Below are 57,671 nucleotides of genomic sequence, written 5' to 3' on the forward strand. Positions count from 1 at the left end.
AAAACTCAGATACTACCTTATTGTTCTTGTACCAAGTATCTATAAGCTCCCAAATTTTTTCAATGTCCTCTTCAGAAATTCCTTTTACGAAAAAAGGACCATTATACCCCCAAGGACTACTGACATCATAAAAACCGGTTTGCTCATCACCAATAACAATTTTTCTAAGCACAAATGGCATTACTGCCATAACCTGGCCGTCTACTGAATTTAGTATAAAAAATTGTAATTGTTCATTATCGTCTTGTGTACTATTTAAAAGCTCATAAGCATAATAACCACTCTCACAGCCTATTTTTTGTAATGCTTCTTTATATAGATCAATATGTTGATCCTGTTCAAATGAATAATTTTGTAATGTAAAAGTCTCTATAGACTGCATGTTATAATGTTTTGTAAAATAGAACGTCAATATTAATAAAGAATTGTTTGCTATCTCCCGTAAAAAAAAGTTTTTAATACGACCCAAATAGCTATCAGTAATACAACGAATTATTAAAGATAATAGTGCAAAACTAGGATATACATTACTAAAAATAAAATAACCGACACAAAACCTTAGATCTAAAAATGAAAAAATAGACTAAAAGAAAAAAATGATTTAAACCTCTAAAACCCACGGTGAAAAACAGCCTGTAATCCTTTTTTTTGTTTGACAATGGTAGCACCTATAAAAACCCAAAAGTACATGGCATTTTAAAATATGATGATTTGTAATGTTCTGCATCACCACAATGCTTTTTTTACACACTTTATAAATGACTTTATAAGAGCAACATAGCTTTTATTTTGTACTGCTTTTTTGCTTAATTTTCAAAAAAAATTAAAAAGACGTTGAAGAACCTAGTTCTTTATCCTAAAAACATAGCGATTAAAAGAAAAAATTAAAAAAACTTAAACAATAACAAATTTCATTAGTTAATTTGATTTCCAGATTTTTACGTGAAATACACCGTCAATAGAATTTAATAGTAGTACCGGTTTTAGCGTAAATGATCCTACCAGAATTGATTTAGTTACTATAATTAATACATATGAAAAACAATTTTAAAGCAACACTGTATTCATTTCTTGTAGGAACCTTTGGTAATTTTCTGGTATTTCTTCTGCCCAAAAAAGCAAAACGGCTTTCTAAGGATAGAATTACACTCATACATAGAAACAAAAACAGTATGACCATTGCAGAAAGGCTCATGCGTGGAGCCTTGGTAAAAAAACTGGACCCTATTGATGATCATGATACCATAGCTGAATTAAATAGAAATTTTTGGGTGAATAAATCGGCAACGGAATTGTTTACCGAAACTGCAGATGGATTTGAGAAGGATTTTTTACCAAACTGTACTTTCATTTTCGAAAAACTAAAGAAAGAACTTTCAAATACCTCTGAAAGCTACACCACTTTGGTAGAAATAGGTACTGGCAATGGAGATGTGCTCAACTATCTCAGTGCTGAATTTCCTGAAATTAAACGATGTATTGGCATAGATCTGAGTACCGATCAGATAGCAATGAATATTAAAAAATTTGAAAACAATAAAAAATTAGAGTTTATAAGAGCAGATGCCTTTGACTGGGTTAGGGATCATGGCGAGAGCCATACCATTTTTGTCTCCTCTAGAGGTGTTTTGGAATATTTCATGGAAAACAGATTACAAGCGTTTTTAAAAGAGATCAATCTATTGGGCAAAACAATGTTCGTTGCCATAGAGCCAAATGGTGGTGACCATGATTTTGAAACTACGCTCCACTCCCAACTTTACGGAGATGAACCTTCTTTTTCACATAACTACCCGCATCTTTTTAGAAACGCCGGCTTTAGTTTATGGCATTCTTCACAGAAACCATGGGGAGGAGAAAGAACGTATCAGACATTTATTGGAGCAAAAAATTAAAAAGTAGGGTCGTAGCATGATCACATTCATTATGAATACCTGCAATTAAGAGCCCTAAGTATGCATGATAACAAACACAGGTATGTTTTCATCCATATAAAAATGATAAACGTAACTTGTTCAATAAATATAATTAACTAATAACCAAAACCTTAAAAATTACACATTTCAATAGTACCTAATTTTAAAAGTTTTTTATTTTTTAAACCAACAGTATAATAGGATTAATTTAATTTTATAAATTTAGTGCAATAACAACGTATAAGGTTAGCATTTTACATGTTTCACTTTATTCTAAACGATTAAAAACAACTTGCCTTGTTTTTTAAATCAGTAGGTTCCCTTTTTTAACTTTCCTCTAAAATTCCCCCAGAAAATTTAGAAAAAATCAGTCATGATTTGACCATAACACTCAGATCCTCTGTCTAATACCATCTTTAACTACACTAAAGACTGCTTGAACACGTTTTTAAATCAGTGATGACTCACATATTTAAAAATGTAACGAATTGTAAAATTGCAAGAATATGAGTAGCACAAATCAACTTTATCTTCTATTTGAAGAAGCGGCCAGATTATATCCTAATTCCGTATGCTTAATAAATGATGAAAATATATTCACATATAAAGAGGCCGAACAAAAAATTGCAGCTGTATGCCATGCTATTCTAGATTTGGCTAAAGATGAAAAGTTTATAGGCGTACCTACCACTAGGGGTATTGAACAGATCATTTTTGTACTTGCCGTTTTAAAAGCAGGTAAAGCATACCTACCTATTGATTTTAAGTATCCAAAAAAACGGATTGAAAGTATTATAGCTAATTCAAAACTTGCTTACTGCCTAACTACTGACACGGATGATACCAGTGCCAAAGCAAACGGTCTTACACCTATTAAAATTGTTTCTGATAAAGAAACTACGCATCAACATACGACCAGTACTACGACCAACAATTTAGCCACTTACATTCTATACACCTCTGGCTCAACGGGCGAGCCCAAAGGGGTTTGTATGGGTGAAAATGCCCTATTAAATCTAATTAACTGGCAGAACAAACACTCCATTAATAAAAATGGCTCCCGAACCTTACAATTTGCTCCACTGAGTTTTGATGTTTCTTTTCAAGAGATTATGGCAACCCTTAGCAATGGTGGTACACTTGTACTCATTAATGAAGAACAACGGTTAGACATGGTGGCACTAATAAAGCTAATTGAAGAGCAATCTATAAACAGACTTTTTCTTCCGTTTGTAGCATTGCAGGCGCTTGCTGAAGCAGCTCTTAGTATAGAGGTTTTTCCATCTAGCTTAAATGAAATTATGACCGCTGGTGAGCAATTGAAAATTACGTCACAGTTAAAAACATTTTTTACAGCATTAGATGGTTGTATTTTATATAACCAATATGGCCCCACAGAATGTCATGTAGTCACCCAATTAAAACTAGAAGGCGACCCTGAACATTGGCCAGCCCTTCCTAATATTGGCAAACCCATTGATCATACGGCTATCTACATTTTAAATGAACATCAGCACATAGAGGAGAATGGTGTTACAGGAGAACTCTGCATTACCGGTAGTTGCCTAGCAGAAGGCTATTTAGGTAATGAAGAACTTACGAAAGAAAAATTTTCAACCCTAAAAATTTCAGATGCTACTGAAATTAAAATGTATAGAACAGGTGATGTAGCACGCTTTCTACCTGATGGTAATATTGAGTTTCTTGGTCGTGAAGATGAACAAGTAAAAATTAGCGGCCACAGAATAGAACTTAGCGAAGTGGAAATAGCACTTAATACATTACCAAATATCACCCAGGCAGTGGTGGTTGCCAGTACCCATTTCTCTGAACAAGCACAACTTATTGCGTACCTGAAAGCTAATGGTGCCTCTGAGGACAGTCCTAAATTTAGACAGCAAGTTAACGATGCTTTACCAGAGTACATGTTACCTTCTTATTTTATCTGGGTAGATGAATTTCCAAAGACCACTAGCGGAAAAGTAGCTAAAAAAGAATTGCCTCTTCCGGAATATAAGAGGCCAACTACGGCACCATTATATAAAAAGCCGACCACTGACACACAAAAGAACATAGCCCAAGTTTGGTCTAAAATTTTACGTATTTCAAAAATAGGAATATGGGATAACTTTTTTGAAATGGGAGGCACTTCTCTCCTAGCCCAAAAAACCGTACTGACATTAAGACAACAATTTAAGTACGAAATACCAATCATAAAATTGTACCAACACCCAACGATTTTAGAACTATCAAATTTTTTAGCACCGAAAAAAAGCATACAGAAGAAACAAAACCAAAGGAAACAAAACTATCGATCATCATCTATAGCGGTTATTGGTATGGCCGGTCGATTTCCAGGAGCAAATTCTATTCAAGAACTTTGGGAAGTATTAAGGGATGAAAGGGAAACCATAACATTCTTTACGCCAGAAGAACTTGACCCCAGTATTCCAAAAGCTCTTGTTAACGATCCTCTATATGTACCTGCCAGAGGCATAATACCTACCGCAAAGGAATTTGACGCTTCTTTTTTCGGTTTAAACATAAAGAATGCCGAGGTAATGGATCCCCAACAACGTTTGTTCCTAGAAATTGCTTGGGAGGTGTTGGAACAAACAGGGCATTTAACATCTCATTTTGATGGAAAAATTGGTGTGTATGCCGGTACAGGGATGAATACCTATTATAAAAATAATATTCTACCTCATAAAAAAGTAATGGATAGGGTAGGTAGTTTTCTTGCAGATACGTTTAATGAAAAAGACTATATAGCATCAAGAACTGCATACCAATTAAACCTTAAAGGTCCTGCGGTAAGTGTACATGCAGCTTGCTCTACATCTTCACTTGCCATTGCACAAGCTGTAGCGGCTATTAGAAATGGCCAATGTGATGTTGCTTTAGCTGGCGGATCAAGTGTAACAGCTCCAATTCATATGGGTCATCTATATCAAGAAGGATCAATAATGAGTCCTGATGGCCATTGCAGGCCTTTTGACGAAAATGCCAAAGGGACCATCTTTAGTGATGGTGCCGGAGTTTTACTATTGAAACGTTTAGAAGACGCAGAGCAAGATGGCGATACCATCCATGCCTTAATTAGAGGTGTTGGTATAAATAACGATGGTGGTAACAAAGGTAGTTTTACCGCACCAAGCACTGAAGGTCAAGCAGATGCTATTTCATTGGCGCTTTTTGATGCTAAAGTGAACCCATCTGAAATAAGTTATGTAGAAACACATGGTACTGCAACACCTGTTGGGGATCCTATAGAAATTGAAGGTCTAAAAATGGCCTTTGGCGAACAAGAAGAGCATGGGTTTTGTGCCATTGGCTCCATAAAAAGCAATATGGGGCATCTAACAGGAGCCGCGGGAGTATCGGGTGTTATAAAGACCATTTTAGCATTGAAAAACCAACAAATTCCGGCTTCATTAGGATTTAAAAAACCAAACCCCTCCATTGATTTTGAAAACAGTCCCTTTTATGTCAACAACAAATTAAGTCCATGGAATTCTAAAGGCTTAAGGAAAGCCGGAGTCAGCTCTTTTGGAGTTGGAGGTACCAACGTACATATTATCGTTGAAGAATATGAAAATAAAAAAATAAAATCTAATGCAATAAGGCCCTTACAATTGCTTATGTGGTCCGCAAAATCAGCGCATAGTGCAATTGGCTATCAAAAAGCGCTTGGTGAATATATAGATCCACTTTCAAACATGAAGCTTTCAGATATTGCACATTCATTAAATAGAACAAGAGCGGAATTTGCATACAGAAGTTTTGCTATTGCCAATACCCTAGTTGAGGCAAAAGAAATCTTATCATCTGACAACCACAAACAGGTAAAGACAAATGAACTAAAGATAGATCCCAGTGAACTGGCTTTTCTATTTCCAGGACAAGGTTCACAATATCTTCAAATGGGGAAATCGCTCTATAAAGAAGAAATAGTTTTTAAAAAAGCGGTAGACCGGTGCGCCAAAATTTTAAAAAACAATCTGAAATTAGATATTAAAGATATCATATACCCAAAGGACAATTCTGCCCAAGCAGCAGAAAAATTAAAGGATACCAAGTTTACCCAACCAGCATTATTTGTTGTGGAGTATGCCCTTGCACAATTATGGATGAGTTGGGGCATAAAACCCACTTTACTTTGTGGGCATAGCATAGGAGAATTCGTAGCTGCCCATTTAGCTGGTATCTTCAGTTTAGAAGATGCTCTACAGCTTATTACCATGCGCGGTAAGTTAGTAAGTGAACTACCAGGAGGCAGTATGCTTTCTGTCCGTTCAACTATTGATGATATCAAAAATTTAATACCCAATGAACTATCTATTGCAGCTATAAATTCTGATCGTTTAATTGTAATATCAGGTCCAGACAATGCCATTGAGAATTTCTCAACGGTATTACATAAAAAAGGTATTGCCAATAAACTTTTATTAACTAGTCACGCCTTTCATTCAACAATGATGGATCCCGTACTAGATGTATTTGAAACTGAAGTAAAAAAAGTAAGCCTTAGTCTTCCGCGTATACCAATTGTTTCAACGGTAACCGGTACATGGCTAACTGATGAAGAAGCTACGAGTTTTACCTATTGGACAAATCATTTGCGAGCAGCCGTGAATTTTTCAGGTGCTATGGAAACTGTTCTAAGGCTAGAAGATACGGTGTTATTAGAAGTAGGTCCTGGACGTGCCCTTTCTACTTTATCTATGCAAAAGAAAGGTTTAAAACCATTGGCAGCCATAGCAAGTTTACCCCTGCCCAAAGAAAATAAAAACGCCCACCACGCTGTATTAGCAGCTTTAGGTGACTTATGGCTCACTGGCATTACTCCTGATTGGGCATCGTTTTATGGCAATCAAATTAGTAAAAAAGTAGCGTTGCCAGCTTATGTATTTGATCGTAAACCCTGTTGGATAGCACCTGTTACCGTAGAACGAGAAATTAAAACTATACAAACAAAACAACAAATAAACACAGCCCGTCAACCTCAAGAAACCAATCACAATACCAAACATACGTTTATGAGAAAGCCCGTAATTCTAAAGAAAATATCAGAAATCGTAGAAAATAATTCTGGAATTGAAATTGAAGCTAGTGAATTTAAATTAAGCTTTTTAGAACTTGGGCTAGACTCTCTTGTCTTGACCCAAATGGCTATAAATTTAAAAAACGAATTTAATACCCCTATTACTTTCAGGCAATTAAATGATGATCTTGAATCACCAGATTTGTTAGCTGAACATTTAGATAAAACTTTACCTAAGGAGTTTTTGGCACCAGCATCACTAGCAGAGCCAACAACTGAGCATGTACAAGCTACCGCCAACCATGCAACATCGTTTAATGCCGCTCCCCAGAATTTGAATACGATAGCAGCACCAAATCAAAATACCGCATTAGGTCTTATTGCGCAGCAAATACAACTATTAGGTCAACAAATACAGTTAATACAGACTAGTGGCAATGCTGGTAACCAAGTTATAGCAAAACAACCAAATACCGCTACAGAAATAAATACTCCCGCCACATCTCCCACCCCACGCTCTACCGCTAATGATATGCTATCCGATGACGAAAAAAAAGAACACCAAAAACCATTTGGAGCTACACCCAGAATAGAAAAACAAACAGACAACCTTAGTAGTTCCCAAAAAGATTTTTTGGAAAACTTGATTATCAGCTATAACAAAAAAACGGAGAGCAGCAAAGCCTATTCCCAAAAGCATCGCCACCACATGTCTGATCCTAGAGTGGTTTCGGGTTTTAAACCACTCACCAAAGAATTGGTCTACCCTATTGTTGTAGATAAGTCTCTTGGCAGCCGTCTTTGGGATATTGATGGCAACGAATATCTTGATGTATTAAATAGTTTTGGTGCATGCCTTTTTGGCCATCAACCCAATTTTATAAAAGAAGCTATCCATAAACAAGTTGAACTAGGGTTTGAAGTTGGACCTCAACATCCTTTAGCCGGAGAAGTTTGTGAATTGCTTTGTGAATTTACCGGGCAAGATCGTGCCGCTCTTTGTAACACGGGTTCTGAAGCCGTATTAGGGGCTATGCGAATTGCGAGAACCGTAACAGGGCGTTCATTAATAGTCGCATTTACTACCTCTTACCATGGTATTAATGATGAAGTTATTGTTAGAGGTTCTAAAAAATTAAAATCTTTTCCTGCCGCATCTGGTATTTTACCAGAAGCAGTTCAAAATATGTTGATATTGGATTATGGAACAGATGAAAGTTTGGCCATTATTAAAGAACGTGCACATGAGATTGCTGCAGTTCTGGTAGAGCCGGTACAAAGCCGTAGACCAGACTTTAGACCTATAGAGTTCTTGAAAGAAGTAAGAAAAATTACTACGGCATCTGAGTCCGTTTTAATTTTCGATGAAATTATTACAGGTTTTAGAACGCATCCTGGCGGTGCTCAGTCACTTTTTGGAATTAAGGCAGATATAGGCACATACGGAAAAGTAATTGGGGGAGGTATTTCTATTGGGGCAATAATAGGAAACAAAAAATGTATGGATGCGCTTGATGGAGGCCATTGGCAGTATGGTGATGACTCATTCCCAGAAGCAGGAGTCACCTATTTTGCAGGCACGTTTGTACGCCATCCACTTGCTTTGGCTACATGCAAAGCGTCATTACTACATATGAAAGAAAAAGGGGAAGCCCTACAAGATGAATTGGCAAGAAAGACCGAACATTTTGCCACTGAAATCAATTCATATTTTGAATTGAAAAATCTTCCCATGAAAATAATGTTCTATCGTTCTTTATGGAAATTAAAATTAGAAGAAGAAATACCATATGCGGAATTGTTCTTTGTATTGATGCGTGAAAAAGGCATCCACATTTGGGATGGTTTTCCATGTTATATGACTGAAGCATACACAGAAGAAGATTTGCTGCATTTAATAAATACCAGTAAAGAATGTATCAATGAACTTATATCCGCAGGATTTTTAAAATCTGAACCAAGTCATCGTTCAAATGAAAAAAATCAAAAATCGCTTACAAAAGAATTGAATCAACCACCAGTGCCAGGTGCTCGGTTAGGTATTGATGAATCAGGCAATCCTGCTTGGTTTATTGAAGATAAAGATAAGACCGGGCAATATGTTCAAATTGATTTGTAAAATATATTACAACATCCATTTTTAAGGAAAATCTTATAAGATTAATGAAATGATCAAGAGCATAACTAAACAAAACCGAGCAGTGACTTATAATCCATTTTCAGGACCAACTATTGAAAAAGTAATACATACTACCGCTTCGCAGGCAGAAATATGGATTGGTTGTACTTTAGGCGGAGCAGATGCAAATAGAGGGTATAACGAATCTGTTTCACTTATTTTAAAAGGTATATTAAATAAAAATGCTTTAGAACAAGCTATTCAACACTTAATTAAACGGCACGAAGCACTTCGATCAACTTTTAGTACGGATGGTCTGTTTATGATTATCTTCAATGAGATACAAATAGAACCTGTTTATGAAGATTTTTCTAGCTTTTCAACTATAACAAAGAAAAATAAGGTTTCTGATTATTTATCGGCAGATGCAAATCACATATTTAACCTAGCAGAGGGTCCCTTAATTAAAATTGGTATACTAAAGTTATCTGAATTAGAACATCAGCTTATCATTACCGCACATCATATTATTTGTGACGGCTGGTCTATGGGTATTATTCTTCAAGATATTGGAGGTTTTTATTCTGCGACCATTACCAACACCCCCCATACGCTCCCAACAGTAAATGATTTTAGTTCGTATGCCGATCAGCAACAAGAATTTATTGATAGTGAAGATTTTATAACGACCCAAAAATATTGGCTAGACCACTATAAAAGTTCAGTTCCAAAAGTTACTTTACCTACTGATTTTCCGCGACCAAAGATCAGAACTTTTAAAAGTAATCGTTTAGATTTCCCAATAAATTATGACTTAGTCAATGATTTAAAAAAAGTTGGAATACAATCTAGAGCAAGTTTTGTAGCTACACTTATGACCGCCTTTGAGGTTTTTCTGTATTATCAGACAGGTCAGAACGATTTGGTTATAGGTTTATCTGCCGCCGGGCAATCTTTAAGTGGCAAAAATCAATTGGTAGGCCATTGTGTTAGCTTACTTCCATTACGTAGTAAAATAACACCAGAAACTCCGTTCAACACTTATTTAAAGCAAAGAAAAGATGAAATATTTGATGCGTATGAGCATCAACAATTTAGCTTTGGTCAATTACTTGAAAAACTAAATGTTCAACGAGATCTCTCACGAGTACCACTGGTTCCCGTTACTTTCAATATTGATATGGGTATGGCCAATGATGTAATCTTTGAGGGATTAACGTATAGGCTAAAAAGTAACCCAAGAGCCTTTGAAACATTTGAACTTTTTTTAAATGCTACTGGAACAGAAGAAGAACTCATCTTAGAATGGTCTTATAATGCTTCTCTTTTTAAACCTAAAACTATAGAGCAAATGATGCTCTTGTTTAAAGAGATACTTCACAGTATAATAGAAAACCCAGCTAAGGAGATTGGCGCTATTTTAAACCTTGACAAAACAAATTTTATACAGCAGAACAGTGTAGAACTATCTTCTACCAAGGTAACGGTTGAAGAAGCGAACGCTTCTATAAGTACCAGTTTTACTGATCAAACAGAAAATGAAACTGTTATAGAAGCATTCTTAGCACAGGTAAAAAAATCTCCTAACAATACGGCAATAGTATTTGGATCTAAAAAGATTACATACCAAGAATTAGATACGTTATCTAACCAGTTCTCAAATTACATTGTCAACACCCATAATGTCATGGTGAATGATATCGTTGGCATTATGCTTGAGCAAAGCGAATGGGTAATTGTATGTGTTTTAGGAATATTAAAATCTGGAGCGGCATACGTACCTATAGCCCCTAGTTATCCTGAAAAAAGAAAAAATTATATCATCAGTGATAGTCAATGTAAAATTACAGTTGACGTTGATTTTTTAACCAATTTTATAAAAGTAATAGATCATATTACGCCTAATTTAAACCCTTCTATTAAGATTCTTCCACAGAGTCTATGTTATGTGATATATACCTCTGGCACCACAGGTAATCCCAAAGGTGTAATGAATGAACATAGAAGTTTGTTCAACTATTTAGTAAGCAGCTTAAATTATATTGATAAAAACTCAAATACATCTGGGTGTTTTGCACATCTATCCTTATCGTTTGATGCTAGCATAACAGAAATTTTTCTACCGTTAATAAGCGGTAAACGTTTGGTTATCACTACTGGTAATGGATTAGATGTTTTTGAAGATAGTAATCTTTTTAAATATGCTCCCTATGATTTTATTAAGCTGACACCTTCACATATCTCCATATTTACTTCTGTATTAAAGAATATTTCCGATAAGAATATTGCTACTAAATATATTATAGGAGGTGAAGCTCTTTACGATCATCATATCAATAATTTTAAAAGCTTGGGTATAGATGCTTTAATTGTCAATGAATATGGCCCTACTGAAGCAACAGTAGGTTGTTGTATTAAAGAAATTCATACTTCATACTCCTCAGACTCAAATGAAAGTATCTCTATAGGTTTACCGATATCCAATACTCAAATGTATATACTGGATGAAAACCTAGAGGAATTGCCCATAGGCGATATTGGTGAACTCTATATTGCCGGTAAAGGTCTTGCTAGGGGATATTTAAATCGTCCAGAATTAACAAAAGAACGATTTGTTACCGATGTGTTCAATAAAGATGAGCGTATGTATCGTTCAGGAGATCGTGCAAAATGGCTCCCCAATGGAGAAATTGCCTTTATGGGGCGCGTTGACGACCAAGTAAAGATCAGAGGATATCGAATTGAACTAAGTGAAATTGAAAGTGTATTAAATTCTTTGCCAGGCATAAAACAATCGGTGGTAGTAACCAGTAAACACCTTGCCGGTGATATTAGTTTAGTTGCTTATTTACAACCAACCAAAGATAAATTTGACTCAAATACGGTAAGAAATCAACTTAAGAAAATAATGCCAGAGTTTCAAATTCCCTCAACCATGATGTGGGTAGAGCAATTTTCTTTAACCACTAATGGAAAAATAGACAAAACAAACCTACCGAGTCCAGAATATGTGCGGTCAGATTCTAGTACGTCCTTAAAAACTCCACAAACAACACTTGAAAAAAATATAGCCAGTGTTTGGAGTGAAATGCTTCAAGTACCTGATATTACCATTAACGATAATTTTTTTGAAATGGGGGGATCCTCATTATTGGCTCAAAGAGTAATAAGTTTATTGAGAAAAAAATTAAACCAAGAAATACCATTAATTAAAATATTTCAACATCCTACAATTGCTCAGCTTGCTGAATTTCTAGGTGATGATACAAAGGTAGATCATGAAAACGAAACCATTTCTAAACTAGAAAAATCAAGTGTTACAGCGGCCATAAGAAATTTTAACGATCAAGAGCCACGCGCTACTGGTAATCTGAATAAGACCACAAAATTAGAAATCCAAACCACAAAAGCACAATCTGAAATATTGACCGACAGTTTTTTTGGAGGTGATGATGCAAAAAAAGCCTACAATATTTCGCTCTCTTTTAAATTTATAGGCACATTGAAGTATGATGCTGTAGAGCAGGCCATAGTATCTTTGATCGAACGCCATGAATCATTAAGATCATCATTTAGTGAAGACCTTAATTTTATGCATATCCACACAGATATACATGTAGATATTTTATTTTATGACATTACAGATCAATCAGAAACCGCGCAGCAAAAGACTAGATTGTCTTTAATTGATAAGGATGTTAATTATCTTTTCGATTTGGTCAATGGTCCTTTATTAAAATTTGGTTTAATTAAAATAAATGAACATGAACATGAATTGATACTTTTAGTAAATCATGCTGTTTGCGATGGTTTAAGTATTAACATTATACTAGAAGAACTAAGTGAACTCTATACTGCTTTTGCTCAAGGTAAGGAACCAAATTTAAACGAACCCGACGCTTTCAGTGTATTCGCTACTAAAGAAAATGAATATGCAGAAAGCGACGCGTATAATCGTTCGGTAAATTTTTGGTTAAATATGTATAAGGATTCTATTCCAAAACTTGAATTACCCATAGATTTTCCAAGACCAGAATTACGAACCTATAACAATCACCATTTAGATTTTCAATTAGATAATAGCATCTTAAATGCATTAAAACTTATTGGCAATAGTAGTGACTCTAGTATGTTCACTAGTGTAGTTACGACATTAATAGCCGCATTTGAAGTCTTTTTATACCAACAAACAGGTCAAAATGATTTGGTTTTAGGGCTTACAAGTTCTAGGCGGGCCAATTACGATATGATGCAAATGATTGGTCATTCTGTCAATTTATTACCGCTTCGTAGTAAACTTGACCCAAAAATAAATTTCAAAACGTATTTAAAACAGCGAAATACGCAGTTATTTGATGCATACGAAAACCAATCAATTAGTTTTGGTCATCTTCTAAGAAAACTCTCTGTACCAAGAGATGCTACAAGGGTTCCTTTGGTTCCTGTAATTATAAATATTCAGTTAGATGATGATTTGGAAAGTAAACATTCATTTTACGATTTAAAAACGGATATAATTTATAATGAAAATACGTATAGGACCTTTGAAATTGAACTTCAGGTATTTATGTCTAATGAAGGTCCTTGTTTTCGTTGGAGGTACAATACAACACTCTTTAAACCAGAAACTATAGAACGGATGATGACTTCTTTTAAAGAAGTTTTAAATGATATAATTGCTAATCCAAATTTAGAAATAGGGAGTATTATACAGATAGATACTGCTGCTTATTTAGAACTAAACGATACCGCTGCAATTTATCCGCAATTACTGTTACATGAGTTAATTGCACAACAATGCAAAATAGCCCCTTCAAAAAAAGCGATTAAATTTGGAGAATCTGACATTTCTTACGGGGATCTTGAAAAACAAATTCACCAAATAGCTCATTTTTTAAAACAACAAGGTGTACAACCTGGAGATTTTGTAGCGGTATCTTTACCACGCTCTATTGAATTAATTACAATTCTACTTGCCATCATGGAAAGTGGAGCAGCGTATCTTCCTTTAGACCCTAACTATCCTAGCAAAAGACTGGAGTTTATGTTAGAAGATTCTGGATCTAAATACTTAATTACTACAGAAACTTCTGCTCTACATCTAAATGTTAACATAACACGTTTATTGGTCTCCTCTATTTTTTCAGATTTGTCAACATATTCGTGTACACCAGTAAATACTAAAAGTAGTAATAACCAAATAGCGTATATTTTATACACCTCTGGTTCAACAGGTAAACCAAAAGGGGTTACAGTTACACATAAAAATTTGGTAAATCTATTATACAGTATTTTAGAAAAACCTGGTGTTCAAAATACGGATAAAGTAATTTCAATAACCTCTATATCTTTTGATATTGCCGGTTTTGAACTTTATGCTTCGTTACTCAAAGGAGCTCAATTGATTTTAACTGACGAAGAAACATCTAAGGATCCCAGATTATTATTAGAAGTACTAGAAACTGAAGAAATCACCATGATGGAGGCAACACCTGCAACTTGGCAAATGTTAATAGACGTAGGTTGGAAAAATCATTTACCGCTAAAAGCTTTTTGTACAGGTGAAGCTTTACCTATGGCTTTAGCAAAAAACATTTTGAGTAAGGTCAATGAGCTATGGAATCTTTATGGACCTACAGAAACAACCATTTGGTCTTCCATAAAAAAGATCAATAAGACAGATGATGTGGTAACTATTGGAAAACCCATAGCCAACACACAATTGTACATAATGAACCAGCAGGAGCTTTTGGTAGCACCTGGGAGAATAGGAGAATTATGTATTGCAGGAGATGGCGTTGCCCAAGGATATTGGAAACGACAAGAACTCACGAATGAAAAATTCATAAAAAATCCTATTGAAACGGAAATAGGTCCTGTGCTATACCGTACAGGAGATTTGGCTAAATTACTACCATCTGGTGAAGTACAATGTCTTGGTCGTATAGATCACCAGATAAAAATAAGAGGACAACGGGTAGAACTAGGTGAAATAGAAGAATCATTAGATGCTTTAGACGGTGTTCAATCTTCCGTGGCTTTACTACATGAAGATCGACTGATCGCCTACCTAATGGTACCAGCTCCGCTAATTGATCATACCAACAAAATTAGTGAATGGAAAGAAACGCTACGAGAGCAACTTCCACCACATATGGTACCCCATTTATTTCATATCGTTAAAGATTTCCCCATTACCCTTAATGGTAAAATAGATCGAAAAAGCTTACTAGAACTTTTACCCAGAGAAACCGCATCTAAACCATTTACTACACCTACTACACCATCTGAGAAAGTTATAGTTACCATTTGGCAAAAATGTCTGGAAATGGATAAAATAGATATTAATAGCGATTTTTTTGAACTTGGCGGACATTCCATTATTGCTGTTAAGGTAATGAAACTCTTAGAAGATGAGACAGGTTATAGGTTACCCCTTGTTGCTTTACTAAAACATCCAACAATTAGAAAGCTAGCTACTTATATGGATAATGAGTTTGTGACCTGGAACTCATTAGTACCACTACAACCAAGTGGAAGTAAACCTCCATTGTACATTGTTCATGGAGCACACCATAATGTACTTATTTTTAATGAACTAGCTAAAAGTATGGATAAAGAACAGCCTGTTTATGGATTACAGGCCAAAGGTTTGGATGGTATTTCTGAACCGCATGAATCTATGCACGATATGGCAAGAGATTATATAAAAGAAATTCTAATTACTAATCCAGATGGTCCGTTCTGTTTAGCAGGGTTTTCCCTAGGTGGTACTATTGCTTTTGAAATGGCCAGACAACTCAGAGCACAAAATAAAAAAGTGAAGGTTGTTGCGGAGTTTGATACCTATGTTTTTCCTGATTATTATTTTAAAAATCCTCTAAAAAAGAAAATTGTAGGTATAGGTTACGACCTTACGAAAGTAGGCTATGTATTACTGAATATGTTTACCAGTAAAAAGAATTTTAAGCGTAGAACTGGCTTATTCAAGCTTCGTATCAAGGGTATCTTTTTACGTTTAAAATATGGCAAAGAAAAGCAACATGAAATGCAGTTTCATAGAAATATAAAAATGGAACAAAACCATTTAAAGGCTACAGGAAATTATCATATTCAACCTCAAGATATTGTTATTGATTTATTTAAGGCAAAAGAAGAAATTAACTTAGTACATGATAGAAAATATTTAGGATGGAAGAAAATCGCCACTAAAGGGGTAAGAAGACATATGGTTCCCGGCAATCATATTGATATGTTTGACAAAGGTAATGTTGAAGTATTTGCCACAAAACTACAATACGTATTAGATAATCATAACTTAGAAGGTGAATAACAAACTATTTTGTGGATCTGTAAAAATTACGTGTGTACATACCAAATCTTATATTCACGAGCATTCTGCCGTGAAAATTTATAAAATACACCTACCATCTAACTATACTAATATTTCAATCTTAAAAAAACACCTTAGTGTTGCTGAGCTTAAAAGAAGCCAACGTTATCATTTTCAACAAGATAGAGACAGGTTTATAATCTGTAGAGCATTCCTCAGGTTGTTATTATCAGACCATTTAGATTTAGATTCAAATAAAATAGTAATAGCCACGGATGAAAACAAAAAGCCGTTTTTACCATCACATCCAAAAGTATTTTTTAATGTTTCCCATACCTTAGAATATGGTTTAATAGCTATATCCCAATATCCTGTAGGTATTGACGTTGAATATATAGATAGCAAAATGAACCATTTAGAGACTGCATCCCTTCTTTTTAAAACTAATGATCTAAATATATTAGCTAATTCAAACGATAAAATACGGTTATTTTTTACTTATTGGACTCGTAAAGAGTCTATTGTAAAAGCCACTGGGGGAGGTATTGATGATAATTTTATACATATTCCTGTTAGGGACGGCAAGCATTTAATAAATGCTAACTTAATAAAAAATGGTACCGCTCTATCAGTGTATAGTTTTGAGGTAGATGATCATCATATTGGCTCTATTGCAATGAGATTTACAGAAGAGGCTGTTCAAGAATTATTTTTCTTACCACTTCCTTCAGTCTCAAATTAATATTTCAAATAAAGTTCCAATAACGATTAAACTTCATTAGTTTATATCACAAAATTTAAAATAGAAATAGAACATATAAATTATATTCTAAATTGCCTATTACTTATTATCCAGTTTAGCTTCTATTTTTTTTAAATATCCCAAAAAACTACTTATAACTTTAATTTTAAGCAAGTTATTGATGGTGTTTACGCCAAGCATTAATTTAATTTTTCTGCGAACTATGGAAAAAGCGGGTAACCAGGAGCCACTAAAATGATGAATGGTGTATGTATTCTCGGTCTTATGAATTTGACCGGATTCAACATCTTTTGGACTAAAATATTCAAATGGAAATAAATAAAATTTACTTGTATCCTTTATAATATCGTTAACTTCATTTACTTCCAAAAAACTCATGGGTTCTATTTCCCTTATCTTTTCTAGCTGTATCCTTAAAATTACAGGTAAAATCCGAAGGTCATAACTGCCATCCTCTTTAATGAAAGATTTATTATCATAATATTCCAAACATTTAGCCATCCAATCAGCATTTTTTTCTGTTCCTATAATGGCCGATTCCATAATTCCGGTGTGCTCCAAGCCAGCAAAATAGGGCAAATGCAATAAATCATCGAACTTCTTTAAAATTTGAACATCTGTATCTAAATAAATACCACCATAGGTATACATCGCATATAATCTTGCAACGTCTGATGCAAAGGCATATTTTTTCTTTTGGAAAGCTTCTTTAGCAAACGGCCATTCTTCTAAATTAAAACTGTCACTGTCCCACAACATAAACTCATACTCTGGAAGCATTTTTTTCCAAGATGCTATATTCCTTTTTAAGTCTTTCGGAAACGCTTTGCCATTACTAAACCAACAATAGTGAATTATCTTAGGTATCATCGAAAATTATTTAAATTAACAAGCAAATAACTTATAACTAACTTATAACTAAACAATTAAACCACTCAACTTAATCGTCAAAACCATTTTTATTAAGGTTGATATATCATAAAAACTCTTATCTAAAGAAAATTAAAACAATTAAAAACTACGTTGCGAAGAATATAGTCGAGAAATAGCATAATAGTCCAAGGTCTATGTAACGGTTTGTACAGCTTTAAATCAATAGCTCGCGATCTTTATGATCAGGATAGAGGTACCCTAAAATTTAGCGCACTACATCCCCTTGCGCAATAGTTTACATTCATAAATAGGCTAAAAAAAGTCTACAATTGAAAAATAATACCAAAACGGGAACACCTCCTTCTTAATGGGTACAAAGCGGTATGTAAGCTTATTAAAAAACGCTAACGCACTTTAGTAAGTTACCATACAAATACTAACTTAATTGTAGAAGTAGCATTCTACAAGGAGCCAATATATTGATGTGCTTAAGAAATTTAAGGTTTAAATATATGTAAACGCCAATATAGGAGTCCGTTGTTTTATTATACCAGAACGCAGAATACCAACAAGATTAAAAAAATACATCTAGTCCTGTCTAAAACAGTTCTTGATCCGTTTAAAACCATTGATAATGAGCTCTGTTCTCACAAACACTAAAGAAAACGGAATACTACTAAAAATTTGTAATTAGATCAAAGAGCAAAACCACACTTGTAATATTATATTACATATACCGCGTATGATTACACTAGAATACTAAAACCCTCTTCTATCTCATTTAAATTAGTGAAAGAACTATTTCAATAAATATGAAGAATTACGTACGCCACACTTTTTCCCTTCTATATAAAAGGCGTATAAATACTGTTTTTTGATTGCTATACTATTGTAAATGAAGATTTAAACATCATACAAATACCATTTAAAACATAATCTGATAAAAATTAAAAGGGCTGAACAATGAAACCATCGTTCAGCCCTTTTTAATAAGATAAAGTATGTAATAGTACGTCTATATATTCATCTAATTCTCCCTACTCATAGACCTACTGAATTATTAGTCGTTTAGAAACGGGTTCATTATTGTTGAACATTAAGGTAACAACATAAACTCCATTTCTATAAGAGAAAGTAGGTATACTTAGTTTACCATCTTGTAAGACCTCTGTAACCATGAATTGTCTAATTAACCTACCTGCACTATCATGCATCATAACCCCTATGATTTCATCCACATTAAAATTCTCCTTCATATTAACCTCAACATAATCAGTTGAAGGGTTAGGAGCTAAATTAAAATCAAAAGAAGGCTGTTCCAAAACTATATTTTCTTCTGTAACAGTAATGGTTATGGTCGTCGAATTTGTTAAACCATCGGCATCCGTTACCGTTAAGACTACATCATACGTGTCTATGTCCGTAAAGGTATGCACCGGATTTGCATCTGAAGATACCGTTCCATCATTAAAATCCCATGCGTATGCCACAATACCTACATCATCGGTAGACTGGTCTCCCGTAAAACTGACTTCTAAAGGCGCCTCGCCTTCTTCAATATCCGAAGTTGCTACCGCTATTGGGGCTGCATTTACAGGGTTAACAGTAATGGTTATGGTCGTCGAATTTGTTAAACCATCGGCATCCGTTACCGTTAAAACTACATCATAAGTGTCTATGTCCGTAAAGGTATGCACCGGATTTGCATCTGAAGATACCGTTCCATCATTAAAATCCCATGCGTATGACACAATACCTACATCATCAGTAGACTGGTCTCCCGTAAAACTGACTTCTAAAGGCGCCTCGCCTACCTCAATATCTGAGGTTGCTACCGCTATTGGTGCTGTATTTACAGGGTTAACAGTAATGCTTATGGTCGTCGAATTTGTTAAACCTCCAGCATCAGTTACCGTTAATACTACGTCATATGTGTCTATGTCCGTAAAGGTATGAACCGGATTTGCATCTGAAGATAACGTTCCATCATTAAAATCCCATGCGTATGAAACAACACCTACATCATCGGTAGACTGGTCTCCCGTAAAGTTGACTACTAGAGGTGACTCGCCTACCTCTATATCTGCAGTTGCTACCGCTACTGGTACTGCATTTACAGGATTAACAGTAATGGTTATGGTCGTAGAATCTGTTAAACCATTGGCATCCGTTACCGTCAAGTCTACATCATAGGTACCTATGCCAGTAAAGGTATGAACCGGATTTGCATCTGAAGAGACCGTTCCGTCCTTAAAATCCCATGCGTATGACACAATACCTATATCATCGGTAGACTGGTCTCCCGTAAAGTTGACTACTAGAGGACCCACGCCTACCTCAATATCTGCTGTTGCTACCGCTACCGGTGCTCCATTTACAGGGTTAACAGTAATGGTTATGGTCGTAAAATCTGTTAAACCATTGGCATCCGTTACCGTCAGCACTACATCATACGTGTCTATGTCCGTAAAGGTATGGACGGGATTTGCATCTGAAGATACCGTTCCATCATTAAAATCCCATGAATATGAAACAACACCTACATCATCGGTAGACTGATCTCCCGTAAAGTTAACTTCTAGAGGACCCACGCCTACCTCAATATCTGCAGTTGCTACCGCTACCGGTGCTCCATTTACAGCGTTAACAGTAATGCTTATGGTCGTCGAATTTGTTAATCCTCCAGCATCTGTTACCGTCAGCACTACATCATAGGTACCTATGCCAGTAAAGGTATGAACCGGATTTGGCTCTGAAGAGACTGTACCATCCTTAAAATCCCAAGAGTATGCCACAACACCTGAATCATCGTCAGATTGGTCTCCCGTAAAAGTGACTTCTAGAGGCCCCTCGCCTACCTCAATATCTGCAGTTGCTACCGCTACCGGTGCTCCATTTACAATAATTTCTATTTCGTCGCTCTGGTCTTGAAAACCATCTCCATCAGTTACGGTCAGACTAACATAATAAGTACCTCCCTCTGGAAAAATATAGTTTGGATCCTCATCAGTAGCAGTATCACCGTTGCCAAAGTCCCAAAGGTATGCTACAATATCATTTTTGTCATCTGTAGATGTATTCCCTGTAAACTGAATTTCTAAAGGTGCATCTCCTGAATTAATATCTGCAGAAGCAATAGCTACTGGAGGGAAACCGGTAGGCAAAAATTGCCATTTAAAGAAATCCGTATCTCCATTTACATCAGCAATCAGGTTTCCATCAGGTTCTACGGTCAAATAATTCCCGGTAGAAAGCGCACTTATTATTGAATAAGACCCATCACCTAACCCAACAATTTCAAAATGCTGAGCTATATTGGTAGCACCATCAATGGCAATATAGGACCAAATATTAGTTCCGGGATCAGGACTACCACCTTGATTGTCCAAATATAAATCTCTACCTGTTGCATCTTGTTGGGTTAGTTTTATACTATATAAGCCGTTTCCTTCAACAACCAACTCAAAATGCTGATACTCTGAAGCATTATAAGTATCGGTTAGCATATTTACCTGCCAAGATACATCTCCTGCATCTGGCATAATATTTTTTTGATTACCCACATTACGTATCTGATAAATTCCTGGTAAAGGAGCACTATTGGCGCCTTCATCATTATCATAATTTAGACCAGACACGCTATTCCCTAAGCCAGAACTATATAAAGGGTCATTAAAAGGTGCAGCCACTACAGCCTCTATGGTAAAATCTTGAATACCATCAATAGCGTCATCATTATCTCCTGTTACGGTAACAATTTGTGGAACATTCCACGTTGCATCCGTAAAAACAAGTTGGTTTTTATCTAAACTTACTTCACCAACCCCCTCTATAATTTGTAAATCAATAGTAACAGTAGCCGTAGGTTGTGTTTTTAGCTCAACCGTAAAGGTATCAGATAAACCATCTTCACTTGTAATTAGAAGATCTTGACTAACTGCAATACCCGTATTACCTAATGCAGTAATATCTTCAAAACGCCATTTATATTTATCGCTGCCATTATCCACATCTACCAACATGTTTCCGGTATCATCAATACCCAAATAATAGCCGGCCAGTTCGCTTATGATATGGTAATTACCATCACCTGCGTCTTGAATGGACCATAGTTGTGGATCAGAGCCATTAAATGTATATTGCCATACATTGGTACCTGCATTTTCATTGGCCAATTCAACATCCATAACCTTACCGCTATGTACCGCCTCTATGGAGTACACGCCATTATCACGATAGACCAGTTCAAACTGTTGATGATCATTACCCTGATATAATCCTTGGGCAATATTTACACCATTGGCCGTACCGCCATTGACCACTTCTGATGATAAGCCGCTCTCCACATTTACTATTCTATAGTTACCTGGCGCCGGTGGAGCTCCTACCCCACCATCATTATCTTCATTATAGCCTGCTAAATTTTCAATAAAGCCAGCATAAGCAATATCACTACGTGTATTATCTACCGCTATTTCTATATCATAAAATTGAACTCCGTCAACATCAGTATCATCTAAACCTGTTACCGTTACTATTTGTGGTGTTTGCCAATTGGTGGAAGTAAAAGTAAGTTCTGTTTCTGAAAGAGAAACTTCATCTATAACATCTACTTCTAAAAGTATAACCACATCTGTAGCAGGTGCAGATTTTAAGGCAATACTAAAGTCATCTGTGGTACCATCTTCAGTAGTTATCATTTGCTCACCTTGTACCGTTATGCCTATATCAAAGGGTGCACTGGTGGGTAAAAATTTCCATCTATATATATCGCTACCATCATCTTCGCCTACGATCACATTACCGTTTGGCTCAACACTTAAAAAGTTACCGGTAGACCTTGATATAATAAAAAAGGTGTCATCACCTGCATCAACAATTTCCCATTGCTGTGGTGCAGAGCCATTATCCTCCCATTGCCATACGTTTACATTATAACCATCACCAAAACCGGCAACATCCATGTATCTATTGCTACTAACTGCTTTAAACCTGTAGAAACCTGCTTCACCTGCACCTTCAAATGCCCAATGCTGCGTGTCTAACCCTTCATAGCCGCCTTCTTGTACATTAACACCTGTTTCATTACTATTTTCAGCCAGTTGTAATGTGGCATTTGTTTCAAAATTTACTAATCTATACGTATCTAAATCAGGCGTAGGGGCTATTGGTGCCATAGCGTTGATCCATTCTTCAATTAGGTCTACCCCTTTTTGATCTACTATAGTTTTGGCCAAAGGAGGCATCATAACTTCATCAGTACTTTCGGCTCTATGAAAAAGCTGTGAATTGTCTGCTTGACTAGGTATTAACACACGTTGTTGGCCATCAAAACCCGGTATGGTATTACCAACTGCAGTTAGCAGTCCTGTTTGAGCCAATGTATTCATTAAACGAAGATCAAATTGTGCTCCATTACCTGTAGCCGGTTGGTGGCAATAGGCGCAATTATTATCTAGATAAGAACGTGCCTGTTGATCAATCGTACCATTTGGGTCACCAATAGCAATATGAGTCAAATATCCTTGAGTATCCGTATCAGCAATAGTCTCATCTAAAATTCCCAAAGCACTTAAAGTAACCAGTTGGTTAGCGACAGTCCCCCCTTTTTCTGCATAGTCAATTTCCTTATTCAAATTTCGAGTACGAGGTCCTAAAGTACCTCCTAAAGCTGGGCTATGACACTGAATACACTGTGCGTTAGACGGGTATAACCAATTTACGGTCTCTGGAACTCCATTACGGACAACATCAATAGTTGCATTATCACCAGTTGCCATATCCACTAATACGGCATCGGTTTCATTCTCGTTCCATTTATAGGTCAGGAAATAAAATTCTCCATTCTCCGCTTTTATCGAAAAACGAGTCTCTATTTTACGTGTGGCAGGATTAGGTGTATCGTCAAGTGGGAAATCAAAATGTTTAACGATTACAGAACCTACCGGAAAGTTCCACACGCCATTCTCTGACCATTCTATTTTTTCGGCAGCTGTATCATGCGTGCCATCATTGGGAACAGCTAACCATCTTCTTTTAAGAGCGCCATCAGACCAAAAAGATTCAACCATGTCATAAGGAATAAAACCTTGGTTAACGCTCAGTTCCGTTATATCCGAAAAATCACCATCACCATCCACTACAAACACGCCTGTATCTGAAAGTAAATCTGGAATATCTTCGGTATCCGTACTCGCTTTTAATTTAAAAATACCGCTATCACCTCCTGCTCCTAAGGTCAACATGTACAGTTCTCCACTACTATCCTGCCCAAAAGAAATTACTTGACCTGGACCTACCCCCAAGCTTTCTTTGGAACCATCTTGCGTATTTATAGCAAATAATTGATTAGTTCCATGATCTGCCGCAATATATCTATCCTTATATTGATTAATAGAACCATGATATACATACCCGCCAATAATAGAAAGAGCTTCTGTCCTTACAAAATCTGTCAAAGGACCTTCATGAAGACCTCCATTATATAAAGTAACGGCGCACCCCGGATTATATGGAGCATTACCCTCCCAAAGTGGCCAACCATAATTTTGACCTGCGGTGGTAGCAACATTACGTAGAACATTAATTTCTTCATGTCTATTCTCACCTACCTCGCCAATATAGAGGTCACCATTGGCCGAATCCATGGTTAAACGGTGCGGGCTTCTATGCCCTATGGTATAGTATTCCTCAAAAACCGTTCCTGCCGGATCGTTAAAAGGATTGTTATTAGGAATGAAGTAATAATTTCCGGATTTTTCGAATCCTTCAGTAGCTAAAAAACCTGGATTCCCCGGATTCGTATTCCCTACACCAGGGTCCTGTAATAACCTTCTTGGGGCATGACTGGTGGACCCACCAATCATATCTACATCTAAACGCAGCACACCGCCATCTAAATTATTAGCAATATCCTGAGCTGAAGAATAACTAGCTTGATCGCCGGTAGTAAGGTACAAGTAACCGTCTTGTCCAAACGTCATACCACCACCACGGTGGGTAGTATTGTACAATTCGCGCTGTATCATAGTTTCACGACTACCTGCAACAAAGGCCATGGTAGTGGGATCTACCCTAAAACGTTCTAACATAAGATAATTACCACTAAAATTTTCTCTACCACATGTAAAACCTTGATCCGCACCAAGCAAGTTATTGGCCGCATTGGTAGTGTAATACACGAAGATTAAATTTTTATCTGGATCAACACCAAAAGCAGGATGTATGGCCAAGCCCAAAAACCCCCCATCCCAAACGGCAGCTTCATTACGGTCACCTACTTCAGCAGACCAATCTACTATCAGATTTTCTTGAGCAGCCGTATTACTATCATCTATCCAAAAAATTTCACCATTTAATTGGCCAACAATAATTTTATTGTCGTTAGGTACAGGATTAAAGGTAATTGGAGAGTCAAACTGCAAGTTAGGAAACGCCTCTTCATAAGCCGGTGTGCCAACCCCTGCTATAATGAAATCAGTGTTCACCTCAACATCAAAAGGTTCAGGTGTGGTAAGACCCGGTCCTAAAAACATGGGACCAAAGCTCATTGCTATTAAAACAAAACCCGTTATGCCCATTACTAAGGCAGATTTCTTTATAGTATTTAAGTTCAGTGGGTAATTTTTTTTCATCTTTAACATTTTATAACAGAACATGTCTAATTCCACTCACAAAAAAAGACCAATAAACCTAAGTGACAGATTAATATCGTTCAAATTCATATATATACGTTTAATTTACTTGTACGAAAATACCCTCATCATTAAGTGTAAAAAGTATGCTTTATACCATAAAAAAGTAGTCCTATACAATATAATGTAATGATGTACGTTAACAAAAAAGCATAAAGGAGGAATGGCAGAGTGGTCTAATGCAAATAACAATGCATTTTGTTATTAAGGTTAACGCCTTCGAGGGTTCGAATCCCTTCTTCCTCCGCTAAAAAAAGCCCGTTAAACGGGCTTTTTTTTATCTTTACATCTTCATGAGGCTACACAAAATAAAAGGCACATGAACGAACAAATAAATGAGTTCAACTAATTTAAAACGTCCACTGCCCTTTTTAATATTAATTTTGTCAACCTTACTTTAAAAGTATTACTAAAATGTCAATCAAAATAGCGTTTATTGGTGCTGGTATAGCAACAAGTTATACATTAATCCCGTTTTTGGATAATTTTGAAAAAGAGAAAAATGGTACTACCATTGAGCTTACCATAATAGATAAAAGCACTGATTTTTTTAAAGGCATGCCTTATGGAGATCGTTCCGGTAAATCTGTATTGCTTATACAAGATTTAAAGAATTTCATTACAGAACCCCATAGAACTCATTTTAAAAATTGGTTAGACCATAATATCAATGAATTGACAAAGCAATTCATTGAAAGTGGAGGAGATTATGCCGCTAAATGGGTAGAAATCAACAAACCACGCTATAGTGAAGGACATTGGGATGATTTATATATACCAAGATTCTTTTTTGGAAAATATATAAAGCAAGAAGTAGCGTCCCGTATTAAAAGGCTGAGTAACATAAATAGATTACACGTAACTTATATACAAAAAGAAGTACTTAGCGTAAGTAAAAAAAGAACTGATTTTAAAATTACCCTGGAAGACGATTCCGAAATCATTTCTGAAAAAGTTATTCTTGCAATTGGTTCCCTACCCTATAAAAAACTACACAAGCCAAACTTAGAAGACAACCACGCTTCTCTGTACATTAAAGAGCCTTATGGCTTAGGTATGGAGCAAAACATGGAAAAGATCGCTAGTTTCTTACATGCTAGAAAAGAACTAGGTTTACCTACAAAAATTGCCGTATTAGGGGCAAATGCCAGCGGCCTAGAGATGATTTATAAAATCTGCGATAAATTTCCGCTTACCGAATACGATACCACATTTAAGACATTGTCTTCTCACGGCATTATGCCCGACGGCTTTTTTGATGAGGAAAAAGCAAAAAAATTCAAAGCTGTCCACCTACAGGCTTTAGAAAATGAACCATTATTAATGGCTAATCAGATTGCCGAGGCAGCACATAAAGATATTGATGAAGCGGAAAAATTAAATATAGGTGCCGCTACCACGGTACGTATTATTTCTAAGGGTTTTGGCAGTTTACTACCTAAGTTAAGCCATGATGAGCTTTTAAACTTTGCTTGTTTTCACGGCAATCAAATAGGCAGAAGGCAACGATGTGCCGGTCAACATTACCTGTCAGTTGTAGATGAACTTTCAAGTCTAAAGAGATTCAACCATATTAAGGGTAGATTTAAGGACCTTACTAATGATGAAAACGGTTTATCTCTCCTATACACCGGTAAAAATTTAACTGAAACTGAAGATTTTTCCGAAAGTTTTAATATTGTAATTAATTGCCTTGGCAGTGTTGACTTATCTTCTGAAGATTTATCTCCATTTTTGAAAAATCTTATCAGTGATGGTTTATGTGAACCAAACCCATCAAAAATTGGTTTTAAAATAGATGAGAACATGCAAGCTTCTGAAAACCTATACCTTGCAGGCCCCTTGTTAGCAGGCAATCAGATCAATGATAAAATATTTTGGCATTTAGAACATTGTGCTAGAATTATTTGGTCAAGTTCTGTTTTATCCCAAAAAATATTAAAGAATATAAATTAATGTTGGAAAATATTTTTTTTAGACTCCTTTTTATTTTTTTTCAAATTAAAAAAAATTATAAAGTAAGCTTATATTTGACGCCGTAAATATAGCTTCATGTTTCCCACCAAACCGATTAACTTTTTTTTATTCTTAACGCTACAGTTAACATTTTCATCTATATTATGCCAGACTTCTTATAAAGAAGCTTTCCCAAATCTATCATTTAATTTCCCGGTAGAAATACAAAATAGCGCTGACAACAGTGATAGGATTTTTGTAGTAGAGCAACCTGGCTTAATAAAGGTTTTTCCCAATAAAGAGAATGTTACCGTTCAAGAACAAAAAACATTCTTAGATATTTCCTCTACAGTGGCATATAGTTCTGGGCAGGAAATAGGTCTTTTAGGTTTAGCTTTTCATCCAAATTATGAGTCTAACGGTTATATATTCATCTACTACATAGATAAGCCCAGCACTTATAGAATTAACCTAGCCCGTTATAAAGTGGATAGTTCCAATCCTAATTTGATTGACTCTTCTTCTAAGACCATTATTGCCCAATTCACAAAAAACCAGTCAGACTCTAACCACAACGGTGGTAAAATTGCATTTGGTCCAGATGGTTATCTGTACATCTCAGTAGGTGATGGTGGCGGTGGTGGAGATCCAAAAGGTAATGGTCAAAATTTAAATACCGTTTTTGGAAGTTTACTAAGGATCGATGTTGATTTAGATGGCAACAACCCCCTTGAAACAAACCCTGAATTGCCAAATGGCAAATACGAAATACCTTCTGACAACCCTAGGGTAGGCCAAACAGGATTAGATGAACTTTATGCCTGGGGTATACGTAATACATGGAAATTCTCTTTTGACCCTACAGGTACACTTTGGGGATCAGACGTAGGACAAAATTCGTATGAAGAGATCAATATTATCACCAAAGGCGGTAATTATGGCTGGAACAAATTTGAGGCAAATACAGAACCTAGTTACGGTAACGGCACATCACTTTCTACTACACCTGATATTAAACCAATATTCTTTTACGACCACAGCGCATCTGACGTTTCAATTACAGGTGGTTATACCTACAGAGGGTCGTTAACCAATAATAGTTTAAAAAATAAATATATATACGGTGATTATGTATCTGGTCGTGTGTGGGCTCTAGAATACGATGCCACTAATGGTTCAACATCAAACGAATTACTTTTTAAAACCAACGGAGCGTTTATTTCTTCTTTTGGAGAAGATGAAGATGGTGAACTATATTTCTCGGATTATGGATCTAACGCCAAATTATTTAAATTGACTGAAACCATATCCGGTCCGGTGGCCACACCGGTAGATGGTATTGGGGAATGGAAACCACTAGCATCAGGTACCAACGGTATTGTTGAAGCTATTGCTACATCTACAAGTGGTGAAAGTTATATAGCGGGTTCGTTTTCCACTGCAGGTGGTATTAGCGTATCAGCTTTAGCAACATTAAGCACCACCAATGAATGGGGATTCTTGGGCAGTGACATTGAAGGCAGCATATTAACTACTGCCGTTGCCCCTGACGGAACACTATACATTGGTGGCGAATTTACAGCAATTGCCGGTATACAAGCTAATAATATCGCCAAATGGAATGGTAGTGCTTGGTCAGCATTAAGCTCAGGCACCAACGGACCCATCACTACTATGCAAGTAAATGAGAATGGCGCATTGTTCATAGGAGGCATATTTACGACAGCAGGTGGATTGAATGCTAATAATATAGCTAAATGGGAAAATAACTCCTGGAACTTACTCACAGATAGTGCCACCAATATTTCTGGAACGAACAATGACGTACGCTCCATACACATAGATGAAGATAAGGTCTATATAGGTGGAAATTTTGATACCGCAGGCGGAATAGCCACCGCAAGAATTGCCCGTTGGGACGGTTCTAACTGGTCGGCATTGGGTACAGGAACAAGCGGCTATGTGCAAGCCATAAATTCTGCAGGTGAATATTTATACGTGGGAGGGAATTTTGCTTTAGCAGGAGACAAAACGGTGAATAGAATAGCACGATACCACAAAAAAAACAACACCTGGGAAGCTTTGGGCACTGGGGTAAGTGGAAATGTAAATGCTATTACAAGTGCCGGCTCTTATATCTATGTTGGTGGTACATTTGACACCGCCAGTGATAATGGTACTATAGATAAAATTGTGAAAAATATAGCTCGGTGGAGTTCACAAGAAGGTTGGGAAGCATTAGGCTCAGGTACCAACGTAGGTGTAAACACCCGCGTTAATACGTTACAATTTATTAAAAATGGCACGGAGCTTTTGGTTGGTGGTAACTTTAGTTCGGCAGGAAACATAAGTGCGAACAACATTGCAGTATGGGGAGCGGTACTTTGCACAGATGAGAGCGTGGTACCCCATTATGCTATTAACGGCACTTGGGAAAGTGGCAATAGCGATCTAACCATAACAGAAGGAGACGATATCACCTTAAGTGTTTTACCTAATAATATCTCTTTTACCATCACGCTGCCAGATGGCTCCATTGTTGCCAATGACTATGTCATAGAAAACATTGACTCTTCAAAATCCGGAACTTATATTTTCACCACATCAGAAGGTTGTACAAATACCCTCTCCTTAACGGTATCCACTACTGCTAATGATGAGGATGACGATAACGATGGCATATTGAATGTAAACGACATTTGTCCTAATACTGTTAATGGAGCAACCGTAAATGAAAACGGATGTTCTAGCGATCAATTAAACAATAAGGAAGACGATGATAACGATGGCGTAATCAATGCAAACGACAACTGCCCAAATACTGCCAATGGAGCAACCGTAGATGAAAACGGATGTTCTAGCGATCAATTAAAAAATAATGGAGATAACGATAACGATGGCGTTTTAAATGAAAACGATGACTGCCCTAATACTGCCAATGGAGCAACTGTGGACGAAAACGGATGCAGTATAACATCATACCCCGCAAATCAATTTAAAATAACTTCAACCGGTGCTTCTTGTATCAATTCAGCCAACGGATCTATTTTGATAGAATCCATCACTAACGAAGAATTTACGGCGACTATTAATGGTGTGGACAGTAATAGTACCATTGTCTTTAGTGAAACGCTAAGTATTACCAATTTAGAAAAGGGAACATACACACTATGCCTTACTTCTATAGGTGAAAAATATTACCAAAGTTGTTCTACAATTGTTATTACCGAACCTTTGCCTTTGAACGTACTATTGGATTTAGACCCTGAAACCAACAGTGTTAATTTAAAAATGAGTGGTGCAGAAGAATATACCATACAAGTAAACGCTAAAAGTTTTAAAACTAAAAAAGAACTGATCAACATACCGTTATTAGACGAAACTAATACCATAAGCGTAAGTACCAATCAACTTTGTCAAGGTACCTATGAAGAGATCATATATTTAAAAAACACTCCTATAATTTATCCTAACCCCGTTGGTAATCATTTGTCCATAGATTTAAAATCTCTTACGATAGATAAGTTGGAAATAGCTATTTTTACAGAATCAGGATTGTTAGTGCATTCTGACAATTATAAAGTTGAGCAATCCATCATTGAAATTAATACCAGCCTATTAAGTTCTGGGGTTTATTTTTTAAGATTAAAGGGCGATAGCTTAAACAAATCCTTCAAACTTTTAAAACAGTGAAAAAAAGCGGATTTCTAGTTGTATTGATGATTATCATACAGTCTTGTGGTGTAGATTCCGATGTTTTGGAATATGCCAAGGATCAAATTAATATTGCCTTGATTTTTCCTGAAAACGATTCTAATTGTACCGAAGGCGTCATTGTTTCAGATACACAAAGCGAACTAGTTTTTGAATGGGAAGATCAAAATGACAATAGCCCGTACACCGTTCATTTAACCAACCTCTTAAGCGCTCAAACAGCTGTAATACCAAGTGACGATACCACAGTTGCCATTACACTAGAGCGTGGTGTAGCCTATTCATGGTATGTTACCGGAAAAACCAATAACAACAGCAAAGTTTGGAATTTTTACAATGAAGGACCAGGATCACAGTCTACAGTTCCCTATCCTGCAACAGCCATCTCTCCTGTAAGTGGAGCTGCTATATCCCAAACAAGTACAACCGTAAACCTAATTTGGAAATCTGAAGATCCTGACCTGGACATCGTTTCTCATGACCTATATTTTGGAGAAATAGAAAACCCTGAAATTTTTGTGTCCGGTATTAGTGCTTCTAGACATAACGATATTCCTGTAATAGCCGGCAAAACCTATTTTTGGAAAATTGTTACCAAAGATAGCGTTGGGAACGAATCTACGTCTGAGGTATTTACGTTTTCTGTTGGATAAGTTTAAATACCTTGTTACAAATTCTAATTCTCATTAGAAAATAGATAACCTTGAAGGCAAGCCCCTATATAGTCTTTAAAATAAGTACTGACAACCGGTTAAAAACTACCCTTAATATCCCTCAATTTTTCCTAGCTTTCTTCTACTCAAGAGCGACTTCCTTTTCATTATGATGTTTACCCCACAGCAGAAACAAAATAATTTCCCTTTATAACAACAGCTCTCCTAAAGGCTCTATGAATACTAGATGCTTCTATGATGATCTTCTTTGAGCGTATTGGGCTTTTTTGTACTTGCCAATGAATTGTACCATAAGAAGAAACACGTTGAAAAAAATGGATATAACTCCTTTCTAAACTAATTTCCAGATACTTAATTTCATCATTATTTGTATTAGGTACACAGGTACGACTTAAAATACCATTAACTTTTAAACTCTAAGCAAACCATGTGACTCACCCAAAAGACATGTTATAGCCAATCATAACTATAGTTGACAGTGCGTGCGCTCCAGCTTATTGTGTTTTCTTGTGTGTGCGTAACCATGGAGGCTCACCTCCTACAAAATAAAAACACCCTTTGGCAATTAGATGTACCAAAGGGTGTATTTATAAGATATATAGAATATTAGAATTCTAGGATAACGAATTCTGAACGTCTATTAATAGCATGCTTTTCTTCTGGACAATAGGTATTGTCATCACACTCATTTAATAATTTATTTTCGCCATACGCTTCTGTTGTCAACTTATCTGCAGGAACACCTTTAGATAATAAATAATCTCTTGTGTTATCTACCCTTCGTTGAGACAACCAATCGTTATACTTAGAAGCACCCCTAGAATCTGTATGCGAGGTAATCTTCAATTTCAATGTAGGAATCTCTTCAAACATCAACATTAAAGAATTCATTATTTTCTTGGAATTTGAATTTATAACCGATGAATTTAAAGCAAAATAAACATTACCTAAATTTTCAATTCTTGCTTTAATTTCAGCTTTTTTCTTGTTTAACGCATCTATTCTTGCTTTTTCTTTAGCAGCTAAAGCGTCTGCTTCTTTTTGCTTCTTCAACCTTTCTGCCAACAATGCCTCATCTTTTAAACGGTTAACCTCGTTAATAGAATCTCTTTGACGTTGTTTTTCTTTTTCTATAGCAGCCAACAATTCTTGTTTTTCCTCGCCACGTTTAGAAAGCCCCTTTTCAATCCCGAATTGATATACGACTCCGGCAGAATGCTGAAGATGATTTGAAGCTCCTTCACTTTGGCTCATAGCCCATTTTCCTGTAGAACTAAAATCTAAGCCCCATCTATCAGAAAACCAAGTTCTAAAACCTACTACTGCATTATATGTTCCCCTTCCTTTATTGTTTGCATCCGTATAACCAGCTCCAACACCTACATAAGGATCAAACCAGCCAGTTTCTCCAATTATTTTATTAATATCATAGGTAATTCTACCATCAATACCAAAGTAGCTAATATTTTCAGGGATAACTTCCGAGTCAATAATTTTGCCTTCTTTATATTCATTGTAAGTACCTATGGCCTCTATACCTAAACCACTTTTAAAATTCCTACCAATACTTACTCTAGAAGGAAATGGAACAATATTCCATTCATCGCCGAAATTAACAAGTCCGTCAAAAACATTACCGGAATCATCAACGGCATTAAAACCGACACCAACTATCCATGAGCTTTGAACAATACTATCTTTTGCCGTAATCTGAAGTTCATCTTGGGCAAAAATGACAGATGAAGCCATGAACATAAATAAAAAACTAAATATTTTAGCTGTTCTCATAAAAAAATAATTTGGGTTATAAAGTGTAAATTTAATAGTAGACGAAATAGTTAACAAATAATTACTTTGTATAGCAATTAAAATCGATGGTTAGTTGAATGCCAAATATTTATCGACTAATTACTTTTCTTTTTTCAAATTTTTAGTGCTAAATGGTAGCTTGTATACACTAAAAGGACTGACCACGAGCTTATCTTTATCTTTAGTAGCTTTTGTTTTAAACTTGTATACTTCTAAAAAATCATCTTTCTCTCTCAACGTTATATGAGCATAGTCTAAAGCAGTGCTATCACCACACCATATAAAAACCATAGTAGAGTTAAAATCTATTGAAGGCATTACCAAACCAGGTTTTCTAGTTCTATTTACCCTCCCATAGAAAGCACTTAGTTCTTTCTGATTTTTAATAAGAATATACTTCTCGTGTTCAAAACCGCTATAATTTTCGTTTAAAATTAGCTCCATAGCTATTTCACGGGAATCTTTTAAATTACCTTGCGCTATGCTTTTACAAGAATTGAGCTGTACTATGGCAACTAAACATATAGAAATGAAATAATTAGGCATTTTTAAACCTTCCGTTATAAGCTCTTTCATATACTTCCTCATAAAGTGGCACTACTTTCTGAATATCAAAACGCTGCGCTTCTTTTAATGCATTAAGCTTAAAGCGCTCAAGGTCGCTATCATTCTTTAAAATGGCAATAGCATTAGCCGCCATATCATCAACATCACCAACGTTACTTAAAAATCCGCTGACACCATTCGTATTCACTTCTGGTATACCGCCGGCATTACTAGAAATAACAGGGACTTTGTTTATCATTGCTTCTAAAGCCGCTAAGCCAAAACTTTCTGTTTGTGAAGGCAAAAGAAATAAATCTGAAAAGCATAAAATTTTATCTATCTCATTACTATTCCCTAAGAATATGACTTTATCCGCTATTCCCAATTCCTCGCACAGGCGTTCTGCTCCTTCTTTCTCGGGTCCTTCACCTACCATTATAAGTTTAGAAGGAATCTCTAATTGTACCTTGCTAAAAATTTTAATAACATCTGGGATGCGCTTAACCTTTCTAAAATTACTAATATGCGTTACAATTCGCTCTTGTTCGGTTGCCATATTGGATCTTTGACAATCCGTAAAAGAAGTACTGTACTTTTTAGCATCTATAAAATTAGGAATCACCTCAATATCCCCGTGAATATCAAAAGTATCTAACGTACCCTGTTTTAAGCTTTCAGAAACAGAGGTTACTACATCTGATTGATTGATACTAAAGGTTACTGCCGGCTTATAAAATGGATGCTTACCTACTAAAGTTATATCTGTACCATGCAGGGTAGTAATCATAGGTACGTAAATACCTTCTTCTTCTAACATTTTCTTTGCCATATACCCTGCATAAGCATGTGGTATGGCATAATGTACATGTAAAAGGTCAATTTTATGCAGTTTTATAGTATCTACGAGCTTACTAGATAACGCAAGCTCATAAGGCTGGTAATGAAAAAGAGGATATTCTGGCACATGAACTTCATGAAAGAATATCTTATTACTCAACAACTCTAAACGAACCGGTTGTTTATAGGTAATAAAATGAATCTCATGACCTCTATTGGCCAATGCAATTCCTAATTCTGTTGCTACAACACCACTACCTCCAAAGGTAGGGTAACATACTATTGCTATTTTCATTACGTCAAAATTACCTTTTTTAATTCAGAATTGAATCGTATATGACTTGTTGAATTCTAGTTCTTAACCCAGATTTAACTAAAAGTGTGTTAGATGCAGAGGGGTATGTTCTGTTGGATAAAAATACGTAGACAATTTCTTCTTCTGGATCGGCCCATGTGTAGGTACCTGTAAACCCACTATGACCAAAACTTTTTCTTGATACACAACCACAGGTAGGACCACTATGTTGTAATTGGGGCTTATCAAACCCAACGCCCCTACGCACGTTATCCTTACAAAAATAACACGTATTAAATTTTTTGACCGTTCTTGAATCAAAAAATTTAGTACCTCCATAATAACCGTTTTGTAAATACATCTGCATGATCTTAGCTATATCGTTGGCATTACTGAACAGCCCGGCATGCCCACCAACACCTGCTTGCATTGCCGCTCCCATATCGTGAACATACCCTTGTACGGTACCGTATCTGTAATAATCATCTTCCTCAGATGGCACAATAATATCTTTATTGAACTTCTCTAATGGATTATATGTGGTACGGTTTGCACCTATTCTATTATAAAGAAATCTACTGGCCAAGCCATCTAATCTTTGATCATAGCTATCTTCAATAACCTTTTTCATGACATAATAAGGAACATCACTATATCGGTATCGGTTCGATTTTAAATCTTGTCTACCAATTCTATTATAAATAGAGTCTTTATAAGCATCGGTCAAATATAAGTTATCGTACACTTTAGTTGAGAAACCAGGCAAAGGTGAATTTCTATAAAACTCATTAGATGGTTTTCTATCTTCATCTAATGTTCTTATGTAAAAAGGAATCCAAGCGGGCAAACGTCCGTAATGGGATAGTGCTTTTAAAACCGTTACGTTTTTAATTTCCGTATTAGAATAATTGGGCACTAACTCTTCAAATGTATTATTAAGTCCTATTCTACCTTCTTCCTCCATCTTCATCACCATTGGTAGCGTAGCCAAAATTTTTGTCAACGAAGCCAAATCATAAATATAGTCATTGGTAATTTTTTCCTCAGAACCATAGGTTGGCCTACCAAAACCTTTTTGATAAATAACTTTCCCTTTTCTAGCCACTAGCACTTGAGCTCCTGGAAACATTAAACTATCAAGTCCATTGCCCACCAACTCATCTATTTTTTTTAGTCCCTTAGAACTCATACCCACACGTTCTGGTATACTATAGCCCAATCTATTGAGAGCTTCCACCTCTACACCTGTATGTACAGGAAAATCCTCATGTGCACTAACCGGCAACTTTCCTGATGCACCTACAGCACCAAATAAAATTTCAGCTGTTTTCTCTTGTGCAATATCGCTATTCTGATATGACATAACCACAGCATCTATACTATCAAAATTGGAAACATCTGATAATGCATAGGGTTTAGCAAAGACGCAGAGTACAAGGTTTGATGTTCTTTCATTGGCAATTTCTTGCAGCCAGTTCCGTTCTTTAGTTGAAAATTTGTAAGATTTCCAAGGGCTTTGATTACTCATATGATGCCCTACGATAACCAAATTATACTCCTTTAATCTTACTTTCAACGTTTTAATATCAGCTGCATGAACCACAGTGACATCTGCATATTTCTTTAAACTACGCACAAATGCATCATTGTTAGAGTTTCCCATTTTCACATAGGCAATCTTCTTATTCTCCAAGTTTTTAATAGAAAGGAGATTTAATTTATTCTTTACAACGGTAATGGCATTTTCAATAGCCTGCTCATAAATAATATCATCTTCAAGACCATTTAAATCTTCATATAAATTTTCTAAACGAATTGGCTTATAGCTATGTAAACCTGCTTTATATTTTGCCATTAAAATTTTCTTGACAGAATATGCCAATCGTTCTTCTGACAGTTTACCACTATCATAAGCATTGGCTAATTTTTCTTTTGCATCGACAATATTTTCAGGCATTAGCAACATATCGTTCCCTGCCATAAACGCAGCCAATTCTACGCTACCGTCTTTCCCTGTAGTTGACACCCCTTTCATATTAAGTGCATCGGTAAATATGAGTCCCTCATATCCCAATTCTTCTTTTAAAATACCAGTTATGATCTGTTCAGATAAGGAAGAGGGCATTCCTTTTTTCATCTCTAACGCAGGTACTTCTAGGTGAGCTACCATAATACTGCTTAAACCAGAACTTATTAATTTTTTAAAAGGATATAATTCCAAACTATCCAACCGGTTTTTTGAAAATGGAATCACTGGTAAGTTGTGATGAGAATCAACTTCAGTATCCCCGTGGCCAGGAAAGTGTTTTCCATTTGCTAGAACACCCGCACGTTCCATTCCTATTGCAAATGCAGTACCTTTTGAAACTACATTATCTCTATCTTCCCCAAATGATCGATTTCCAATAATAGGGTTTTTAGGATTTGTATTGATATCTAAATCAGGAGCGAAATTTATGTGTACCCCCAATCTTTTTGCATGCTTACCTATTTGATATCCAATTTTTTCCACAATGGAATTATCCTGTATAGCACCTAGTGTCATATTCCACGGAAAAGCATAGGTAGAATCTAAGCGCATAGAAAGCCCCCATTCCGCATCCATACCAATTAATAATGGAATTTTAGAAGCAGCTTGATAGTCATTGGTAAGTTTTGCTTGCCGTACAGGACCTCCCTTAGAGAAGATAATACCACCCAAGCTTTCTTGAGCAATCAGTTTCTTTATGCCATCTGTAGACTGTTTACTTTGATTAGATGCTACACTCACCATAAATAGCTGACCTAATTTCTGGTCCAAACTCATTTGAGCATACTGATCATCTACCCATCTCTGTTGATGGGTACTGTCTTTAGTTACCAAAGGATTTTGAGCTAATAAAGTTGAATAGCAAAATATCCCACAGATAACAATAAAAATATGGCGCATAAAAAATAGGTATTGAGATAATTATTACGAATTGAAATTATTGCATTTCATCGATAAAACCCAATAAAATCTAATACTTAAGAAGAAATTATGTTAAAGAAAACGAGCATGCCAACTTTCTGAAGCTGGTACTTCCCAATGTTCTAGGTACTCCCCTTTATTGGTAACCAGGTTGTTAAATACAATTGTTTTTTTTGAAATGGCTTTTTGCTTCGCCATTGTTTTAAAATCAATTAAGCTTTTATAAGCAACAAACTCTCCTTGCTTGTAAGAAACATTCATCTTATCTAGAAGTAGCACATCATATTTCTTTTCTAAAGCTTGTATAAATCGTACCGATGCGTCAATGGAACAACCGGTAGCACCCTGGGTAGTTTGATCAAGGGCGATAACAATAAATCTTTTATACTTTATTTCATAACCTGCATTTAGGTCGTTACCATGTGCGGTCCATGAAGTTAAAAATGCATTTAAATCTGTACCTATTTCTGCCATTTCCTTTTCAGAAAATGAACGGTTACATTGGTATATCCAAACTCTTGAAGTCTCTGGTAATGTATTAAATTCTACTAACAAATTTCAATTCTTTAAATTATAAATCCTCTGCAGCCGCAATCATTTCTGCGATATCCATTACTGCAACATCATCTTCCTTTTCTTTATTCTTTACCCCATCGGTCATCATAGTATTACAAAATGGGCAGCCGGCCGCTATAATTTCCGGTTTGGTTTCTAAGGCCTGTTCTGTACGCTCTATGTTTACATCTTTATCCCCCTTTTCAGGTTCCTTAAACATTTGTGCACCACCCGCACCACAACAAAGCCCTCTTTGTTTACAGCTTTTCATTTCAACAAGTTCTGCATCTAATTTTCTAATTAAATCCCTTGGGGCTTCATATACACCGTTTGCCCTACCCAAATAACAGGGATCATGAAAGGTAATACGCTTCCCCTTAAAAGTGCCGCCCTCCATGGAAATTCTTCCTTCAGATAGCAAATCTTTTAAAAACTGAGTATGGTGCACCACCTCGTAGTTACCTCCTAAACCAGGATATTCGTTTTTAATGGTATTAAAGCAATGAGGGCAAGCAGTTACTATTTTCTTTATTTCATAAGCATTGAGCACCTCTATATTGGTTACGGCCTGCATTTGAAACAAAAACTCGTTACCAGCACGTTTTGCAGGGTCACCGGTACAACTTTCTTCTGTACCAAGTACGGCAAAAGAGACCTTAGCTTTATTTAAAATCTTAACAAAAGCCTTCGTTATTTTTTTTGCCCTATCATCAAAACTACCGGCACAACCTACCCAAAATAAAACTTCAGGCACAGTCCCTGACGCATAAAATTCTGCCATTGTAGGCACTTTTAATTCACTTGCCATATCTATCTTTAAGATTCTTTACTCCAATTTAAACGGTCCATTTGGTTAAATGGCCACGGTGCTCCATTATTTTCAATATTACCCATCATGTTATTCAAATCTGTAGGAGCTGCAGACTGTTCCATTACCAAATATTGTCTCATATCCATAATAATGGAAAGAGGATCAATACTAATTGGGCAAGCCTCAACACAAGCATTACAGGAAGTACACGCCCATAATTCTTCTGGAGTAATATAATCGTTTAATAATTGCTTACCATCCTCTTTAAACTCACCATTATTAGCATCTATATTCTTACCCACTTCTTCTAAACGGTCACGAGTATCCATCATAATCTTACGAGGCGATAATTTTTTTCCGGTCTGATTTGCAGGGCATTCGCTCGTACACCGTCCACATTCTGTACACGTATAAGCATTTAGTAATTGTACCCAACTTAGATCTTGCACGTCTGATGCACCAAACTTATCCGGAACGGTAGCATCTTCCGCAGGTTCCGCATAAGGATCGGCATCTGGATCCATCATCATTTTAACTTCATCAGTAACTGATTGCAAATTTTTAAACTGCCCTTTTGGTGTCAACTTGCCATAATAAGTATTTGGGAATGCCAATAAAATATGCAGATGTTTTGAGTAGTAAAGGTAATTAAGGAAAAACAAAATTCCAGCAATATGCAACCACCAAGCTGATCTTTCCAATAGCACTAAACTAGCAATGGACATACCCTCAAGCATAGGAGCGAACATACTACTAATAGGAAATGCACCTGCTGCAGCGTAGTGATCTGCACCTAGTTGTTGCAACTGATAATCTGCACCGTTCATTGTTAAGAAAAGTACCATCAATACAAGTTCTATATAAAGAATCATGTTACCATCATTCTTTGGCCAACCTTTCATTTCCGGTTTAAAAAATCGTTTTAATTTAATTACGTTTCTTCTAGCCCAAAATATAACCACTGCAACGATAACCAATAACGCAAGCACTTCAAAAGAGCCTATTAAGAAATCATATACAGGTCCTAATACGGCAAACATTCTATGCGTACCAAATATACCATCTAAAATAATTTCCAGAACCTCAATATTGATGATCACAAAACCAACATACACAATAATATGCAAAGCTCCTGCAATGGGACGAACCACCATTTTGGACTGCCCTAGGGCAATCATTGCCATGTTTTTCCAACGTTGTGTTTTATTGTCTATTAACGAAGCCTCTTTGCCTAAGAAAATATTTCTTTTCAACCTTGAAACATTTTTTACAAAAAAACCAATACCTACAAAAAGCAGGATTATAAAAATAACATTGGGTAGATATTGCATATATATAAATCTTCTTTACTTATCCATAACATTATTTGCCGGATCATTTTCCGGTAGTTCGTACTCTTTCTGCTTTTTACCAAAAACAGATACATTAACATACCTTTTAGGGTTTAAACGAAAATCTTGCAATAGCAAATCTAACTCACGTGACGCACTAGTTAAATTTCCGTACAACTCCTTATCGTTCATTAGTAGTCCCAATGACCCATCTCCATTTTCAATTTTTTGTGTTACGTTATCCAAACTAGCCATGGTAGATTCTAAACTAGCTAAAGTTCTACCTAGTCCGGCAGAATTTAAGGAATCTGAAAGTTTTGCAAAATTAGCAGTTAGCTGTTCAAAATTATCAAAAGAACTATTCAACTTGCCTTTATTGGTATCCAGAACAGAATTTAATTGAGTTGCACTACCATTAAGACTGGTTATCAAAGCATTTAGCCCCCCAATCACTTCTTTCAAGTCTTTTTTCGTTTTTTCGTCCAAAACAGAATTCACATTCACTAAAACGGAGTCTGCTCCAGATATGGCAGACTCAACTTTACGCACTAGCGGAGTTAGTTTTTGCTGTGCCAAATCTGTTATACCCGGTCTGGTTTCTGTAGGCAATGTGTCGCCAGATTGTGCCAGGGCCTCATCAAATATCGGTTTAATTTGTAGCCCTTTACCGCCAATTATACCTGTATCGTACAACTCAACGGTACTATTCTTAGAAAATTTAAATTCATTGCCAACGGTAAACGTCACCAATAAATTTCCTTTCTCATCTAAGAATCTGATATCATTGACCTTACCAACACTAAATCCGTTTATAGAAACATTGGTGCCTGACTGCAATCCGCCTACATTAGGGTATACAGCGAAAAATGTTTTACTATTATCAAAAATGGGAGTTGACTTCAAATAACTAAACCCCATGATGAACAGCAATATGCCACCAATAACGATAATTCCTGTTTTTAATTCTCTAGATAGTTTCAAGCAATTAAGTTTTTATTATACTCAAAATTATGAATAATATTTACACTTTAAGGGTTAAATTGAGAAACCTCATCAATTGCTTCTTGAATTGGAATCCTTTCCCCTAGTTTATAGGCCACAATATAAGCATTGGTATAGCCTTTTTCTTTAGCCTGGCCTTGCATCATTTTTGCCTCTCTAAAAGACCTTGTTTCTCCGTACATATACCTATATAGATTTTTAAAAGGTTCTTGAGAAAGACTGGAAAGCCCCTTAAAGTTACTAGAACTAAGACTTATATTCTTACTACTTGCCATTAACTGTATTTTAAATACAATAGATTTTGCTACTTCATTTGCATTAATTGCTTCTTTAGCCTTGGCAACTGGCGTATCTAACTTCTTTTTTGTCGGTAAGCCTTTAGATGATTCCATTGTTTCTTTTGGTTTCCCTGCCCTCTCAACAACTTTCGTTTTTTCTTGAGACTTTTCTAAAGCTTCTTCTTTAATTGGTGGTGCCGTAGGTTTTGTCGTTTTAGTCTGCACACTTTGTACAGTAGGCTGAACACCTTCTTTGTAGCGTAATATTGCTTTTGCAATAGCATTGCCCATGTCACTCTGACCTTTTTTAGAATTTAAATAAGCGCCTTCATCTTTATTCGTTAAAAATCCGGTTTCTACCAATACACTTGGCATAAAGGTTTGGTGCAATACAATAAAACCTGCTTGCTTCACTTTTCTATCTGTTCTTTTAAGCTTATTAGAAAAATTATCTTGGATCATTGTTGCCAAAGCAACACTTTGATCTAAGAACTCTTCTTGCATAATGGTTAGCCCAATAACAGATTCTGGGGAGTTAATATCATAATCGGCATATCTATTTTCATAGTTATCCTCTAAATAAATTACCGAGTTTTCTTTCTTTGCTATTTCAAAGTTTTGTTTGTTGGCATGGAGCCCTAACACAAAGGTTCCCGCACCATGCGCATTTGAAGTATGAGAATCGCAATGCACCGAAACGAACAAATCGGCATTTGCTTTATTTGCTACCTCACCTCTAACATATAAATCAATAAATGTATCGTCTTTTCGTGTGTAAATGACTTTAATATCTTTGTTCTTTGAAAGAATTTCACCAACTTTCAAGACAATATTCAAGGCTATTTTTTTCTCTAAATACCCATTACCCAAGTTACCTGGATCATGCCCGCCATGCCCAGCATCAAGCACCACAACAAAGGGGTCATCTGATTTCATGTCTTTATCAGCTGCCCCAAAAGACAGCAGTAATAACGTGGTAATTAAACCTAAAAAAATACTCAATAATTTTATTTTCATATTGTGTTAACGATTATATCGCCATTATAATGGTTAAATTTATTGTAAGACCCTACATAGGGATTAAAAAATATATGTAATTTTGACTTCTTAAATAACGGCTCATTGGACCGCCAAACCATTACAAAAATAGGATATATAGCCTTGCAATCAAACAAACGATACTTACTTTTCCTATTCATGGTTTTTGCCGGTGTTTATTATGCCACTGGTCAGGAAGGTAAAATTACACCTCTTCACATTAAAGCTGACAGCGATTCAATTATTGCCCCGTTATTTCCTCCAACCGCTCTCAAAGACTCCATAGCTAACGATTCTTTAATTGCCGACTCCCTTAACCAAAAGCCTCCTTTACTATTAGATAAAATAACCTACAAGGCAAAAGACTATGTAAAGCTAAGTCAAAAAGAAAATAAAATCTATTTATACAACGAAGCAGAAATCTATTATCAAGATACAGAACTTAAGGCAGGTGTCATCATAATGGATTACATTAAAAACGAAGTATATGCCGGTAGAATGATAGACTCTTTAGGCAACTATACACAACTACCGTACTTTAAACAGGGCTCTAACATTGTCATACCAGATTCTATACGTTTTAATTTCGACACTCAAAAAGCTTTGATCTGGAATTCAAGAACTGAACAACAAGCAGCAGCCGGTGCCCTAGGCAGTGATGCCATGAAGGTTTACGCCGAGATTACCAAAAAAGAAAATGACTCGGTTTACTTTTTAAGCGAAGGAAAACTGACCACATCTACAGACACTATAAACCCTGATTACTATATAAGAGTACGGAAAGCAAAATTTGTTCCTAAGAAAAAGGTGATCGCCGGGTTCAGTAACTTATATATTGCAGATGTACCTACACCTATAGCAATGCCATTTGCTTATTTTCCGCTAACGGTAGGCAGATCAGCAGGTATTTTAATGCCTTCTTTTGGTAATGACCCAAATACAGGGTACTTCTTACAAGATATGGGATACTACGTACCATTGGGCGATTATGCCGATGTTACCCTCTCCGGGGATTTTTACACCAACGGAAGTTATGCTTTTAGAACAGCATCAGTCTATACCAAACGCTACAAATATCGAGGTAATATTAACCTAAGGTTTGAAAATCAAGTTAGAAGCCAAAAAGGGTTTAGCGATTATAGCTTGTCAAGAAATTACAACATTCAATTTTCTCACTCACAAGACACCAAGGCTAGTCCCAATTCCAGGTTCTCGGCATCTGTAAACTTAGGAAGTAGTGAATATTATAGAAATTCATTGCAACAACGAAATTTACCCAATACACAAAACAACACTTTATCATCTTCCATATCCTATTCTAAAACATTCCCCAACTACCCCTCAGTGAACATGAGCTTAACGGCTACACACTCACAACTGACCTCTGCTACGGCAACAGCGTCAAATACAGACAATATTACCATGACCTTGCCCACCTTTCAGGCAAGTGTAGAACGTATATACCCTTTTGTAAAACGCGATGGAATTAAGAAAGGAATTATTGATAACATTAATTTTCAATATAGTGTAAACGCCCAAAACCGACTTACCACAAACGATGAGGATTTTTTAACCACTAAAATGTTCGACAATGCCCGTGCAGGCGTTAGCCACACCATACCTATTGCTACAAACTTTAAAGTGGCCAAGTTTTTTAGTGTCAGTGTTGGCGGTAATTACGAGGATGTTTGGGCTTTGGAAACCTACAATCAACGCTTTGACACAGATACAGGGAAAGTAGTTAGAGATACCATAAGTGGATTTGATCGCTACAACACCTATAATTTTAGCGCCAGCGTAGGTACCACCCTTTACGGAACTTTTGATTTTGGCGAGGACAAAAAGATACAAGCCATTAGACATACCATGAGACCCTCTTTAAGCTATGGTTATGCTCCTTCTTTTGAACAATTTTATGATGAATATCTTAACGAGAACGGAGTTGAAGTACAATACAGTCGTTTTCAAGGCACATTGAACGGTGCACCCTCTTTAGGCAAATCTAATAGTCTAAGCTTTTCACTAGCCAACACATTAGAAGCAAAAGTTAGAGATAAGGATTCTACAAAAATTGAACCTAAGAAAATTTCACTTTTAAGCAATTTTAATATTTCTACAGGATATAATTTTGAATCTGACTCCCTTAAACTGAACCCGGTCAGTGTTAATGGCGGTACAAATATTCTTGACAATAAAATGTCCATTAACTTTTCTGCAGGTTTAGACCCTTATGCCATTGACAATAATGGTAGAAGAATAGATACTTGGAACATAGATAATGGCGGTAGCCTATTTAGACTTACCCGAGCAAATGCCAATGTCTCATACTCCATAAGTAGCGAAATGTTCGGCAAGAAAAACGATAAGGACAAAGATGATGAAGAAGAGCTTGACCCCTTTGACTATGTTGCTCAAAGTGGCGGTAGAGATGACGACCTATTTGGTAGGGCAGATGATTTTAATTCAAACCCCGTTAAAAAAGACAATAAGAATGCCGATGTAGACAACCCCATATTCGGCACAAAAATACCTTGGAACTTCAGGCTTGCCTATTCTGCCAACTACAGTAATACAGCCCGACAGAATGAATTTAGCAGCCACTCCTTAATGTTTTCAGGAGATATAGAACTAGCACCACGATGGTCTGTTGGAGGATCATCTGGTTATGATTTCAAAAACCAAGGATTTACTTTGACACAACTTCGTTTTCAACGAGATTTAAAGAGCTTTACCATGCGATTTAATTGGACCCCGTTCGGCACCTACAAAAGATGGTACTTCTTTATAGGTATAGATTCATCTATACTTAAAGATCTTAAATGGGAAAATAGAAGCCGAAACTAAAACCTAAAATAAAGCTTACATGAAAAAAATAATAAACACTTCAAATGCCCCAGCACCCATAGGGCCATACAACCAAGCAATATTAAGCAAAGATACTTTATATATTTCTGGTCAAATTCCACTAAATCCAACATCCGGAGAATTGATTTCTGGAGATATAAAATTAGAAACTAAACAATCTATGGAAAATTTAAAGGCCATTTTAACCGAAGCTGAAATGACCTTTGAAAATGTTGTTAAATCCTCAATTTTTCTGAGTGACATGAATAAATTCACAGAAGTTAACGAGGTATATGCTTCTTATTTTAATGCAGAGACGGCACCAGCAAGGGAAACCGTAGAAGTTGCCAATTTACCTAAGTTCGTAAATGTTGAAATTTCTATGATTGCCGTAAAATAATTTTTTACATATTCGCTTTATGGAATTCTACAAGACCTTCAATTGGCTTTTGTCTAATTACCCCAACAATTAAGTCGTTTCTTAGCAATACGGAAGTCAACTCTTCTCTTAGATAATACGCCACACTACCTACAAAATTAATAGGCACCTTAGTTGCCAATTCAAACTGCATTACATAATTATTGATAAACTGCTGAAAGCCTTTATCTATAACCCCTTTAGAATATGGGTGATCTTTGTTCTCGATTAAAAAACGAGCAAATGTCGCCAGATACGTATTAGGGTTTGGCTGCTTGTAAAGGTTCTCTTTGATAACATCTGCATCTAAATCATGGGAAGCGGCAAATTTATGCGCAAGTTCAGAAGGCATTTTATTAAAATAATAATCACGTATTAATTTACGCCCAAAAAAGTTTCCACTACCGTCGTCCATAGGAATATAACCCAATGACGTTACTTTTTGAAACAATTGATTACCGTCATAATAACTACAATTAGACCCTGTGCCTAAGATACAGACAATGCCTTGGTGACCAACCTGTGTTGTAGCGAAAATGGCAGCATAGGTATCTTCTTTCACATCGGCTTTTGCATTAGGAAAGAAATTTTTAAAAATAGCTTTTAAAAATATTTTCATTCGATCCGTTCCACAACCTGCTCCATAGAAATATAGATGAGTTACCTTCTCCCTATTTTTAGAAATCTCGAAATTATTTGCCAAGCGATCTTCAATAACATCTTTCGTTAGCACCTCTGGACTTAGCCCTAACGTCTGTGTTAAAAAAAGCTGTTCTCCATTTTCATCTAAAGCAATCCAATCAGACTTGGTTGCACCACTATCTACTATTAAAATCATATACCGATTGTCTTTAAAAAATAATCCTGAAAATAAGGAAAAACCGCCTCACTTTCAGGATATATTTTTATTATACTAAAATGAAGTTTATAAGCTATTAACGTGCTGAATCAAGTCTACCATTTTATTGGAAAAACCAGCTTCGTTATCATACCAGCAAATTAACTTGAAAAATTTAGAATTCAATTCAATTCCGGCTCCGGCATCAAAAACACTTGTATGAGATTCTCCTATGAAATCTTGAGAAACAACAGATTCTTCCGTATATCCTAAAACACCACTCAACTCACCTTCAGAGGCAGCTTTAAATGCTTTTTTAATTTCTTCGTAAGAAGTTTCTTTTTCAAGACGAACAGTTAAATCAACCACAGAAACGTCTGCAGTAGGTACTCTAAATGCCATTCCTGTAAGTTTCCCTTCTAATGCAGGTATAACCTTTGTTACCGCTTTAGCAGCACCTGTAGATGCAGGTATAATGTTCAACAAGGCACTTCTACCACCTCTCCAGTCTTTTCTAGAAGGACCATCTACAGTCATTTGAGTAGCCGTAGTTGCGTGAACCGTAGTCATTAAAGCTTCTTCAATACCAAAACTATCATTCAATACTTTAGCCATTGGAGCTAAACAGTTGGTAGTACAAGAGGCATTAGAAACAATTGTATTTTCAGCAGTAGCTTCTTTATGGTTAACCCCCATTACAAACATTGGAGCATCTTTAGAAGGAGCAGAAATAACCACTTTTTTAGCACCACCATCAATATGATATTGAGCCGTCTCTAAAGTTGTAAAAATACCAGTACATTCTGCAACGGTTGCAGCACCTACTTCGTCCCACTTACAATTTTTTGGATCTCTTTCAGCTGTAATTCGAACAGTTTTACCATTAACTACCAGATGTCCGTCTTTTACCTCAACAGTACCATCGAATTTACCATGAACAGAATCGTATTTCAATAAGTAAGCCAAGTGCTCAACATCCAATAAGTCATTGATAGCAACCACATCTACATCACCACGTTTAATTGTAGTTCTGAAGACCAATCTACCTATTCTACCGAAACCGTTAATCCCTATTTTCAAATTTGACATTTTCTCTATTTTTAGTTTTTAATATTATGTAGTCATTATTTCTGAAACTCTAATGAGTTCTTTATCAATTTTTGTATGCCCTTTAATAGCTTTATTGATAGGTGTTAGCGTAAGTTTGTTATCTTGAATACCTACCATTAGGTTCGTTTTACCTTCCAACAAGGCCTCTACGGCTCTCACTCCCATTCTACTAGCAAGAACACGATCAAAACAAGAAGGCGCACCACCTCTTTGCATATGCCCTAGTACAGATACCCGTACATCATAAATTGGCAAATGTTCTTCAACATATTCTTTAAGTTCAAATACGTTTTTACCAGATTTATCCCCTTCGGCAACTATGACGATACTTGAAGACTTACCAGATTCTTTACTTCTTTTTAAAGACTCAAGCAACCTATCCAATCCTAAATTTTCTTCAGGAATCAATATTTCCTCTGCACCAGCACCAACGCCTGCGTTTAATGCTATGTGCCCCACGTCTCTTCCCATAACTTCCACAAAGAAAAGTCTGTTATGAGAACTGGCCGTATCTCTAATTTTATCTATACACTCTACTACAGTATTTAAAGCCGTATCAAAACCTAAGGTGAACGTGGTGCCAAAAATATCGTTATCAATAGTACCTGGAATCCCTATTACAGGGAAGTCATACTCTTTATTGAAGATCATGGCTCCCGTAAAACTACCATCACCGCCAATAATGACAAACGCATCAATTCCAGCTTTTAACAGTTGATCATAAGCTGTTTTTCTTCCTTCCGGAGTTCTAAAATCATCACAACGGGCAGACTTAAGTATCGTCCCCCCCTTATTGATAATATTATTAACGCTACGGGCATCCATAGGTTTAAAATCCCCCTCTATCATACCCTGGTACCCTCTGTAGACTGCAACACAATCTACCTTCATATAGGCACACGTACGAACAACTGATCTTATGGCTGCGTTCATGCCTGGTGAATCACCTCCTGAAGTCAGTACTGCTATTTTTTTTATTTCTGAAGACATTGAAAAATTTAAGCCAACGAAATTAAGAAATCTTAGTCAAAAACCGAATAAAAGTCAGTCCCATTTTAAGAAAAAATCAACGAAAAGGATTTCGCTATAATAGATCAACAGTCTAATTCTTAAAATTTGTTAATTATAAACAACAAGAGCTATAATTGACTGTTAATTTAATGATTTTGGCTTATCATAAAACCGAATTAAGCTATCAGAACCCATGACAGAAGAAGGGGGTTCTATTACCTTTTCAGTACCTTTCTTTTTCTCTGGCCTAGTTGCCAATATCTTTTGAAAGAGTTCTTTAAAATTATTAAAATCTACCTCATAGGACAAGCCCGCACCTTGGGTTGATCCTTGTTGATCAGATAAATAAGCTTGTATTTCACTTTGTCTACTGAAAAAATTAGCACTTAAAGTACCTTCTTCATTTAATAGGACTTGAATTTCAAAATCACCGGCCACTAATGTTTCACTAGATGCACCGACCGGTACCCCAACCTTACCGTTAAACAAAATGCGATCAGATATTTGAGTAGATACGGTTACCCCTATACGATCATCTGTCTCAATATCTGCTGATCGATCCAATACCCCTTGTTCATATGATAGGCCAAGGTTGAATTTATCATTACCGCCACTTAAAATAGAATTCAGAATGCTTGATGCGCTTTGCACCAAGTTACCCGTTATTGCCTGTTGGCTGATTCCGCTTTGAGAATTTACAAAAGTTCCTTGTGCCAAAAGAAAAATAGCATTTTTCTCTTCTACTGTTGGATCCTGTAAACGATATTCCAATTCTGACTTAACAATAGAATTCGTACCCGGAAAATCAATACCAAAATCAATATCTGGTTTTTGAAGTTGCCCGGTTAAACTAATGATTACATCTGTAGGTATTCTTCTAGTAAAGCCAGCATCATCAAGTAACGGGGCAGGATTTGCGTTTAAGGAATATACCGCTTCCATTCCTAAATTTGCTTCTAAAGGTTTTTGATCCCAATTTATGGTACCCCCAGGCTTTACCGTAAATTTCTTGTCAATGATTCCGCCGAACTTATAATTGAACTCACCGGTTACAACAACATAGTCACCATACATTTCAAACTTGCCATTGGTATTGATCTGTATCAATATAATACCCACACCGGTTCCTTTCAAAGAACTTCCGGTTTTAGTATCGGTTACTATTTCAACCTCGGCATCGGGCGTTACATCAAGGTTAAACTCTAACTCTAAACCCTGATAATCCTTTAGCTGACGTTGACTTTCTATTCTTTGCTTATCTTTCTTTTCTAAAAAGTTAATGAATGAATAATCACCTACACTAGCCACATCACTTAAAGGTATTTTCAAAGAAGTACCCTTTGCTGTGGATCCATCTACGTTTATGTTCAATGCAGTAGTGGGTCCATAAATGCGCCCCATTCCATTTAAGTAGCCGGTACCATAATACAATTCTCCTTCCTTAAACTCTGTATTCAGGATCAAGAACTTATCGTTCTTTGTGTCTATATTCAAATCTAATACCCAATCTTTAAAGAAACTATGCGTAATTGTGCCGTCTAGATTTGCGTGTGTACCCTTCGCAATATCTTCTAGTGCTATATTTTCAAAATCAAAAGTCTGATTTTCAAGAACCACCCTTGAACGAGGTGCAAAGCCATAATCAACATTTAAATAGGGCACCGCAATACCGGCATTATCCATAGTCAGCAGTCCGTTTATATTAGGATTGTCTACATCACCCTCTATCTTTACCCTACCATCTATATCTCCCCGTATTTTATCAATTACCCCTTCACCCAATGGACTAAATGGTTCTAAAGCAAAATTACTGAAATTGGCAATCAAGTTGGCTTTTGGTATTTTTCCTTTATTTTCAATACTACCAACGATACTAAATTTCTCTACGTTATTATCAGCTAATTGCGAATTTACCTGAAACTCGGATAAATCTTTATTTCCACTAATATAAATAGCTAAATCCCCTATTGGTATATTATTAATTCCGAATTTATCTATATTTAAATTTGATGATGGCAAATAGATTCCGTCCTTTTGAAGAACATTTAAAATTCCATTAACTTCTCCCTGTAATTTTAGGCTATCGATTACCGGCGTAATCTTTTCTAACGATACAATTTTAAATTGAAGCTGAAGATCCTTATATGTTGAATCTGCCAACTGGCCTTTTAGCCGTATTTGTTCTTTTTCTTCATTGTTCATTACAATTTCTTGAATTGTAATACTGTCCAAAGACCTATTGAATATCACCTTATTCTTTGTATCACCTTCTTTATTCAGCACCCATTTGTTGCCTTTAAAATTGACATCGGATGTTTTTAGACCGATCACGGACTTATTATCCTTATTAAATGTGTGATAAAAGTTCAGATTATAAGAGTCATTAAAATCGCTACCTCCCTTAAACTCAGACCTAAAAAACAAGGTATCTTTTAAAGTGGTATTGATCAAGTTGAAGTCTTTAAAATTATAATACGGCGTGTCTAGCTCACCAACCGATACGAAGGTATTAAACAGCGGATTCTTATTATCAATTCTAACCTCAATACTATCGGCAGCCGTACCAAAGGCCTCTATACTTGGCGAGGCAAAGTTGAGCTTAAAATCTCCTTCATCAGCTACTATATTTCCTTTTATAAAAGTGTTTGGATCAAACCGCACTTCAGGAAAAAAAACATCTACTATTTTATTATATATCTTAAAGTTGAAGGAGAGATTTTGCCCATCTGAAATTTGAAAAGGCCTATAGTTTGTGTAAATACTACCCAAAGAGTTTTGCACAAGTTTACCCAATTCCCGCACTTTAAAATTACCTTTCATAAAACCTGTAATAATATCTGGCGAGTTAATATTTATAGTACGCTGCAGGTCTTCACCAAAATTAGAAGTCACTGCAAAATCTTCAAAATAATAAGTGTCGTTTACATTTTGATAACTTGTTTGTGTAAAATTAACATCACCAACAATATTGTCCAAAGTAGTTCCCGTAATATCCATACTCAAATTACCTTTAAATACGGAAACACTATCATTTATTATGTTTAATTTCTTTAAATCGGCATAATCTACGGTAGCAAAAAAATTAAAGTTATTTCTGGCTTCCGCAACGTTGGCCAACCCCTTGAAATCAAATTTAAAATTTTCATCGTTACTGATCAAAGAACCGTCAAACAACTGATCTTTAATAATACCCGAAACCCTTAAATCTTTGTAGTTATACTTATTGAACTCTAAAGAATAAATTTGCCCTATTACTTCGGTATTCAATTTCTCTTTCACAAAACCTTGCCCCTCTACATTAAAATCTAAAGTAGTTTTTCCTAAGTTTTTATTCTCGGCAAAATCACCTAAGTCAAAATCTATTAAAGAGATAAAACCTTTATAAGTGGCATTGTCAATATTATTAAAATCACTTAGAACAATGTCGGCATAGCTACTACCTACAGCGGTATTTAAGTTCACTTTTGCGTTAACAGATGAGTTGGTCACGAAGGCGCTACCACGTATTGTAAACTGCCCGAGCTTACTAAAGGACGAAGGCAATGACTTACCTATTAAATTAGGCAACAGAGCATTCAATTGATAGTAACTACTAGTTACATTTTTCATTTCGGCCTCTAAACTAAAAGGCTTTTGTTTGTTGAATAAATTTTTAAAATTAAAATTACCACGTATACCGGTATCATCAGAAAATAAGAAAAGGTCTTCAGTATTCAGGTCATTTAAAACTCCGTTTACCCCAGCATTGAACGTTACTTCCTTTCCTTTGCCAAATTCATTATATAGCAAGTTTACCTCATCTAAAGCCACCTTAGATTCCTTAAACGCTGCAACAACATTTACTTTATTCAAAAAATCGGCAAAATCTTCACGATTGTAGTTAAAAATCAAATTACCTTCTAAAGCTGAAAGAGGGGTTTTAATCTTTAAAGAATCAAACCGCATTTGCTGCTTTGTATATTTAAAATCTGTCGTTAATCTATTTACTTTTAACCCTCTATTACTATGAAAGGACATTTCTTGAATACCTACGGATACCTCTGGACCAAGAATTAAAAAATCACTTGCAACTATATTAAGGCTATCAAAATTTAAAACAGTTATTTTTTCTAGGTTCTCATCAATATATTTAAACTTACTATTTTCAATAGCCACATGAGAAGATGAAAGCCTAAAAGGAGGTGTACCGGGCGCTCTTGGCTGACCATCGTCAAGCTTATCCACAAAAACCTCTAAATTGGTATTATTTTCTCCGAAATAAGTTTTAAGGTTAAAGTTCAATTTATCAACTTCAATACCTCCAAACTCCAAATTGCCCTGAGCTAAATTACCCAAGCTAAGAATAGAGGTTTTAAGCTCATTCACATAAAATAATGTATCCTTTTTATAATCTTCGATAAAAACACCTTCTAGACCCACATTCCAAGAAATCAACGAAACTTTTAAGCGCTCAATATTAATATGCGTACCATATTGATCATTTATTTTTTTCGTAGCAAATTTTGCCAACAAAGTCTGTACCACCGGCAATGAAAATATGATGGTTCCCAAAACACATATCAGTAATAATACCAATAATGTTCTAACCAATATTTTTCTAAGTTTTTTGATAGGTCTTTATGTTTTACCTTTGTTATTCAATTTTTATTCCAAAAATGTTGGAACACGATACAATTTACATACTTGCTATAGAATCTTCTTGTGATGACACTTCTGCGGCAGTTTTAATGAACGATAAAGTGCTCAGTAATGTTGTGGCTACCCAAGCTATTCACGAAGAATATGGCGGGGTTGTACCAGAACTTGCTTCAAGAGCGCATCAACAAAATATAGTCCCCGTTGTTCATCAAGCCATAGCCAAAGCAAATATCGATAAAAAACAATTATCAGCCATAGCATTTACACGCGGACCTGGACTAATGGGCTCTTTACTTGTAGGTACTTCATTTGCCAAATCATTGGCATTAGGTTTACAAATACCACTTATTGAAGTTAACCACATGAAAGCCCATATATTAGCTCATTTTATTGAAGATGAAACCATGATACCGCCTTCATTTCCGTTTTTAGCGTTAACTATTAGTGGCGGCCATACGCAGATTGTCCAAGTGAATGATTTCTTTGACATGAAAATAATAGGGCAAACACTTGATGATGCCGTAGGCGAAGCATTTGATAAGAGTGCAAAAATTTTAGGCCTACCCTACCCCGGCGGACCTTTAATTGACAAATATGCTGCTACAGGTGACCCACATAAATTTGAATTCACCATACCAAATGTAAAAGATTTAGATTTTAGCTTCAGTGGACTAAAGACCAATATTCTTTATTTTATTCAACGACAAACTAAAGAGAACCCAGATTTTATTAAGAACAATCTAGCGGATATTTGTGCATCTATTCAATATACGATCATCACCATACTGATGAGAAAATTGAAAAAAGCAGTTAAACTAACCGGCATTAAGGAGATTGCCATTGGTGGTGGCGTATCGGCAAATTCAGGCATTAGGAACGCACTAATAGAAGCACAGACAAAATATCAATGGAAAACTTATATACCAAAGTTCGAGTACTGCACAGATAATGCCGCTATGATCGGTATTGTAGGATACCAAAAATATAAGAACGAGAAATTCTCTCAACAAGATGTAACGGCAAAAGCCAGGTATGTTATATCGTAGTTTATAAAATAAATAACATGCAATTATTTTACAATCCAGATATTAAAGCCACAGATGCAACCTTCATTTTCGACAGTCATGAAAGCAAGCATATCATCAAAGTGTTAAGAAAGAAAACCGGTGATCAATTATGGATTACCAATGGTAACGGTTACTTGTTTGAAGCTAAAATAATTGGCGACAATATTAAAAAATGTGAGGTAGAACTACTGTCCTCTAAAAAAACGCACCTAAAATCTTACTGGTTACATTTAGCCGTAGCCCCAACAAAAATGAACGATCGCTTTGAGTGGTTTTTAGAAAAAGCTACCGAAATTGGGGTCGATGAAATAACACCGATAATTTGTGATAGATCAGAACGCAAAGTGTTAAAAATGGAGCGAATGCAACGCGTGCTTGAGTCTGCCATGAAACAATCTTTACAAACGTATTTACCTAAATTGAACAACCCCATTAGTTATTCGGATTTTTTAGAAAAACCAGCTGCTGAACTACAATTTATTGCGCATTGTGAAGACACAGAACGTCATGAGCTAAAAAGAAGGGTTGCCGCAGATAAAGATATCACGATATTAATAGGTCCTGAGGGTGATTTTTCTCCGGATGAGATTAAAAACGCAATGAAAAAAGGCTATTCACCTGTTGCTATGGGTAAAACCAGATTGAGAACAGAAACAGCCGCCATTGTAGCCTGCACCATTATAGCAACCATAAACAACGGGTAAATATTAGATAGCTACTTTAACCGCACCAGTAATATCGGCATCATTATTTTCTACCAATAACATTAAGATTAAATCTTCATTTGTTTTTACGGATGCCGGTATATCAATTGAACCCATACCTTTGACATCTTTTAATTTTAAATATTTTTCAGCAATGACAATATTGGCATTCTTTAATGTTCGTTGTCTATTTTCTCCTCTTTTAACTTCTGTTGTTCTTTCCTTGAGTAACAATACGGCTCTTACATTTTTAGTAGCAGTGTCCCCCAAAAGGTTATAGTTAAAATTAATTTTATCACCACCTCTATGGATCTGATTTAAACGAATATCATCTTTCGATTGTTTTGCCGCGTATTTTTCAATTACCCTTGCCACCTCTACTTTATTGGATCCCACCATATGCTCCTTGCCATTTACAATCAACTCTGGCGTATAATTGCTGCGATACCTGAACTTGTTATTGTATTTACGTTGTTTAATGGTAAAGTCCTTATTGCTGAAAGGATCTTTCCACCCTATATAATTCCAATAATCTACATGGTAGCTAAGTGCAAACACTTGTTCAGGAAAATTGTTCTTTACTGTTTCTAAAAGTGCATCTGCAGGCGGACAGCTAGAACAACCTTGAGAAGTAAAAAGCTCTAGTACTACCATACCTTTTTCAACATTTTCTACCTTCTTTAAAGTGATAACATCATCAACTTTACTATATTTACTTGGTTTAAATTGCATAAAGGACATCAGAAAAAGTCCTGCACTTAAAATCCCGAACACAGCAATTTTTTTATTAAACATAATAGCATTATTTACAATCTATTATTCGTTATAAAATGAAACAACTTACTAGAGTCCTTATTTATTTGCATTTTTTGTGCTTTTTTAACATGTATTCACAAGAACTTGCCATTTTAAAATACCAAGGCGGTGGTGATTGGTATGCAAACCCAACCGCTTTACCCAATCTTATTAAGTTTTGCAATACAAACATTGGTACCAATTTAAAAGACAGGCCAGAAACGGTTGAGGTGGGTAGCAGTTCCATTTTTCAATATCCTTTTTTACACATGACCGGTCATGGGAACGTGGTTTTTTCAGACGAGGAAATAGAAAACTTAAGAAATTACCTTTTATCGGGCGGTTTTTTACATATTGATGATAATTATGGCATGAAACCTTATATTATCAGAGAAATTAAAAGACTTTTTCCTGATAGCACATTAGAAGAGTTGGGTGCCAAGCATCAAATCTTTAAAAACACATATTCTTTCCCAACAGGATTACCAAAAATTCATGAGCACGATGGGCAGCGTCCGCAAGCATTTGCCATTTTAAAAAACAATAGAATTGTCTTATTATTCACTTCAGAATCTGATTTAGGTGACGGCTGGGAAGATCCAACGGTACATAACGATCCAGCAGAAGTAAGACAAAAAGCATTACAAATGGGAGCCAATATTATAACCTATGCCTTTAAAAATTAACCAATGACTTCAAAAACAATTT

The 57,671-nt window shown here is 35.9% G+C and carries 30 protein-coding genes and 1 tRNA gene (2 of these 31 running past the window's edge); 14 read left to right on the forward strand and 17 right to left on the reverse strand.

Going from position 1 to position 57,671, the window contains the following annotated elements; genetic code table 11:
- Window positions 1–382 carry the beginning of a GNAT family N-acetyltransferase gene (locus BW936_RS11515; protein ID WP_076548548.1) on the reverse strand. It extends 713 nt beyond the left edge of the window, so 382 of the gene's 1,095 nt are visible here — the first part of the coding sequence; the start codon lies at window positions 380–382; its stop codon lies off the left edge, out of view.
- A gap of 652 nt (window positions 383–1,034) precedes the next feature.
- On the opposite strand from BW936_RS11515, the gene BW936_RS11520 reads away from it, so the two are divergent.
- The 4 genes from BW936_RS11520 to BW936_RS11535 all read left to right on the forward strand — a co-directional run bounded on the left by BW936_RS11520 (window position 1,035) and on the right by BW936_RS11535 (window position 17,154).
- Window positions 1,035–1,895 carry a class I SAM-dependent methyltransferase gene (locus BW936_RS11520; RefSeq protein ID WP_076548549.1) on the forward strand — a complete coding sequence of 287 codons (861 nt, stop codon included), beginning with the start codon at window positions 1,035–1,037 and terminating at the stop codon, window positions 1,893–1,895.
- 527 nt (window positions 1,896–2,422) lie between these two features.
- Entirely contained in the window at window positions 2,423–9,079 is a 6,657-nt protein-coding gene (locus tag BW936_RS11525) for a type I polyketide synthase (protein WP_076548550.1), read from the forward strand.
- 49 nt (window positions 9,080–9,128) lie between these two features.
- Complete coding sequence (locus BW936_RS11530) at window positions 9,129–16,412, forward strand: non-ribosomal peptide synthetase (protein ID WP_076548551.1); 7,284 nt, start codon at window positions 9,129–9,131, stop codon at window positions 16,410–16,412.
- Window positions 16,405–17,154 (forward strand): 4'-phosphopantetheinyl transferase family protein, encoded by a 750-nt coding sequence (locus BW936_RS11535; RefSeq protein ID WP_076548552.1) that lies wholly within the window; start codon window positions 16,405–16,407, stop codon window positions 17,152–17,154. Before BW936_RS11530 ends, BW936_RS11535 begins: the two co-directional genes overlap by 8 nt.
- 99 nt (window positions 17,155–17,253) lie before the next feature.
- Here the strand turns inward: BW936_RS11535 and BW936_RS11540 are convergent, their stop codons facing one another.
- Complete coding sequence (locus BW936_RS11540) at window positions 17,254–18,045, reverse strand: glycosyltransferase family 32 protein (protein ID WP_076548553.1); 792 nt, start codon at window positions 18,043–18,045, stop codon at window positions 17,254–17,256.
- A 1,052-nt stretch (window positions 18,046–19,097) separates the two neighbouring features.
- Window positions 19,098–25,682, reverse strand: a complete 6,585-nt coding sequence (locus BW936_RS11545) for a PKD domain-containing protein (RefSeq protein ID WP_159439018.1) — start codon at window positions 25,680–25,682, stop codon at window positions 19,098–19,100.
- Window positions 25,683–25,899: 217 nt separating this feature from the next.
- On the opposite strand from BW936_RS11545, the gene BW936_RS19640 reads away from it, so the two are divergent.
- The 4 genes from BW936_RS19640 to BW936_RS11560 all read left to right on the forward strand — a co-directional run bounded on the left by BW936_RS19640 (window position 25,900) and on the right by BW936_RS11560 (window position 32,065).
- Window positions 25,900–25,989 (forward strand) — tRNA-OTHER (locus BW936_RS19640).
- A gap of 167 nt (window positions 25,990–26,156) precedes the next feature.
- The gene (locus BW936_RS11550; protein WP_076548555.1) at window positions 26,157–27,698 is read left to right on the forward strand and encodes an FAD/NAD(P)-binding protein; all 1,542 of its coding nucleotides are present in this window, start codon (window positions 26,157–26,159) and stop codon (window positions 27,696–27,698) included.
- A gap of 96 nt (window positions 27,699–27,794) precedes the next feature.
- Window positions 27,795–31,391: a PQQ-dependent sugar dehydrogenase gene (locus BW936_RS11555; protein ID WP_076548556.1), complete on the forward strand. Its 3,597-nt coding sequence runs from the start codon at window positions 27,795–27,797 to the stop codon at window positions 31,389–31,391.
- Window positions 31,388–32,065 carry a hypothetical protein gene (locus tag BW936_RS11560; protein ID WP_143744133.1) on the forward strand — a complete coding sequence of 226 codons (678 nt, stop codon included), beginning with the start codon at window positions 31,388–31,390 and terminating at the stop codon, window positions 32,063–32,065. Before BW936_RS11555 ends, BW936_RS11560 begins: the two co-directional genes overlap by 4 nt.
- A 627-nt stretch (window positions 32,066–32,692) precedes the next feature.
- Here the strand turns inward: BW936_RS11560 and BW936_RS11565 are convergent.
- From BW936_RS11565 to BW936_RS11605, 9 genes are all read right to left on the reverse strand, one after another.
- On the reverse strand, window positions 32,693–33,874 hold the full coding sequence (locus BW936_RS11565) for an OmpA family protein (protein ID WP_076548558.1): 1,182 nt from the start codon (window positions 33,872–33,874) through the stop codon (window positions 32,693–32,695).
- A gap of 120 nt (window positions 33,875–33,994) precedes the next feature.
- Complete coding sequence (locus BW936_RS11570) at window positions 33,995–34,471, reverse strand: hypothetical protein (protein WP_076548559.1); 477 nt, start codon at window positions 34,469–34,471, stop codon at window positions 33,995–33,997.
- Window positions 34,434–35,573, reverse strand: coding sequence for an N-acetyl-alpha-D-glucosaminyl L-malate synthase BshA (bshA, locus tag BW936_RS11575; protein ID WP_076548560.1), 1,140 nt, complete (start codon window positions 35,571–35,573; stop codon window positions 34,434–34,436). Before bshA ends, BW936_RS11570 begins: the two co-directional genes overlap by 38 nt.
- A 19-nt stretch (window positions 35,574–35,592) precedes the next feature.
- Window positions 35,593–38,502 carry a serine hydrolase domain-containing protein gene (locus BW936_RS11580; RefSeq protein ID WP_076548561.1) on the reverse strand — a complete coding sequence of 970 codons (2,910 nt, stop codon included), beginning with the start codon at window positions 38,500–38,502 and terminating at the stop codon, window positions 35,593–35,595.
- Between the two features lie 93 nt (window positions 38,503–38,595).
- Entirely contained in the window at window positions 38,596–39,078 is a 483-nt protein-coding gene (locus tag BW936_RS11585; RefSeq protein ID WP_076548562.1) for an ABC transporter ATPase, read from the reverse strand.
- A 16-nt stretch (window positions 39,079–39,094) separates the two neighbouring features.
- The gene (locus BW936_RS11590) at window positions 39,095–39,886 is read right to left on the reverse strand and encodes a (Fe-S)-binding protein (protein ID WP_076548563.1); all 792 of its coding nucleotides are present in this window, start codon (window positions 39,884–39,886) and stop codon (window positions 39,095–39,097) included.
- 8 nt (window positions 39,887–39,894) lie between these two features.
- The gene (locus BW936_RS11595; RefSeq protein ID WP_076548564.1) at window positions 39,895–41,220 is read right to left on the reverse strand and encodes a 4Fe-4S dicluster domain-containing protein; all 1,326 of its coding nucleotides are present in this window, start codon (window positions 41,218–41,220) and stop codon (window positions 39,895–39,897) included.
- A 15-nt stretch (window positions 41,221–41,235) separates the two neighbouring features.
- Window positions 41,236–42,201: an MlaD family protein gene (locus BW936_RS11600; RefSeq protein WP_076548565.1), complete on the reverse strand. Its 966-nt coding sequence runs from the start codon at window positions 42,199–42,201 to the stop codon at window positions 41,236–41,238.
- A 47-nt stretch (window positions 42,202–42,248) separates the two neighbouring features.
- Window positions 42,249–43,517, reverse strand: a complete 1,269-nt coding sequence (locus BW936_RS11605; protein WP_076548566.1) for an N-acetylmuramoyl-L-alanine amidase family protein — start codon at window positions 43,515–43,517, stop codon at window positions 42,249–42,251.
- A gap of 180 nt (window positions 43,518–43,697) precedes the next feature.
- Here BW936_RS11605 and BW936_RS11610 point away from each other — a divergent pair, with 180 nt between their 5' ends.
- Together BW936_RS11610 and BW936_RS11615 are read left to right on the forward strand one after the other, a co-directional pair.
- Window positions 43,698–46,382: a putative LPS assembly protein LptD gene (locus tag BW936_RS11610; RefSeq protein ID WP_084182055.1), complete on the forward strand. Its 2,685-nt coding sequence runs from the start codon at window positions 43,698–43,700 to the stop codon at window positions 46,380–46,382.
- A gap of 19 nt (window positions 46,383–46,401) precedes the next feature.
- Window positions 46,402–46,782, forward strand: a complete 381-nt coding sequence (locus tag BW936_RS11615) for a RidA family protein (protein ID WP_076548567.1) — start codon at window positions 46,402–46,404, stop codon at window positions 46,780–46,782.
- Between the two features lie 4 nt (window positions 46,783–46,786).
- Here the strand turns inward: BW936_RS11615 and BW936_RS11620 are convergent, their stop codons facing one another.
- The 4 genes from BW936_RS11620 to BW936_RS11635 all read right to left on the reverse strand — a co-directional run bounded on the left by BW936_RS11620 (window position 46,787) and on the right by BW936_RS11635 (window position 54,370).
- On the reverse strand, window positions 46,787–47,638 hold the full coding sequence (locus BW936_RS11620) for an N-acetylglucosamine kinase (protein WP_076548568.1): 852 nt from the start codon (window positions 47,636–47,638) through the stop codon (window positions 46,787–46,789).
- An 87-nt stretch (window positions 47,639–47,725) separates the two neighbouring features.
- Entirely contained in the window at window positions 47,726–48,727 is a 1,002-nt protein-coding gene (gene gap / locus BW936_RS11625) for a type I glyceraldehyde-3-phosphate dehydrogenase (protein ID WP_076548569.1), read from the reverse strand.
- Between the two features lie 24 nt (window positions 48,728–48,751).
- Window positions 48,752–49,738, reverse strand: a complete 987-nt coding sequence (gene pfkA / locus BW936_RS11630) for a 6-phosphofructokinase (RefSeq protein WP_076548570.1) — start codon at window positions 49,736–49,738, stop codon at window positions 48,752–48,754.
- A 162-nt stretch (window positions 49,739–49,900) separates the two neighbouring features.
- The gene (locus tag BW936_RS11635) at window positions 49,901–54,370 is read right to left on the reverse strand and encodes a translocation/assembly module TamB domain-containing protein (protein ID WP_449405328.1); all 4,470 of its coding nucleotides are present in this window, start codon (window positions 54,368–54,370) and stop codon (window positions 49,901–49,903) included.
- 44 nt (window positions 54,371–54,414) lie between these two features.
- On the opposite strand from BW936_RS11635, the gene tsaD reads away from it, so the two are divergent.
- Both tsaD and BW936_RS11645 read left to right on the forward strand, forming a co-directional pair.
- Window positions 54,415–55,443 (forward strand): tRNA (adenosine(37)-N6)-threonylcarbamoyltransferase complex transferase subunit TsaD, encoded by a 1,029-nt coding sequence (gene tsaD, locus BW936_RS11640; protein WP_076548572.1) that lies wholly within the window; start codon window positions 54,415–54,417, stop codon window positions 55,441–55,443.
- 17 nt (window positions 55,444–55,460) lie between these two features.
- Complete coding sequence (locus tag BW936_RS11645; protein ID WP_076548573.1) at window positions 55,461–56,168, forward strand: 16S rRNA (uracil(1498)-N(3))-methyltransferase; 708 nt, start codon at window positions 55,461–55,463, stop codon at window positions 56,166–56,168.
- Window positions 56,169–56,171: 3 nt separating this feature from the next.
- On the opposite strand, the gene BW936_RS11650 is transcribed toward BW936_RS11645, so the two are convergent.
- Window positions 56,172–56,963 carry a DUF1223 domain-containing protein gene (locus tag BW936_RS11650; protein WP_084182058.1) on the reverse strand — a complete coding sequence of 264 codons (792 nt, stop codon included), beginning with the start codon at window positions 56,961–56,963 and terminating at the stop codon, window positions 56,172–56,174.
- A gap of 89 nt (window positions 56,964–57,052) precedes the next feature.
- Here BW936_RS11650 and BW936_RS11655 point away from each other — a divergent pair, with 89 nt between their 5' ends.
- Both BW936_RS11655 and BW936_RS11660 read left to right on the forward strand, forming a co-directional pair.
- Entirely contained in the window at window positions 57,053–57,649 is a 597-nt protein-coding gene (locus tag BW936_RS11655) for a DUF4159 domain-containing protein (RefSeq protein WP_244156219.1), read from the forward strand.
- Between the two features lie 3 nt (window positions 57,650–57,652).
- A protein-coding gene (locus BW936_RS11660) for an AI-2E family transporter (RefSeq protein ID WP_076548575.1) crosses the window boundary here: on the forward strand, window positions 57,653–57,671 show its 5' portion. Its footprint extends 1,082 nt past the window's final position; 19 of the gene's 1,101 nt are visible here — the first part of the coding sequence; its start codon is at window positions 57,653–57,655; its stop codon lies beyond the right edge, outside the window.

The sequence above is a fragment of the Maribacter ulvicola genome, assembly GCF_900155985.1.
Lineage (GTDB): Bacteria > Bacteroidota > Bacteroidia > Flavobacteriales > Flavobacteriaceae > Maribacter > Maribacter ulvicola.

What these genes read in the sequence shown, in the direction of transcription:
- BW936_RS11520 (WP_076548549.1), top strand. Translation starts at nt 1,035, where the DNA reads ATGAAAAACAATTTTAAAGCAACACTGTATTCATTTCTTGTAGGAACC.
- BW936_RS11525 (WP_076548550.1), top strand. Translation starts at nt 2,423, where the DNA reads ATGAGTAGCACAAATCAACTTTATCTTCTATTTGAAGAAGCGGCCAGA.
- BW936_RS11530 (WP_076548551.1), top strand. Translation starts at nt 9,129, where the DNA reads ATGATCAAGAGCATAACTAAACAAAACCGAGCAGTGACTTATAATCCA.
- BW936_RS11540 (WP_076548553.1), bottom strand. Translation starts at nt 18,045, where the DNA reads ATGATACCTAAGATAATTCACTATTGTTGGTTTAGTAATGGCAAAGCG.
- BW936_RS11545 (WP_159439018.1), bottom strand. Translation starts at nt 25,682, where the DNA reads ATGAAAAAAAATTACCCACTGAACTTAAATACTATAAAGAAATCTGCC.
- BW936_RS11550 (WP_076548555.1), top strand. Translation starts at nt 26,157, where the DNA reads ATGTCAATCAAAATAGCGTTTATTGGTGCTGGTATAGCAACAAGTTAT.
- BW936_RS11555 (WP_076548556.1), top strand. Translation starts at nt 27,795, where the DNA reads ATGTTTCCCACCAAACCGATTAACTTTTTTTTATTCTTAACGCTACAG.
- BW936_RS11565 (WP_076548558.1), bottom strand. Translation starts at nt 33,874, where the DNA reads ATGAGAACAGCTAAAATATTTAGTTTTTTATTTATGTTCATGGCTTCA.
- BW936_RS11570 (WP_076548559.1), bottom strand. Translation starts at nt 34,471, where the DNA reads ATGAAAGAGCTTATAACGGAAGGTTTAAAAATGCCTAATTATTTCATT.
- bshA (WP_076548560.1), bottom strand. Translation starts at nt 35,573, where the DNA reads ATGAAAATAGCAATAGTATGTTACCCTACCTTTGGAGGTAGTGGTGTT.
- BW936_RS11580 (WP_076548561.1), bottom strand. Translation starts at nt 38,502, where the DNA reads ATGCGCCATATTTTTATTGTTATCTGTGGGATATTTTGCTATTCAACT.
- BW936_RS11590 (WP_076548563.1), bottom strand. Translation starts at nt 39,886, where the DNA reads ATGGCAAGTGAATTAAAAGTGCCTACAATGGCAGAATTTTATGCGTCA.
- BW936_RS11595 (WP_076548564.1), bottom strand. Translation starts at nt 41,220, where the DNA reads ATGCAATATCTACCCAATGTTATTTTTATAATCCTGCTTTTTGTAGGT.
- BW936_RS11605 (WP_076548566.1), bottom strand. Translation starts at nt 43,517, where the DNA reads ATGAAAATAAAATTATTGAGTATTTTTTTAGGTTTAATTACCACGTTA.
- BW936_RS11610 (WP_084182055.1), top strand. Translation starts at nt 43,698, where the DNA reads ATGGTTTTTGCCGGTGTTTATTATGCCACTGGTCAGGAAGGTAAAATT.
- BW936_RS11615 (WP_076548567.1), top strand. Translation starts at nt 46,402, where the DNA reads ATGAAAAAAATAATAAACACTTCAAATGCCCCAGCACCCATAGGGCCA.
- BW936_RS11620 (WP_076548568.1), bottom strand. Translation starts at nt 47,638, where the DNA reads ATGATTTTAATAGTAGATAGTGGTGCAACCAAGTCTGATTGGATTGCT.
- gap (WP_076548569.1), bottom strand. Translation starts at nt 48,727, where the DNA reads ATGTCAAATTTGAAAATAGGGATTAACGGTTTCGGTAGAATAGGTAGA.
- pfkA (WP_076548570.1), bottom strand. Translation starts at nt 49,738, where the DNA reads ATGTCTTCAGAAATAAAAAAAATAGCAGTACTGACTTCAGGAGGTGAT.
- tsaD (WP_076548572.1), top strand. Translation starts at nt 54,415, where the DNA reads ATGTTGGAACACGATACAATTTACATACTTGCTATAGAATCTTCTTGT.
- BW936_RS11645 (WP_076548573.1), top strand. Translation starts at nt 55,461, where the DNA reads ATGCAATTATTTTACAATCCAGATATTAAAGCCACAGATGCAACCTTC.
- BW936_RS11650 (WP_084182058.1), bottom strand. Translation starts at nt 56,963, where the DNA reads ATGTTTAATAAAAAAATTGCTGTGTTCGGGATTTTAAGTGCAGGACTT.
- BW936_RS11655 (WP_244156219.1), top strand. Translation starts at nt 57,053, where the DNA reads ATGTATTCACAAGAACTTGCCATTTTAAAATACCAAGGCGGTGGTGAT.